General features: G+C 70.4%; 51 protein-coding genes, 1 tRNA gene and 3 pseudogenes (2 of these 55 running past the window's edge). 28 read left to right on the top strand and 27 right to left on the bottom strand.

Features of this window, described 5'->3' with window-relative positions; translation table 11 throughout:
• Window positions 1–416 carry the beginning of a bifunctional glycosyltransferase 87/phosphatase PAP2 family protein gene (locus LZ604_RS05100; RefSeq protein ID WP_234512929.1) on the bottom strand. It extends 1702 nt beyond the left edge of the window, so the window shows 416 of its 2118 coding nt (coding positions 1–416); the start codon lies at window positions 414–416; its stop codon lies beyond the left edge, outside the window.
• A gap of 401 nt (window positions 417–817) precedes the next feature.
• On the opposite strand from LZ604_RS05100, the gene proP reads away from it, so the two are divergent.
• Both proP and LZ604_RS05090 read left to right on the top strand, forming a co-directional pair.
• A complete protein-coding gene (gene proP, locus LZ604_RS05095) occupies window positions 818–2155 on the top strand; it encodes a glycine betaine/L-proline transporter ProP (protein ID WP_234512928.1) in 1338 nt (445 codons plus the stop codon).
• Between the two features lie 176 nt (window positions 2156–2331).
• Window positions 2332–3006: an O-methyltransferase gene (locus LZ604_RS05090; RefSeq protein WP_234512927.1), complete on the top strand. Its 675-nt coding sequence runs from the start codon at window positions 2332–2334 to the stop codon at window positions 3004–3006.
• Between the two features lie 21 nt (window positions 3007–3027).
• Here LZ604_RS05090 and LZ604_RS05085 read toward each other — a convergent pair whose 3' ends face one another.
• The gene (locus LZ604_RS05085; protein ID WP_234512926.1) at window positions 3028–3432 is read right to left on the bottom strand and encodes an FHA domain-containing protein; all 405 of its coding nucleotides are present in this window, start codon (window positions 3430–3432) and stop codon (window positions 3028–3030) included.
• A 118-nt stretch (window positions 3433–3550) separates the two neighbouring features.
• Here LZ604_RS05085 and LZ604_RS05080 point away from each other — a divergent pair, with 118 nt between their 5' ends.
• Window positions 3551–3979 (top strand): DnaJ family domain-containing protein, encoded by a 429-nt coding sequence (locus tag LZ604_RS05080; RefSeq protein WP_234512923.1) that lies wholly within the window; start codon window positions 3551–3553, stop codon window positions 3977–3979.
• Between the two features lie 39 nt (window positions 3980–4018).
• Here LZ604_RS05080 and LZ604_RS05075 read toward each other — a convergent pair whose 3' ends face one another.
• Complete coding sequence (locus tag LZ604_RS05075) at window positions 4019–4708, bottom strand: hypothetical protein (RefSeq protein ID WP_234512921.1); 690 nt, start codon at window positions 4706–4708, stop codon at window positions 4019–4021.
• A 5-nt stretch (window positions 4709–4713) separates the two neighbouring features.
• A complete protein-coding gene (locus LZ604_RS05070) occupies window positions 4714–5391 on the bottom strand; it encodes a hypothetical protein (protein ID WP_234512919.1) in 678 nt (225 codons plus the stop codon).
• Between the two features lie 178 nt (window positions 5392–5569).
• Between LZ604_RS05070 and LZ604_RS05065 the strand changes: the two genes are divergently transcribed.
• Window positions 5570–6088, top strand: coding sequence for a GNAT family N-acetyltransferase (locus LZ604_RS05065; protein ID WP_234512917.1), 519 nt, complete (start codon window positions 5570–5572; stop codon window positions 6086–6088).
• 136 nt (window positions 6089–6224) lie between these two features.
• Here the strand turns inward: LZ604_RS05065 and LZ604_RS05060 are convergent, their stop codons facing one another.
• Window positions 6225–8447, bottom strand: a complete 2223-nt coding sequence (locus LZ604_RS05060; protein WP_234512915.1) for an MFS transporter — start codon at window positions 8445–8447, stop codon at window positions 6225–6227.
• Between the two features lie 188 nt (window positions 8448–8635).
• Between LZ604_RS05060 and LZ604_RS05055 the strand changes: the two genes are divergently transcribed.
• Window positions 8636–9718, top strand: coding sequence for a peptidoglycan-binding domain-containing protein (locus tag LZ604_RS05055; RefSeq protein ID WP_234512914.1), 1083 nt, complete (start codon window positions 8636–8638; stop codon window positions 9716–9718).
• A 548-nt stretch (window positions 9719–10266) separates the two neighbouring features.
• Here the strand turns inward: LZ604_RS05055 and LZ604_RS05050 are convergent.
• Both LZ604_RS05050 and LZ604_RS05045 read right to left on the bottom strand, forming a co-directional pair.
• A complete protein-coding gene (locus LZ604_RS05050) occupies window positions 10267–10932 on the bottom strand; it encodes an HAD-IA family hydrolase (RefSeq protein ID WP_234512913.1) in 666 nt (221 codons plus the stop codon).
• A 224-nt stretch (window positions 10933–11156) separates the two neighbouring features.
• A complete protein-coding gene (locus LZ604_RS05045; protein ID WP_234512912.1) occupies window positions 11157–11738 on the bottom strand; it encodes a TMEM165/GDT1 family protein in 582 nt (193 codons plus the stop codon).
• Window positions 11739–12132: 394 nt separating this feature from the next.
• Between LZ604_RS05045 and LZ604_RS05040 the strand changes: the two genes are divergently transcribed.
• The 6 genes from LZ604_RS05040 (at window position 12133) to LZ604_RS05015 (ending at window position 18867) form a co-directional block, all read left to right on the top strand.
• On the top strand, window positions 12133–12777 hold the full coding sequence (locus tag LZ604_RS05040) for an HNH endonuclease family protein (protein WP_234512911.1): 645 nt from the start codon (window positions 12133–12135) through the stop codon (window positions 12775–12777).
• A 162-nt stretch (window positions 12778–12939) separates the two neighbouring features.
• Window positions 12940–14577, top strand: coding sequence for an alkaline phosphatase D family protein (locus LZ604_RS05035; RefSeq protein ID WP_234512910.1), 1638 nt, complete (start codon window positions 12940–12942; stop codon window positions 14575–14577).
• 255 nt (window positions 14578–14832) lie between these two features.
• Complete coding sequence (locus tag LZ604_RS05030; RefSeq protein ID WP_234512909.1) at window positions 14833–16866, top strand: ABC transporter ATP-binding protein; 2034 nt, start codon at window positions 14833–14835, stop codon at window positions 16864–16866.
• A gap of 166 nt (window positions 16867–17032) precedes the next feature.
• Window positions 17033–17179, top strand: a complete 147-nt coding sequence (locus tag LZ604_RS05025) for a putative WhiB-interacting protein (RefSeq protein WP_234512908.1) — start codon at window positions 17033–17035, stop codon at window positions 17177–17179.
• 445 nt (window positions 17180–17624) lie between these two features.
• Complete coding sequence (locus LZ604_RS05020) at window positions 17625–18074, top strand: DoxX family protein (protein ID WP_234512906.1); 450 nt, start codon at window positions 17625–17627, stop codon at window positions 18072–18074.
• 184 nt (window positions 18075–18258) lie between these two features.
• A complete protein-coding gene (locus tag LZ604_RS05015; RefSeq protein ID WP_234512905.1) occupies window positions 18259–18867 on the top strand; it encodes a DedA family protein in 609 nt (202 codons plus the stop codon).
• A 107-nt stretch (window positions 18868–18974) separates the two neighbouring features.
• Here the strand turns inward: LZ604_RS05015 and LZ604_RS05010 are convergent, their stop codons facing one another.
• The 3 genes and pseudogenes from LZ604_RS05010 to LZ604_RS05000 form a co-directional block, all read right to left on the bottom strand.
• The gene (locus tag LZ604_RS05010; protein ID WP_234512904.1) at window positions 18975–19223 is read right to left on the bottom strand and encodes a DUF2277 domain-containing protein; all 249 of its coding nucleotides are present in this window, start codon (window positions 19221–19223) and stop codon (window positions 18975–18977) included.
• A gap of 40 nt (window positions 19224–19263) precedes the next feature.
• Window positions 19264–19850: pseudogene (locus tag LZ604_RS05005) on the bottom strand (hydrolase).
• Between the two features lie 128 nt (window positions 19851–19978).
• A complete protein-coding gene (locus LZ604_RS05000; RefSeq protein ID WP_234512903.1) occupies window positions 19979–20428 on the bottom strand; it encodes a MarR family winged helix-turn-helix transcriptional regulator in 450 nt (149 codons plus the stop codon).
• A 220-nt stretch (window positions 20429–20648) separates the two neighbouring features.
• Between LZ604_RS05000 and LZ604_RS04995 the strand changes: the two genes are divergently transcribed.
• Entirely contained in the window at window positions 20649–20999 is a 351-nt protein-coding gene (locus LZ604_RS04995; protein ID WP_234512902.1) for a DUF8825 domain-containing protein, read from the top strand.
• A 138-nt stretch (window positions 21000–21137) separates the two neighbouring features.
• On the opposite strand, the gene LZ604_RS04990 is transcribed toward LZ604_RS04995, so the two are convergent.
• Window positions 21138–22556 (bottom strand): arylsulfotransferase family protein, encoded by a 1419-nt coding sequence (locus LZ604_RS04990; RefSeq protein WP_234512901.1) that lies wholly within the window; start codon window positions 22554–22556, stop codon window positions 21138–21140.
• A gap of 588 nt (window positions 22557–23144) precedes the next feature.
• Window positions 23145–23933: an amidohydrolase family protein gene (locus LZ604_RS04985; RefSeq protein WP_234512900.1), complete on the bottom strand. Its 789-nt coding sequence runs from the start codon at window positions 23931–23933 to the stop codon at window positions 23145–23147.
• Window positions 23934–24033: 100 nt separating this feature from the next.
• On the opposite strand from LZ604_RS04985, the gene LZ604_RS04980 reads away from it, so the two are divergent.
• The 7 genes and pseudogenes from LZ604_RS04980 to LZ604_RS04950 all read left to right on the top strand — a co-directional run.
• On the top strand, window positions 24034–24435 hold the full coding sequence (locus LZ604_RS04980; protein ID WP_234512899.1) for a MerR family transcriptional regulator: 402 nt from the start codon (window positions 24034–24036) through the stop codon (window positions 24433–24435).
• A gap of 134 nt (window positions 24436–24569) precedes the next feature.
• Complete coding sequence (locus LZ604_RS04975) at window positions 24570–25073, top strand: hypothetical protein (RefSeq protein ID WP_234512898.1); 504 nt, start codon at window positions 24570–24572, stop codon at window positions 25071–25073.
• Window positions 25074–25569: 496 nt separating this feature from the next.
• Window positions 25570–26163 carry a hypothetical protein gene (locus LZ604_RS04970; protein ID WP_234512897.1) on the top strand — a complete coding sequence of 198 codons (594 nt, stop codon included), beginning with the start codon at window positions 25570–25572 and terminating at the stop codon, window positions 26161–26163.
• A 390-nt stretch (window positions 26164–26553) separates the two neighbouring features.
• Window positions 26554–26803 (top strand): annotated as a pseudogene (locus LZ604_RS04965) (tyrosine-type recombinase/integrase); the annotation flags it as partial.
• A gap of 556 nt (window positions 26804–27359) precedes the next feature.
• A complete protein-coding gene (locus LZ604_RS04960) occupies window positions 27360–27719 on the top strand; it encodes a hypothetical protein (RefSeq protein ID WP_234512896.1) in 360 nt (119 codons plus the stop codon).
• The gene (locus tag LZ604_RS04955) at window positions 27701–28171 is read left to right on the top strand and encodes a hypothetical protein (protein WP_234512894.1); all 471 of its coding nucleotides are present in this window, start codon (window positions 27701–27703) and stop codon (window positions 28169–28171) included. The genes LZ604_RS04960 and LZ604_RS04955 overlap by 19 nt, the downstream gene beginning before the upstream one ends.
• 59 nt (window positions 28172–28230) lie before the next feature.
• Window positions 28231–28554: pseudogene (locus tag LZ604_RS04950) on the top strand (tyrosine-type recombinase/integrase); the annotation flags it as partial.
• Window positions 28555–28646: 92 nt separating this feature from the next.
• On the opposite strand, the gene LZ604_RS04945 reads toward LZ604_RS04950, so the two are convergent.
• Window positions 28647–28721 (bottom strand) — tRNA-Val (locus LZ604_RS04945).
• 220 nt (window positions 28722–28941) lie between these two features.
• On the opposite strand from LZ604_RS04945, the gene LZ604_RS04940 reads away from it, so the two are divergent.
• Complete coding sequence (locus tag LZ604_RS04940) at window positions 28942–29736, top strand: DUF4097 family beta strand repeat-containing protein (protein WP_372482089.1); 795 nt, start codon at window positions 28942–28944, stop codon at window positions 29734–29736.
• 116 nt (window positions 29737–29852) lie between these two features.
• Window positions 29853–31238, top strand: a complete 1386-nt coding sequence (locus LZ604_RS04935; RefSeq protein ID WP_234512893.1) for a hypothetical protein — start codon at window positions 29853–29855, stop codon at window positions 31236–31238.
• Window positions 31239–31382: 144 nt separating this feature from the next.
• Here LZ604_RS04935 and LZ604_RS04930 read toward each other — a convergent pair whose 3' ends face one another.
• The 3 genes from LZ604_RS04930 to LZ604_RS04920 all read right to left on the bottom strand — a co-directional run bounded on the left by LZ604_RS04930 (window position 31383) and on the right by LZ604_RS04920 (window position 36267).
• On the bottom strand, window positions 31383–32528 hold the full coding sequence (locus LZ604_RS04930) for an amidase domain-containing protein (protein ID WP_234513106.1): 1146 nt from the start codon (window positions 32526–32528) through the stop codon (window positions 31383–31385).
• 169 nt (window positions 32529–32697) lie between these two features.
• A complete protein-coding gene (locus tag LZ604_RS04925; RefSeq protein WP_234512892.1) occupies window positions 32698–33993 on the bottom strand; it encodes a polysaccharide deacetylase family protein in 1296 nt (431 codons plus the stop codon).
• Window positions 33994–34053: 60 nt separating this feature from the next.
• Window positions 34054–36267 carry a transglycosylase domain-containing protein gene (locus LZ604_RS04920; protein ID WP_234513105.1) on the bottom strand — a complete coding sequence of 738 codons (2214 nt, stop codon included), beginning with the start codon at window positions 36265–36267 and terminating at the stop codon, window positions 34054–34056.
• Between the two features lie 468 nt (window positions 36268–36735).
• On the opposite strand from LZ604_RS04920, the gene LZ604_RS04915 reads away from it, so the two are divergent.
• Window positions 36736–36957: an FmdB family zinc ribbon protein gene (locus tag LZ604_RS04915; protein WP_234512891.1), complete on the top strand. Its 222-nt coding sequence runs from the start codon at window positions 36736–36738 to the stop codon at window positions 36955–36957.
• Between the two features lie 29 nt (window positions 36958–36986).
• Here LZ604_RS04915 and LZ604_RS04910 read toward each other — a convergent pair whose 3' ends face one another.
• From LZ604_RS04910 to LZ604_RS04900, 3 genes are read right to left on the bottom strand one after another with little or no spacing between them, the layout of a single operon-like run.
• Window positions 36987–37799, bottom strand: coding sequence for an HAD family hydrolase (locus LZ604_RS04910; protein ID WP_234512890.1), 813 nt, complete (start codon window positions 37797–37799; stop codon window positions 36987–36989).
• Window positions 37796–40228 (bottom strand): phosphoribosyltransferase, encoded by a 2433-nt coding sequence (locus LZ604_RS04905; protein ID WP_234512889.1) that lies wholly within the window; start codon window positions 40226–40228, stop codon window positions 37796–37798. Before LZ604_RS04905 ends, LZ604_RS04910 begins: the two co-directional genes overlap by 4 nt.
• Before the next feature lie 51 nt (window positions 40229–40279).
• Window positions 40280–41446, bottom strand: a complete 1167-nt coding sequence (locus tag LZ604_RS04900; RefSeq protein ID WP_234512888.1) for an HpcH/HpaI aldolase/citrate lyase family protein — start codon at window positions 41444–41446, stop codon at window positions 40280–40282.
• 210 nt (window positions 41447–41656) lie between these two features.
• Between LZ604_RS04900 and LZ604_RS04895 the strand changes: the two genes are divergently transcribed.
• Window positions 41657–42532 (top strand): TerD family protein, encoded by an 876-nt coding sequence (locus LZ604_RS04895; RefSeq protein WP_234512886.1) that lies wholly within the window; start codon window positions 41657–41659, stop codon window positions 42530–42532.
• An 11-nt stretch (window positions 42533–42543) separates the two neighbouring features.
• Here the strand turns inward: LZ604_RS04895 and LZ604_RS04890 are convergent, their stop codons facing one another.
• From LZ604_RS04890 to LZ604_RS04865, 6 genes are all read right to left on the bottom strand, one after another.
• Window positions 42544–43275 (bottom strand): TerD family protein, encoded by a 732-nt coding sequence (locus LZ604_RS04890; protein ID WP_234512884.1) that lies wholly within the window; start codon window positions 43273–43275, stop codon window positions 42544–42546.
• A gap of 154 nt (window positions 43276–43429) precedes the next feature.
• A complete protein-coding gene (locus LZ604_RS04885; RefSeq protein ID WP_234512883.1) occupies window positions 43430–44578 on the bottom strand; it encodes a DUF475 domain-containing protein in 1149 nt (382 codons plus the stop codon).
• Between the two features lie 52 nt (window positions 44579–44630).
• Window positions 44631–45206: a TerD family protein gene (locus tag LZ604_RS04880; protein WP_234512882.1), complete on the bottom strand. Its 576-nt coding sequence runs from the start codon at window positions 45204–45206 to the stop codon at window positions 44631–44633.
• A 1412-nt stretch (window positions 45207–46618) separates the two neighbouring features.
• Entirely contained in the window at window positions 46619–47194 is a 576-nt protein-coding gene (locus LZ604_RS04875) for a TerD family protein (protein WP_234512881.1), read from the bottom strand.
• 113 nt (window positions 47195–47307) lie between these two features.
• Complete coding sequence (locus LZ604_RS04870; RefSeq protein WP_234512880.1) at window positions 47308–47766, bottom strand: peroxiredoxin; 459 nt, start codon at window positions 47764–47766, stop codon at window positions 47308–47310.
• A 177-nt stretch (window positions 47767–47943) separates the two neighbouring features.
• Complete coding sequence (locus LZ604_RS04865) at window positions 47944–48381, bottom strand: DUF3052 domain-containing protein (RefSeq protein WP_234512879.1); 438 nt, start codon at window positions 48379–48381, stop codon at window positions 47944–47946.
• 425 nt (window positions 48382–48806) lie between these two features.
• Between LZ604_RS04865 and aceE the strand changes: the two genes are divergently transcribed.
• Together aceE and LZ604_RS04855 are read left to right on the top strand one after the other, a co-directional pair.
• The gene (aceE, locus tag LZ604_RS04860; RefSeq protein ID WP_234512878.1) at window positions 48807–51554 is read left to right on the top strand and encodes a pyruvate dehydrogenase (acetyl-transferring), homodimeric type; all 2748 of its coding nucleotides are present in this window, start codon (window positions 48807–48809) and stop codon (window positions 51552–51554) included.
• A 113-nt stretch (window positions 51555–51667) separates the two neighbouring features.
• Complete coding sequence (locus LZ604_RS04855) at window positions 51668–52438, top strand: potassium channel family protein (protein ID WP_234512877.1); 771 nt, start codon at window positions 51668–51670, stop codon at window positions 52436–52438.
• Between the two features lie 28 nt (window positions 52439–52466).
• On the opposite strand, the gene LZ604_RS04850 is transcribed toward LZ604_RS04855, so the two are convergent.
• On the bottom strand, window positions 52467–52775 hold the full coding sequence (locus LZ604_RS04850) for a small hydrophobic protein (protein ID WP_234512876.1): 309 nt from the start codon (window positions 52773–52775) through the stop codon (window positions 52467–52469).
• A gap of 234 nt (window positions 52776–53009) precedes the next feature.
• Complete coding sequence (locus tag LZ604_RS04845) at window positions 53010–54638, bottom strand: MFS transporter (RefSeq protein WP_234512874.1); 1629 nt, start codon at window positions 54636–54638, stop codon at window positions 53010–53012.
• Window positions 54639–54752: 114 nt separating this feature from the next.
• On the opposite strand from LZ604_RS04845, the gene LZ604_RS04840 reads away from it, so the two are divergent.
• The 3 genes from LZ604_RS04840 to LZ604_RS04830 all read left to right on the top strand — a co-directional run.
• Entirely contained in the window at window positions 54753–55394 is a 642-nt protein-coding gene (locus tag LZ604_RS04840; protein ID WP_234512873.1) for a TetR family transcriptional regulator, read from the top strand.
• 231 nt (window positions 55395–55625) lie between these two features.
• On the top strand, window positions 55626–56843 hold the full coding sequence (locus LZ604_RS04835; RefSeq protein ID WP_234512872.1) for an alpha/beta hydrolase: 1218 nt from the start codon (window positions 55626–55628) through the stop codon (window positions 56841–56843).
• A 66-nt stretch (window positions 56844–56909) separates the two neighbouring features.
• Window positions 56910–56953: the 5' end (the start) of a DUF4429 domain-containing protein gene (locus LZ604_RS04830; protein WP_234512871.1), read on the top strand. 808 nt of this gene lie beyond the right edge of the window; 44 of the gene's 852 nt are visible here — the first part of the coding sequence; its start codon is at window positions 56910–56912; its stop codon lies beyond the right edge, outside the window.

Below are 56953 nucleotides of genomic sequence, written 5' to 3'. Positions count from 1 at the left end.
GCGGCGAGCAGCGAGCTGCGCCGGGTCACCGGCTGGGGCAGGGCGCGGGCGGCGATCAGGCCGAGCGCGACGACCAGGAGCAGCGTGCCGAAGGCCCAGCTCCAGCCGAGGGCCTGCCGGGCCGACCGGGTGAGGGATTTCAGGACGAGTCCGGCGAACGGCGTACCGGCGAACCGCGTCGAGTCGTACAGCGACCCCGTCACGTGCAGCACACCGTTCGGCCCGACCCAGGTCTCCGGGTCCGTCAGCCGCCCGCCCCGGGGAGTGCCCGCGGCAACGGCGACCTGCCGCACCGCGAGGACGGCGGCGATCAGCCAGAGGCCCACGCGGGCCGCCCTCAGGCGCGCCTTCGCCTCCTGAGGGTTTCCCGCCCCGAAGGCACCGGCCACCTGCCCGCTGTGCTCCGCGTTCGCCACGCCCCGTCGACCCTCCCGCCCCATTCGTCCCGTACGTCCCAGGTGGATGACGCAGGCGACCCCCCGTCACCCGAGGTCCGCCCGGCATGTGTCCGCCCGCCGAGAGCGAGCGGACGACTCTGGTTCCCTCCTCGATGCGCGAGATGGATCACATGGACGGCGGCCGAGCGCCGCTCAGGAGCGCGCCGTAGCCCCTGGATATACCGCATTTGGCTACGCGATGGGGCCAAGCCGTCACCTTACGTAAAGCAGACAAGTGCCCCTATGGTCGCTTTTCCACCTGCCCCCGCGGCAGGCCACCGGTCCGCCGCGCGTCGGCGGGCCCCGTCCTTGTCCCCGTCGAAAGGCAGGCGAGCGGAATCTTGCCGACCGTCGCACCACCCACCGCATCCGTCGCATCCGTGCCCCCGGCCCGCCCCGGGCCGACCGTCACCGACCCCGCGCTGGTCAGGCGCGCCGTCAAGGCAGCCGCGCTCGGCAACGCGATGGAGTGGTTCGACTTCGGCGTCTACAGCTACATCGCCGTGACGCTGGGCAAGGTCTTCTTCCCGTCCGGCAACCCCACCGCACAGCTGCTGTCGACCTTCGGCGCCTTCGCCGCCGCCTTCCTGGTCCGCCCGCTGGGCGGCATGGTCTTCGGCCCGCTCGGCGACCGGATCGGGCGGCAGAAGGTGCTCGCCCTCACCATGATCATGATGGCGGTGGGCACGTTCGCCATCGGCCTGATCCCGTCGTACGCGGTGATCGGCGTCGGCGCGCCGGTCCTGCTGCTGGCGGCCCGCCTGGTCCAGGGCTTCTCGACCGGCGGTGAGTACGCCGGCGCCTCCACGTTCATCGCGGAGTACGCGCCGGACAGGAAGCGCGGCTTCCTCGGCAGCTGGCTGGAGTTCGGCACGCTCGCCGGTTACATCGGCGGCGCGGGCCTGGTCACCCTGATGACGGCGCTGCTGTCCGCCGACGACCTGGTGGCCTGGGGCTGGCGCATCCCGTTCCTGATCGCGGGCCCGATGGGCATCGTCGGCCTGTATCTGCGGATGCGCCTGGAGGAGACCCCGGCGTTCGCGGCGGAGATGGCTAAGGCGGAGGCGGACCGCCCCAAGGTGCCGCTGCGCGAGATGATCACGGGCCAGTGGAAGGCGCTGCTGCTGTGCATGGGCCTGGTGCTCGTCTTCAACGTCACCGACTACATGCTGCTGTCGTACATGCCGAGCTACCTGACCAGCGAGCTGAAGTACGACGAGACCCACGGGCTGCTGGTCGTGCTCGGCGTCATGGCGCTGATGATGGTGGTGCAGCCGTTCGCGGGCGCGCTGACGGACCGTGTCGGCCGCCGTCCGGTGATCGCCGCGGGCTGTGCGGGCTTCCTGGCCCTGTCGATCCCGGCGGTGCTGCTGATCCGGCAGGGCAGCCTCCTCGCGGTCGCGCTCGGCATGGGCGCGCTGGGTCTGCTGCTGGTCTGCTTCACGGCGGCGATGCCCGCCGCGCTCCCCGCCCTCTTCCCGACCCGGGTCCGCTACGGCTCGCTCTCGATCGGCTTCAACGTCTCCGTGTCCCTGTTCGGCGGCACGACCCCGCTGGTGGTGACGGCGCTGATCGGCGCGACCGGGAACATGATGATGCCCGCGTACTACATGATGGCGGCGGCCGTGATCGGCGGTGCCTCGGTGTGGTTCATGGCGGAGTCGGCGGGCCGTCCGCTGCCGGGTTCGGCGCCCTCGGTGGAGCGCGCGGACCACTGACCCGGGCCCCGGAGGGACGCCGGAGCGCGACCGCGGCCCCGGCGTCCCCGCCCCTCCCTCGATCGGCTGACTTCTCGTCCGGTCGCCGTGAATCCGCTGACAGCCCATCCCGCCCCGGCTATCTTCCTTAGGGTGGCTAGTTAGAGATCCTAACTAGATCAGGAAAGGGACGGTGCATGAGCACAGCGCAAAAGCTCTGGGACGACGTCGACGCGTACTTCACCAGCCTCCTCGCCCCCGCCGACGAGGTGCTCACCGAGACCCTGCGGGACAGCGAGGCGGCCGGGCTCCCGCCCATCAACGTCGCGCCGAACCAGGGCAAGCTGCTCCAGCTCTTCGCCCGGATCCAGGGTGCGCGCCGCATCCTGGAGATCGGCACACTCGGCGGCTACAGCACGATCTGGCTGGGCCGCGCACTGCCCGCGGACGGCCGGCTGATCACGCTGGAGTACGACGCCAAGCACGCGGAGGTCGCCCGCCGCAACCTGTCCAGGGCGGGCCTCGACAAGATCACCGAGGTCCGGGTCGGCCCCGCGCTGGAGTCGCTGCCGAAGCTGGCCGAGGAGCGCCAGGACCCGTTCGACCTGGTCTTCATCGACGCGGACAAGGCCAACAACGTGCACTACGTCGAGTGGGCCGTCAAACTGACGCGCCCCGGGAGCCTGATCGTCGTGGACAACGTAGTGCGGGGCGGCCGGGTCACCGATGCGGACAGCGACGACCCGAGTGTGCGGGGCACCCGGGCCGCGCTCGAACTGATCGCCAACCACCCCAAACTGGCCGGGACGGCGGTCCAGACGGTGGGCAGCAAGGGACACGACGGGTTCGCGCTGGCGCGCGTGGTGGACTGACGAGGGCGGCCCGGGTCCTGTCTAGCCCGCGTGCGCCTCGTGGTAGAAACCCACGTTCACGCTGCGCGGGGCGGCGCGGTCCCGGATGACCAGCTCGCCCGACGCGCCGCGCGGAAGCCTGACCGTACCGCCGTAGGGCAGGGTCTGGGCCGGCTGTCCCGCCAGGGCCAGCACCACCTCGGAGGACGGCTCGGCCAGGGAGCCGCGCAGCCAGCTCACCTGCCAGTCGCGCTCCGGACCGCACAGGAACTCGAGGTGGACGCGCGAGACGAACAGCCAGTCGTCCGGGGTCGCCAAGCGGCACACGGACTTGTCCCGGCCCACCCGCAGCACGGATCCCGGGTCGCTGGGCGCGTCGGCCATCATCATGCCGGCCGTCGCCCCGGCGTCCGCCGCGGAGACCGAGGCCATGGTGAGTTCGAGCACGTGCGCTCCTCCTGAGTGCGGCGGTTCAAGTGTCCTGCGGGCGAGCACGGTTGATGTTCCGCGCGGAATGATAATTCGCCCGATCGCCGCGTCGGGTGACGTCCGGCACAATGGACCCATGACCGAGCGCAAGCCACCCGGCGTCAGCTTCGAGTCTTTTGTCGACAAACAGATCCGTGACGCCCAGGAGCGCGGGGAGTTCGCTCACCTCCCCGGAGCGGGCCGGCCCTCGGCCTCGGTCTCCGAGACGGTCTACGACGAACTCTGGTGGATCAAGCGGAAGATGGCGCGCGAGGGCCTGACGGTCCTGCCGCCCACGCTGGCCCTGCGCAAAGAGGCCGAGGACACCCTGATCGCGGCCGCGGCGGCACCGTCCGAGCGGGTGGTACGACGCCTGATCGAGGACCTCAACGTCAAGATCCGCGACATGATGTTCAAGCCGCCACCGGGCCCGCCGCTGGGCCTCAAGCCGTACGACGTGGAGGAGGTCGTACGGCAGTGGCGCGAGCGCCGGGCGGGCGGGCGTCCCGGCGCTTCCACGGGCTGAACGGCGTCCCTCGGCATTCCTCGGCCTGCGGCCGGCGGCTCAGAGATTCAGCAGCCGCTCGACGGTCACGCGGTAGTCGCGCAGAGCGAGCCGCAGCTGTTCGGTGTCGGCGCCCGCGTGGGCGTCGTCGCCGGCGTCCTGCCACGACGCCTTGAGGGTCCGCCGACGCGAGGCCACGGCCTCCGAGAGCCGTGCGACGACCTCCTGTGCCACACGGTCCGCCTCCTCGACGGCGTCCCGCGGCTCGTCGACGAACTCACCGATGGCGTGCTGAAGGCGCTGCGCGAACCTGTCGCACTCCTCGCGCGGCAGCAGCCGGGCCTGTTCCGCCCGCGACTCCGCGGCCTCCCGGTACCCGGTCCCTGCGCCGCCCGCACCGGCACCCTCCCGGTACCCGGCCCCTGCGCCGCCCGCACCGGCGCCCTCCCGGTATCCGGTCCCTGCGCCGCCCGCACCGGTACCCTCCCGGTATCCGGTCCCTTCGGGGCGCAGGCCGGCCGCTTCCCGATACGCCTGCTCGGATCGCATGTCGGCCTCCTCGCGGTAGCCGAGTCCCGCGGGCCGCACATCCGCGGCCTCCAGCGGATCGGTCCCTTCCGGCCGTACGTCCTCGCGGCGCGCGACCCCTTCGGACCGCACGTCGGCGGTGTCCCGTCGCTCGGCGCCCTCGGGCGGCATCTCGCCTTCCGCCCGGCGCTCGTCGCCCCCGCCCGCTGTCCGATCAGTCATCACCCTCAACTCCCCTTCGCATGCTGCCTGTGGAAGCCCCACGGAAGACGGGACTGTCCCTCGGTGCGGCCGGCGGCGTGCCGGGGCGTGCCCGCAGCTGCTCCGGCCGGTTGTCGGCGCGCGGGTTCGACGAGGTCCTCGAAGAGCGCACGGGCCTCCAGCAGCGCCGCCCGCATCTCCTCCGTGCCCGTGCGGCCGTCGGCGGCGCCGGTGGCCGGTGTCCGGGCGGCCCGGTGCAGTCGCCGGTAGCCCTGGACATGGTCGGCGTGGTGCACCGACAGCGCGTCCAACTGCTCCTCGTAGCGCCCGCCGTCGGGGAAGCCCAGCGTGCCCGCCACCTCGGCGAGCAGCCGGTCCGCCTCGGCCACCGCGTCCCTCGGGGAGTCGACGAAACGTTCCTGGGCGGCCGTCCAGCGCGCTGCGTACCGCTCGCGCTCGGCCGGCTCCAGCGGCTGCTCCCGCAGCGAACCGTACTTCTCCAGGCGCGCGGCGAGTTCTCGCTCGGCGGCCTTGGCGTCACCGTCGTGCCGGCTCACGGTCCGCTCGTACTCGGGGCCGAAGCGGCGCTTCAGCGCCCGCCCGCCCATTGCACCGCGGGCACGCGGGGAGACGGCGGCCGCACCCGCGACGACGGCCGCCACGATCACGATCACGATCAAAGCGATGATCAGGCCTGTGGACATGGATGCCTTCCGGTTTCTCGGCCCGGCGGGCCGTCTTCAGCCCGGGTTGCCCGGAGGACCGCCGCCAAACGAGCCACACGCGACCGGAGGCCGCCCCCACGGCGAAGCGACCGGGGCACCCGCCCGAGCCGCATATTCGGTTGCGGGCGCCTCCCCGGCGGTCCGCACAATGTCCGGCATGACCTGGACCGTCGCCCCCGAGGCCCATGACTCGCCTGCCGCGGCCGCGTTGTGGCGCGCGTACTACACGGAGGTCAGCGACCGCTGGTACCGGCTCCACGAGGGGCGCTCGACCGACCCGGACGAACTGGAGCGCGAGATCGCCGCCGACACCGGCACCTATCTGGCACCGCCCGGCGGAGTGCTGCTGGTGGCGCGGTACGCGGGCGAACCTGCGGGGACCGCGGGCGTACGGCTGACGGACCCGGCCACGGCCGAGCTCAAGCGGGTCTTCCTGCGCGGGGAACTGCGCGGCAGGGGCGGGGCCCGGCTGCTCGTCACCGCGGCGGAGGAGCACGCCCGGGCGCTCGGCGCACGGCGGATGGTCCTCGACACGCGCCACGACCTGGTGGAGGCCCGTGCCCTGTACGCCCGGCTGGGATACGCCGAGACGGAGCCGCACAACGACGAGCCGTACGCGGATCACTGGTTCTGCAAGCCGCTGGCCCCTGCCCCGGAGCCCGAGCCCGGGACCTAGCGATGCCGGTCGAGGCCCGGGGTGCCGCTTGGGGCCCGAAGGCGCCGGTCGGGCCCGATAGTGCCGGTCGGGCCCGATAGTGCCGGTCGGGCCCGATAGTGCCGTCCGAGGCTGCCGTTCCGTCGAGGCTGCCGTGCTAGAGGGGCCGTCCCGGTGTCCTCCTCGTGCCCGTCCGGTCGTACGGGCGTTCCGCGTCGCAGCCGCACAGCTCGGCGTTCAGTTCCTGGACCAGTTGGCGCAGGTCGGTCGGGCGGTCCGGTCCCCACCAGTCGCCGAGAAGCTCCGCCAGGGACTCCTCACGGGCCTCGCACAGGCGCTCGGCCACCTCCCGGCCCCGCTCGGTGAGGATCAGGTCGAGCCCTTCGCGCACCGCTAGGCCCTGCTCCTCCACCTGGCGGGCGGCCGTGAGAATGACGTTCAGCGGGACCGTGCTGCGCTCGGCGAGGATCGCGGGCTCGGCCCAGCCGTACTTGTTGATCCGCAGCAGCAGCCAGCTCGCACCGGGCAGCAGGTCGTAGCCCGCCCGGCGGGTGATCTTCTCGTAGATCTCGCGCCGCCCCTCCCGCGAACCGATGACGGACAGCGCCCGGCACACCTCGTCGTGCGACGAACGCTCCACCGGATTGCTCGCCAGCGTCTCCGTCACGTCCGGCGCCGTCACCGAGCCGCGCAGCCGGTCCTCGCGCAGGAACCACGCCAGGACGAAGCCGAGGAAGGCGACCGGGGCGGCGTACAGGAAGACGTTGGTGATGGAGACGGAGAACGCGTGCATCACGGCGGGCCGCACGGCGGGCGGGAGCGCCGTGATGCCGCGCGGGTCGGCCTTCAGGGTGCCGGGGGTGACGCCGGCCGGGAGGGAGCGCCCGGCGAGCGCGGCCGTCAGCTCGCCGCCGAGGCGGCCCGCGAAGATCGCACCGAAGACGGCCACCCCGAAGGAGGCGCCGATGGAGCGGAAGAAGGTGGCACCGGAGGTGGCGACGCCGAGGTCCTGGTAGCTGACGGCGTTCTGCACGATCAGTACCAGGACCTGCATGACCAGGCCCAGGCCCAGGCCGAAGACGAAGAAGTAGACGCTCATCTGCGCAGTGCCGCTGTGCTCGTCGAGCCGGTGCAGCAGGAGCAGGCCGATCGTGGTGACCCCGGTGCCCGCGATCGGGAAGACCTTCCAGCGGCCGGTGTGGCTGACGATCTGGCCGGAGGCGGTGGACGTCAGCAGCATCCCGGCCACCATCGGCAGCATGTGCACCCCGGACACAGTGGGGCTGATCCCGTGGACGACCTGGAGGAAGGTCGGCAGGTACGTCATCCCGCCGAACATCGCGAAGCCGACGATGAAGCTGATGACGGCGGAGAGCGAGAAGGTGCGGACGCGGAACAGCTTCAGCGGCAGGACGGGATCGGTGGCCCGGCGTTCGGCGAGCACGAAGGCGACGAGCAGTACGGCGCCGAGGGCCGCCAGGGCGGCGATCTGCGGTGAGCCCCAGGGCCAGGTGGTGCCGCCGAGCGAGGCGATCAGGACCAGACAGGTGGCGACGGAGGCGATGAGGAAGGTGCCGGGGTAGTCGATGACATGCCGGTTCGACTTCCTCGGGATGCGCAGGACGGCCGCGATGACGCCGAGGGCGACGATTCCCAGGGGCAGGTTGACGTAGAACACCCAGCGCCAGCTCAGGTGCTGGGTGAACAGTCCGCCGAGCAGCGGCCCGAGCACGCTCGTCGCGCCGAAGACGGCGCCGAAGTGCCCCTGGTAGCGGCCCCGATCCCGGGGCGGGACGATATCGCCGACGATCGCCATCGACAGCACCATGAGCCCGCCGCCGCCCAGCCCCTGGACGGCGCGGAAGGCGATCAGCTCGGACATGTTCTGTGCCACGCCGCACAGCGCCGAGCCGACGAGGAAGATGACGATCGCCGTCTGGAACAGTTTCTTGCGGCCGTACTGGTCGCCGAGCTTGCCCCACAGCGGTGTCGCCGCCGTCGAGGCGAGCAGATAGGCCGTGACCACCCACGACAGATGCTCCAGGCCGCCGAGGTCGCTGACGATGGTGGGCAGCGCGGTCGACACGATCGTCTGGTCGAGGGCGGCCAGCAGCATGCCGAGCAGCAGCGCGCCGATGGAGACCATGACGCTGCCGTGCACACTCTCGTCGGCGAGCGCGGTGCCCCGCCCGCCGAAGGGGCCGCCGGGCCCGTCGGAACCGCCGGGGGTGCTGCCGGGCGTCTCCGCCTCGGTCGCGCCCGTCGGGTTCGTGGGGCCCGCCGCGCCCGTCGGGTTCGAGGGGTCCGCCGCGCCCGTCGTGTCCGTTGTGTCCGTCACCTCCGCAGCCTCTCCCGTCCTGCCCTGTGCGTCGCTGGTCATCAATGGCCTCCTGTGGACGGTCGTCGACCTCTGGGGCTCTCGTCCATCGTGCACTCCCATCGTGGTCAGTGTGACCGGTTATGGGCCGTTTAGCCCGGATGGGAAGGAGGGATTCCGGGGCCTCCTCGGAGATTCTGTAAGGAAGATCTGCATAATCTCTGGAACTCGTCGGGGAGGGGGACCCACGCGTGAGCGGAACGAACGGACGGGCCTGCCCGGAGTGCGCGGCTCCGCGGCGGCCGAACGGTACGCCGTCGTGCGCATGCAACCAGCGGGCCTCCGACGCGCTCAGGGACGCGCGAACGGCGGAGGCGGCAGCGGCGGAGGACTTCGATCCGCTGCGGATTCGGCCATACGTGGAACTGGAGTCCGCGGCGCGGGAGGACACGGGAGCGAGCACGCCGGACGGGACGTTGCGCCGCCCGGCCGCACCGGCGCGGGACGGGGGCTCCGGCACCGCGCCGGAAGCACCCGATCGGGCCACGGCGACCGAGGCAGGGGGGACCGCGCCCGCCGCACCCGGCGGGGCGGATGCGACCCTGCGGCTCGATGCCGTGCCGGGCGCGACCGGCGGGGCGGACGAAACCGTGCAGCTCGGCGTCGTACGGGGCCCGGCGCCCGGCGCCGCACCCGACGCGCCGCTCGACTCCGAACCCCCCGAGGGCGAGCCGCCCCGGCGTCGGCGGCGCGCCGTCCTGCCGGCCGCCGGGGGTGCGGTGGTGGCCGTCGCGGCGGCGGCCGGGTTCGCCGGCGGACTGTTCTCCTACCACCCGCCGCAGAGGGACACCGCACTGCCCGACGCCGTCCGTGCGAGCGTCCCGGACGGCTCGTCGCCGGGTGGGACCTCGGCACCGGCGTCCACCACGTCCGCCCCGGCACCCGCGACGGATACGACTCCACCTCCGAGCACCAGCCCCTCGTCCTCCGCGGCGCCGTCGAGCGCGTCGGCGAGCCCGTCCGTCTCCCCCACCCCGAGCCGGACGACGACCGCACAGGCGACCCCCTCCGCGTCGCCGAGCCCGGACAGCGGCAGCCGACGGAGCCGGGCCCAGGTCCTGCGCCGTGGCGACGAGGGCCCCGAGGTGGAGGAGCTGCAACTGCGACTGCGGGAACTGAACCTCTACGTCGGCCCCGCCGACGGCGTGTACGACGGCCAGGTGGAGAACTCGGTCCGCACCTACCAGCTCGCCCGCGGCGTCACCGAGGACGACCCGGGGGTGTACGGGCCGGCGACGCGGGCACAGCTGGAGTCGGAGACGAGCGAGCCCTGACGGCGACCGCCGACCGGACTCCGGCCGGTCGATGCGGGATCGGGCCCGCCGATGCGCGACCGCAATCCGCCGATGCGCGAGCGGGCCCGCCTACGCGCGGCCGGAATCCGCCAATGCGGGATCGGGCCCGCCTACGCGCGGCCGGAATCCGCCAATGCGGGATCGGGCCGCCAACGCGCCACCACAATCCGCCGATGCGCGCCCCCGACCCGCCAACGCGCCACCACAATCCGCCGATGCGCGCCCCCGACCCGCCAACGCGCCACCACAATCCGCGGATGCGCGCCCCCGACCCGCCCACCGCGCAGCCAGGACCCACCCATACGCGCCCCGGACCCGCCCACCGCGCAGCCAGGACCCACCCATACGCGCCCTGGACCCGCCGACGTGCATCCAGGACCCGCCGATGCGCGCCCCGGACCCGCCCACCGCGCAGCCAGGCCCAACCCATAAGCGAACCAGCACCCACCACCGCGCAGCCAGGACCCGCCGATACGCGACCCGGACCCGCCGATGCGCCGCCGAAGTCGGTCGATGTGCCGCCGAAGTCAGTCGATGTGCAGCCGGACCGCACCGTCGGGCGCGGCCTCCGCGTGGACCTGTGTGAGGTCCCGGACCAGGACGTCGGGACGGTGCACCCCGGCCCGGGGGCCGACGCCGACCACCCGCATCCCGGCGGCGCGCCCCGCGGCGATGCCCGCGCCGGAGTCCTCGAAGACCACGCATTCGGCGGGGTCGACGCCCAGTTCGGCGGCAGCCTTGAGGAACCCCTCGGGGTCCGGCTTGCTCGCGCCCACGCTCTCGGCGGTGATCCGCAGATCGGGCAGCCTCAGCCCCGCGGCGGCCATGCGCGCGGTGGACAGCGCCACGTCCGCCGACGTCACCAGGGCGTGCGGAAGCCCGGTGAGGGAGGCGAGGAGTGTGGCGGCGCCGGGGATCTCGACCACGCCGTCCATGTCGGCGGTCTCCTCGGCGAGCATGCGGGCGTTGTCGGCGTGGTTCTGCTCCATGGGGCGGTCGGGCAGCAGTACGGCCATCGAGGCGTGGCCCTGACGGCCGTGCACGACCTTCATCACCTCGTCCCCGTCCAGCCCGTGCCGGTCCGCCCACCGCCGCCAGCAGCGCTCCACCACGGCATCGGAATTGACGAGAGTGCCGTCCATGTCCAGCAGCAGGGCGCGGGCGGTGAGAACGGTGGTGGCCGTCATCGGCATGGCTCCAAGCTCGCGGGAAAGGGGCCGGGGTACGCCCCTGGGACGGGACCGGGGAATGCCCCATGGGACAAGGCGGCCCCGCCCGCCGGTCAGGGGAAGCGGGCGGGAGCCACTTTGTTCCTCCACGGTACAAAAGAACACGGTGTCACGCCACCGGCCTTTCGGAGCCTTCGGCGCACCGCCATCAGCCGTTCACCGTCCGGACACCGCCCCCGCGAGGTCCGTCACGCCGCCACGGCCTCGAACAGACTCCACACCCCGAGCCCGAGCATGAGCAGCGCCGCGATCTTCGTGATCAGCTTCAGCGGCACCCGCCTCATCAGTGCCCTGCCACCGACGACGCCGAGCCCGGCTACCGCCCACAGGGCCAGAACCGCACCGAGGCCCACCGACAGCGGGTCGTCGTAACGCGCCGCGAGGTTCGCCGTCATGATCTGGGTGAGGTCGCCGAACTCGGCGACGAGGATGAGCATGAAGCCCGCCGTGGAGACCTTCCAGAAGCTCTGATTCTCGGGCCGGCGGATCTCCTCGTCGCCGTCGTCCTTCTTCAGCAGCAGCACGGCCGCACCCCCGAGGAAGAGGACACCGGTGATGCCGTGCACGATCTGCTGCGGCAGGAGGGTCAGCAGGCTGCCCGCCGCGACGGCGAGCACGACGTGCAGCAGGAAGGCGGCGGCGACACCGGAGAAGACGTACGAGGCGCGGTAACGGGTGCCGAGGACGAGTCCGGCGAGGGCCGTCTTGTCCGGCAGCTCGGCCAGGAAGACGACGCCGAAGACGAGCGCCAGGACGGTGATGCTGATCAAGGTTCCTCAATCGGTCGGGGCTGCCCCACCGAGAGTGCTGTGAGCACGGCGACACCTCGGCACGGCAGCACACGGATCACCCGTGCCGTAGGGCACGGGCGTGCACTGCTTGCCGAAGGTCTCGCTGGCCGATCCTGTGAGGATCCGCCTCCGGGCGCCGGCTCAGGCGTGCTGAGCAGTGTGTCGACGGTCCGGCGAAGAGCTACTCCCCTTCTGCGCCTTCCATGGTACGGGACCACCGGGCGGGGCCACGGGACCGTAAGGGACGTCACATTCCTTGATGTGTCATGTACCTGTCACTAACGTCTAACCGAACAAACATCTCCCGGCAACACCCACTCGCGAGCATTCCCACGCTCGCGGCCCAACATCCCCACCCCACAAGGGAGTTCGCATGTCCAAGGTCTACGCGCGTCGACGCGTCAGCATACTCGCGGCCCTTACCGGACTCATAGCCTCGGTCGGGCTGTTCAACGGTCCGACCGCCTCCGCCGCACTTCCCACGCCGGTCAGCGGCGCCACCGCCCGCAGCTACCTCGCCCAGCTCACCGTGGCGACGGAGAACCGCACCGGCTACCAGCGCTCTCTGTTCCCGACCTGGATCACCATCAGCGGCACCTGCAACACCCGCGAGTACATCCTCAAGCGCGACGGTACGAACGTGGTCACCGACTCCTCCTGCGCCGCGACCAGCGGCAGCTGGTACTCCCCGTACGACGGCGCCACCTGGACCGCCGCCTCCGACCTGGACATCGACCACCTGGTCCCGCTCGCCGAGGCCTGGGACTCCGGCGCGAGCAAGTGGACTACGGCTCAGCGCCAGGCCTTCGCCAACGACATCACCCGTCCCCAGCTGCTCGCCGTCACCGACAACGTCAACCAGGCCAAGGGCGACCAGGACCCGGCCACCTGGATGCCGTCCCGGACGGCGTACCGCTGCACGTACGTCCGCGCCTGGGTGCAGGTGAAGTACTACTACAACCTCTCGGTCGACTCGGCCGAGAAGAGCGCGCTCCAGAACTACCTCGCCGGCTGCTGATCCCCGGGCGTTCGCGAACCACCCGAGCCGGGTCCTCGTGAACCGCCGGACCCGGTCCTCGCGAACCGCCGGCACCGGGCCCCGGCGAGCCGCTGATTTCCAGCCTCTCCCGCGGACCTCCGTCGTTCCGTACCGTACGGGGCGACGGAGGAGGAGATCGCCGTGGCGGGACTGCGCCTGGGACCACTGCTGAGATACGCGGACGGCTCGTCCGCGACCGTCTGGGTCGAGGCGAGCCGCCCGTGCACCGCCGAGGTGCGCTGCGCCTCGGGCGCCCACGGCACCGCCCGCACCTTCCAGGTGGCCGGACACCACTACGCGATCGTGCCGGTGACCGGGCTCGCCCCGGGCACGGCGGATGCGTACGAGGTACTGCTGGACGGTGCCCCCGTATGGCCGCCGCCCGACTCGCCGTTCCCGCCCTCCGTCATCCGCACACCCGGCCCGGAGACGGTCCGCGTCACCTTCGGCTCCTGCCGCTGGGCCGCCTCGCCCGCCGACGGGAAGGATCGGGTCGGCCCGGACGCACTGGACACACTGGCGGCCGGTCTGGCCGCCGCCCCTGACGCCGAACGCCCCGATGTTCTCCTGCTGTTGGGCGACCAGGTGTACGCGGACGAGACGTCCGCCGCGATCCGCAGCCGCATCGCCGCGCGTCGCGGCCTGGCCGATCCCCCCGGCCCCCAGGTCGCGGACTACGAGGAGTACACCTGGCTCTACCACGAGTCCTGGCTCGCCCCGGGGATCCGCTGGCTGCTGTCCACCGTGCCCAGCCTGATGATCTTCGACGACCATGACCTCGTCGACGACTGGAACACCAGCGCCGCCTGGCTCGCCGGCATGCGGGCGACCGCGTGGTGGCGCGAGCGGCTGCTCGGCGGCCTGATGGCGTACTGGGTGCACCAGCATCTCGGCAATCTGTCCCCTGCGGAACTGGCCGCGGACCCGCTGTACGCCGCCGTACGCGAGACCCCGGACGGCACGGACGTCCTGCGCGCGTACGCCGCCCAGGCGGACGCCCATCCCTCCACCGTCCGCTGGAGCCATCGCCGCGACTTCGGCCGCGTACGGGTCGTGATGCTCGACTCCCGGGCTGCGCGCGTCCTGGACGAGGACGGCCGGGCGATGCTGGACCCGGCGGAGGCGGAATGGCTCAAGGAGCAGGTGCGCGGCGCCCGGGGCGTCTGCGACCACCTCCTGATCGGCACCTCGCTGCCCTGGCTGCTCCCCCACCTCGTGCACGACGCCGAGACATGGGACGCCCTGCTGTGCCGCGGCGTGCGCGGCGCCCGCTGGGCCCGCTTCGGCGAACGCCTGCGGCAGGCGGCGGACTTGGAGCACTGGTCGGCGTTCCCGGAGTCGTTCGCGGCCCTTGCGGACCTCGTCGCCGAGGTGGGTACGGGACCGGGGGCACCGGCCGGGGTGTATGTGCTGTCCGGTGATGTCCACCACGGGTATGTCGCGGAGCCCGCGTGGCCGGAGGGCGGTCCCGACGCCCGGGTCCTCCAGCTGACGTGCTCACCCCTGCACAACTCCGTACCGCTCACCCTGCGGATCGGCTTCCGCTTCGGCTGGAGCGCCCCGGGGCGCGCCCTGGGCCGCCTTCTCCTGCGGCACGGCCGCGGTGCGCCCACCCGGTTCGGCTGGCGCCGGACGGGCGGCCCCTGGTTCGGCAACCAGCTCATGACACTGACGCTGCGCGGCCGTTCCGCATCGCTGCGAGTGGCCCGGGCACGCCCGGCCGGAACGGGAGGGACACGGCTCGCAACCGTGAAGGAGTACTCCCTGACCTCCCCGTGAGGCAACCACGCCGGCGCCGGTCGGCCAGGCAGACCTCATTCGCCCCAGGCGTTTCAGATGTCGGCGATTCGGCCAACCCCCGCCGCCCGACAGCGGCCCCAGCGCGGCGGCCACGCGTTCGACCCCTTGCTTTCCAAGGCCCCCAGCGCGTCCGGAATCGAGTGCGTTCGAATCCCGTGGCAGGTCGTTAGGCCGTGCACCGCCGGGCCATCCAGGTGCGGCACGGCCACGACCATCGAAGAGGGAGGAACGCCGTTGACATCGACTGGAGTGGTCCGCGATGCGCTCAAGGGCGAGCGGAAGACCGCGGATACGGACGGAATCTCCAACGCGGAGCGCGAGCTGTACGGCGGCCGGCTCCGCTACGACCAGTCCTTCGTGCGCCACGAGGGACCACTGACCCGGCTGTCGTTCGGATACATGGCGGCGGCGCTCCCGCGCATGGTGGGCATGGTGCTGCGAACCGGCTGGACGACGGACCCGCGGGCACTGGCCGGGGTCGTCGCGTCCCAGCTCGGGCAGGGGGTCACGGCCGCGTGGGGGCTGGTCGCGGTCAACAGCGTCCTCACCCGGCTGTTCGCCAACGGCCCGACCTCCGACAAGCTCCGCGACGCCCTGCCGTCGCTCTCGGTGCTGGCCGTCACCGCGGTGGGTGCCGCGCTGCTGTCGGCGTGGTCGACGGCCATGTCGGGCCGGCTGGAGCCACAGGTGGAGCGGGCGGTCTCCGCGCGGTACTACGCGGCCGTCACCCGGGTGGAGGTGGAGGCGACCGAGCGTCCGGAGATCCAGCGGGTCCTGGAGGCAGGCAAGTTCGGCACCGACTCCGCCCGCAGCATGCTCAGGCTGTCGGTGGGCGTGGCCAACGTGCTGATCGGCATGGCGGCGGCTGCGGTCGTCCTGGCGTCGCTGCACTGGACCCTGCTGCCGATGCTGCTGGCAATCGCCCTGCCCAAGGGGTGGGGAGCGGTCCGCTGCGCCCGCCGCGACTACGTCTCCCGGCTGCACTGGGTCGATCACCGCCGGGCGATCGCCTCCCTGCTGGCCTACCTGACCCGCCCGCACGCGGCCGGAGAGATCCGCGTGCACGCGGCCGGCGAGAAGCTGCTGTCCAGCTACGCGGAGATGTCCCGGCAGACGGAGACGGAGCAGCGGCGGCTGGCCCGTGCCCAGGCGTTCACCGACCTGGTCGCCGGCGCATTGGCCGGCCTGGCGTCACTGGCCTGTTACGTGGTCCTGTGGTGGCTGCTGGTCAGCGGCATGCTGCCGCTCGCCGTCGGCGGGACCGCGGTCATCGCCATCCGCACCTCCACCGCCCGCCTGACCTCCCTCATCCAGCAGGTCAACCGCCTCTACGAGGAGCTGCTGTTCCTCACCGACACCGAGGCCGCCATCGAACTGGCCACCGAGCACGCCATCCCGTCCGCCGGAACCCCACTGCCCTCCTGTGTGGACCGGGTGCGCGTGGAGAACGTGTCGTTCACCTACCCCGGGGCCACATCCCCATCGCTGAAAGGGGTGAGCCTGTCGGTCCGCCGCGGCGAGGTGACGGCTCTGGTCGGCGCGAACGGATCGGGGAAGACCACCTTGACCAAGGTGCTCGCGGGGCTGCTGGTCCCCAGCGAGGGAAACGTGTGGTGGCAGAACGAGAAAGGTGAACGGGTCGGCATCCGTGAGGCCGACCGCGCCCAGGTCTTCTCCACGGTGGGGCTGCTCGCGCAGGACTTCCCCCGCTGGGAGATGACCGCCGCCGCGAACATCGCGATCGGCGCCGGCGACCGCCCACGGGACATGGACCGCGTCGAGGACGCCGCCCAGGCCGTGAACATGCTCACGCTCGTCGAGAGCCTGCCGCACGGCTGGGACTCGATCGTATTCAAGGGCTACGAACGCGGAGTCCAGCTCTCGGGCGGGCAGTGGCAGAAACTGGGCACCGCGCGCAGCCTGTACCGGGGTGCGCCGTTCCTGCTCGTCGACGAGCCGACCTCGGCACTGGACCCGCATGCGGAGATCGCCGCGTTCGAAGGGCTCTGGTCCCTCGCCCAGGAAGGGCATGCGGTCGTGCTCGTCACCCACCGGCTGGCTGCCACCGCCAACGCCGACCGTATCTACGTCCTCGATCAAGGGCGTGTTGCCGAAGAGGGCACACACGACCAGCTCATGGCCCGCCCGGACGGCCTTTACCAGGGCATGTTCACCGCCCAGGCCGCGCAATTCGGGCTCACGGCACCCGCCGTACAGCTCCCACCGGCACGTCACCCGTCCCCTGCCGTCCACGAAGACGCCCCGTGACCCCGTACACACACCATGATCCTGGCATCAGCAGGCCGCACAACCGAAGAAGCCGAAAAATCAAAGGCGTAATGCGCCACATGGGCTACAATTTGAAGAGAACGCGAGACCTGGAAGGTGCGGCATCACGAGGATGCCGGAAGGTCCGCCACCCAAGGGGGACACCATGCTGCACGACGTGCAAGCCCGAGAGCTCATGAGCCAGCGCATGCGAGAGGCGGAGCGAGAGCGCCTCGTCCACGCGGTCCGGCTCCAGCGCCGCGCCGAACGCGTAACCCAGCGCGCCCGCCGCGCCCTGAACGCCCTCGTCTGACCAACCCCGCCCACTCTGCGGGCCGTCACCGCACGATCGGTGACGGCCCGCTCCCCGTCGAGGGGTGCCCGTCGCAGGCGGGGGTGCCCTGCGCCTACTTGCACGACGTGTCGCCACTCGCACGAGGTGTCGTCCGGGTCAGCCGCGGACGACGTTCTCCGTCCGAGGGCCCTTTGACGCAAGGACGGACTCCGGCCGGGCAGTGCGGGGCGGAACAGGGCGTCGAACTGGTCGAGCGCACCGTGAGGGTGGGCGGCCACAGCCGACAACCGCGCCCGCCCACCCTCGTCTCAGCCCTCGCCGCGGCCCTCCGGCTCGACACCCCTGCCGGGCCTTTCAAGGAGGCGCGATCGTTTAGGTGCACCTAACGTAAGGCTCAGTCGGTTGGCAATCCCCCACACCGGTCCGTTCGCGGACCGGCACCGAACCGAAGGAGTCCCCCCATATGACCGCGCGTCTCAACATTGCGCAACCCTATGCGATCGGCCTGTTCCGGATAGTGACCGGACTGCTCTTCACCTGCCATGGTGTCGCCACGCTATTCGGCCTCCTCGGCGGGGTCCCGGGCAGAGGCGGGACCGCACCCGTCGGCGCCTGGCCGTTCTGGTACGCCGGCCTGATCGAACTCGTCGCCGGCGCCCTGGTGCTGCTCGGCCTCGGCACCCGCGGTGCCGCCCTCCTCGCGTCGGGCTCGATGGCGTTCGCCTACTTCGACGTGCACCAGTCGGCGGCTCTGTGGCCGCTCCAGAACGGCGGCGAACTTCCGGCCCTCTTCTGCTGGTGCTTCCTGCTGCTGGTGTTCACCGGCTCCGGCGCGTTCGGCCTCGACCGTCTCTTCGCCACCCGTTCCGCCCCGGCCGACGAGAAGCGGACCTCGCAGCCCGTCCCCGTCTGATCCGCCCCGGCGATGCGCGCACGGTGACCGTCACACCTTTCACCGTGCGCGCCACAAGTACCCCCGCCGCCACTCCTGTCACAGCTCCCGCGTACGCTGTACGGCTGTCGAAAGGCCGCTCCTGCCGCTCCCCGCGACATCGCGGCACGCAGTTGCCTCCGGGGAGTCGCACGGGGAGTTCTGGGTGTTGGAGAGTGTGGGGTCGCTGGCGGGCAGCCCCTGGATCTACCCGGTGGTGGCCGCGTCGGTCCTGCTGGACGTCTTCCTGCCCCTGCTGCCGAGCGGCGTGCTGGTCATCACGGCGGCCACAGCGGCGGCCGCGGGTTCGGCGGTGGCGCACGTACCGGACATCTTCTGGCTCATGGTGTGCGCGGCGGCGGCCTCGGTCCTGGGCGACCTGGTGGCCTACCGCCTGGCCTGGCGCGGCGGCGCCCGACTGGACCGCGCGATCGCCCGCTCCCGTCGGCTGTCGAGCGCGCAGAAACGGCTGGGCGCCGCCCTCGCCCACGGCGGCGGCGCGCTGGTGATCCTCGCCCGGTTCGCGCCCGCGGGCCGCTCGGTCGTCTCCCTCGGCGCGGGCGCCGCCCGCCGCCGGGCCCGCGAGTTCGTGCCCTGGTCGGCGCTGGCGGGCATCGCCTGGGCCGCGTACAGCGTGGCGCTCGGCTACTTCGGCGGCCAGTGGCTGGGGGCAAGCTGGCTGGCGACGGGCGTCTCGGTGGCGGCCCTGTTCGCGGCGGGCGCGGTCGCAACCTGTCTGATGCGCCGCCCGGCCCCGCGGGAGGAGCGTCCGTAGGCTCGTCCGGCTCGCCCAGCTCGTCCGCGGCCCCGGCGGTCCGACGCGGGGCACCTCACCCGCCGTCCCACCGGGCGGTGCTCATCCGCCGTCCCTCGCGGGGCGCTTCACCTGCCGCCGGTTGCCGCGGGCGCGGCCTCGCGGGTGCGGGCCCGCACCTCCAGGCCGGCCAGCAGCTCGGCGGTGGCCGCCGCCACCGCGTCCACGGCCCGGTCGAACACCTCACGGTTGTGGGCGGCGGGGGCACGGAAGCCGGAGACCTTGCGCACGAACTGAAGCGCGGCGGCGCGGATCTCCTCCTCCGTGGCGTCCTCGGGGATGGCGGGCGGGCGAAGGGTCTTGATGCTGCGGCACATGCGTCCAGTGTCCCTGCGCGCCCGCCGCCCCCGCTACGGATCAGACCGCGTGGGTCTTGGCCAGCAGTTCCAGAACCTCGGCCGTCGTACCGTCTCGCCGAGGCGCGGGAAGATCCGCTCGACGCTGCCCCGGTGCGCCTCGGGGTCGGCGTCGGCCATCGCGTCGGTCACCAGCGTGACGTGGTACCCGTGCTCGTAGGCGGCTCGTGCCGTGGACTCGACGCCGATGCTGGTGGCGATCCCGGTCAACACGATCTGGGTGACGCCGCGCCGGCGCAGCTGGACGTCGAGGTCGGTGCCGTGGAAGGCGCCCCAGTTGCGCTTGGTGACGTGGATGTCGCCGGGGTGGCCGGACAGCTCGTCGACGACGACGTCCCAGCCCTCGGGGAAGGCGCGGGCACCGCGCTGCCACTCGGTACGGCCGGGCACTGCGTCGGATCCGTCGGGGGCGAAGGTGACCCGGACCAGGACGACCGGGAGGTTCCGGGCGCGGAAGGCGTCGGCCAGTTCGGCGGTGCGGGCGACCACCTCGGGGCCGCCGTGGGGCTGCGTGGGCATGCCCACGATGCCGTTCTGAAGGTCGATCGCGACGAGGGCGGTGCGCTCGTCGAAGGTGGTGAGAGCCATGGCTCGGTCCTTTCCGGAAGCGGGGGTGACGGCGGACTGGGCGGATGGGGTGAACGACGCAGACGGGGGCGGCGAGGGCGAGAAGGGTCACGTCGGGGGCGCCCAGCGGGCCGGGGTAGGCGACGGGATCAGGGGCGTGTGAGCCGTTCCAGCAGGGAGAGCGCCTCGAGGACGGTCCGCCGCTCGTCCTCCGTGTAGTGGTCCTGGAGGGCACGGGTCAGCCACTCCTGTCGTGCCTGCCGGTCGCCTTCGACGCGCTCGCGCCCGGTGTCGGTGAGGGTGACCAGCTGGCGGCGGCCGTCATCGGGGTCGGGGCTTCGCCGGATCAGTCCGTGCTGTTCGAGGACGGCGAGCGTGGCGGCCATCGACTGGGGCCGTACGCCCTCGGCGGACGCCAGGGTGCTGGCGGTGGCGGCACCGCCCTTGCCGACCAGAGTGAGGGCGGATACCTGGGAGGGCGTCAGCTCGTCGTCCCCGGCGACCTCGCGAATACGGCGCCGCAGGCGGCTGAACAGCACCCGCAGGTCACGGGCCGCGCGAGCGGCGGACTCGGAGACACCTTCGGGGTTCTGGTCCATGCCGCCAGCCTAAATCCTTCAGGTAAGCCTGTCCAGTTTCACCTGTGCAGGTACGGCTGAACAGGTGCCTGAACGGCTGCTTGAACGGCTGCCTGAGCGGTTACCCGAACAGCTTCTGCCCACGGAGGCGGCGAAGGCCCGGGGCCGTGACACACATCCGTTCGAGTGAAGTGAGAGAAGCGGCTCGCCCTCGAAAATCGAACAGGCGTAGCATTGTGGTGTGCCTGCGAGCTATGAGTTTCCGAGTGACCTCCTTGCCGGCCAGGAGGAGCTGCATCAGGTCCGGGCAGAGCTCCTGGCCCTGCTGAAGCGGCTCCCCTGGTCGGTGGAACCGCTGGACGGATTCAGCGACGACAACGGCTGGCGCAGGGTGGAACGCCCCGCCTCCCCGGGCTGGACCGCGGACGAACAGGCAGAGGTGGAAAAGCTCCGCGAACGGGAGCGGGAACTCGCGATCTTCGTCTCCTCCCACCGCTTCTGGGCGGAGGTGACCACCGAGAACAAGGTGGACGCACGGATGCGCCTGAAGCACGCCCACGAGGACGGGCCGGCGTCCGAGCGCGAGGGCTGAGTCCGGCGGTGGCCCTACTCGCCGACCGGTTCGAACCACGTGGTCCGGCCGGTCCCCAGGCGAAGATCGCGATGACCTGGGCTCCCTGGCTCAGGACCGGCCACGCTCAGGACCGGCCACCCTCAGGACCGGCCACGCTCAGTGGGACCGCGTGACGACCGGGGAGGCCCTGAGGACGTGCCCCTTTGCATCGAGGGCCTTCACCTGGAAGTACGGCCCGGGGGATGCGGTGGTGACGGCCGTCTCGAAGCCGGTCCGTCCGGTCCGCCGGACGACGACGGACAGGGAGCGGGGTGTGCGTCCGGCGAGAACCTGCCATGCGCGGGTCTGTGTCGAGCCGTTCCAGGAGGCGTAGACGACGGTGTGCCGGCCTGCGGTCCGTGCCGCTGCTCTCGGCGGGTAGTAGGGGGTGCCGACCCATTCGTTGCGGAACACCCGGTAGGAGAAGTCCGATGCGGGCATTCTCGCGTCGTAGAGCAGGTTCCTGCCGCCGTCGCCCTGGGTGTTCCCTGGTCCCGTGTACTCCGAGTAGTACGGGGTCTGGCCCCACCCGATGAATTCGTTGCCGCCTGGCAAAGCCTGTGTGTTTCCCTGGGTCTTCGCCTCCAGGGGAGGCTGATGGTAGTAGGTCCGGTCCGCGGTTGCCTTCCGGGTGCGGAAGTCGAGGGTGAGGATCAGGCCGTGGGACTCTTGTTCCGGGGCACCGTCGGGCAGGTCGCAGCAGCCGTCGTCGAACATGCTGATCCGGTTTCCAGGGCGGAAGCGGGCGTCATGCTGCCAGTAGAAGTCCGCGTTCGGGCCGAAGGTGAAGTCGCTTTTCTTCCCGCCGAGTTGCCAGCGAATCCTCCCGGATTTCCTGGCGACGTCGTAGACCGCCCACATGTTCCGGGCAGAGATCAGGAGTCGGCCGTCGGGTCCCTCGTCCACCGAGTTGATGTGGAAGGCGTCCCACACCCCGTCGGACGACGACGCGCTCGAGGCCGCTTCCTCGGAGTCCGCGGGGTCGAGGTGGTCCAGCGCGTTCCACGAGTACAGCAGTCTCCCCGTGGCGAGGTCGGTCTCCTGGATCTCGCTGTTCAGGATGGCTCCGTTTGCGGGGCCGCCGTAGCGGGTGAGGTCCATGGGTACCGGTCGGGAGGCGATGAACAGCGCGGTGCCCCTGCGGGTCAGGCTGAATTCGTGCTCGTCCGGATAGTAGCCGTGGTGCGCGAAGACCGTTTTCAGCAGGCGGTAGTGATGGTCGTAGATGTAGTAGCACCCGCCCGGTTCCGGGGCGCCCGCGGGCAGGTTCGTGTACCACGGAGGAATGGCCTCGCTTCCCTGCCACCACGTCAGGACCTGCTGGGCCTTGTGTGTACGGGGGTCGCTGTAGGTCTGCACTTTGAAGTCGGAGTTCTGCAGATTGGTGGAGGGCAGCGGCCGGAACCAGACCGGGTCGCCGGAATCGTCGTTGATCAGTGCTCCGGTCTGGCCGACCATCTGGTCGGCGGTGAAGGGGGCGACGAAGATGCCGCCGGTAGCGGTCCCCGGTCTGCGGGTGGTCACCGTCACGCGCATGGGGCGAAGCGCCGGCTCGGAGACGAACTGCCATACGTCGCTTCCCGAGAGGATGGGGGGCGGAGTGCTCTGCGACGGTGGGAAGGGCCTCGTCGCGCACGGTCGGGGTACACCGCCCGAAAGAGTCGCCGCGGCCGGGGGGACACAGCCTGCAAGGACGCACACCGCGGCGAGCGCCCCGGCTGCGAACGAGCGAGGGGCGTGTGCCCGCATCCTGAGAGTCCGCTGCCGACGCGCCGCCATGGCCGCCCTCCCGCTCCTGGTCCTGACGGGGCCGCGGAGCCCTCGCCTGCAGTGTCCGGGTCACCGTAGAGCGACCGGACACGCATCTCCCGATGCCGGACAGCATGCCGCGAAGCAGGCACCCGATCGGCTCAACAGGGACCGCACCTCTTGATCAAGGCCGCCGCCCGCTCCGAGTGGGCCCGGTCCCTGCTCTCCGGAGGGAGCCGCGCGTCCGTGGCGGGCCGCCGCCGACGTCCTGACGGTCGTCGAGGAGCCGAAGCCGTCCGGGGCCGTTGGTGGTCGGCTCCGAATGCGGTGGCTGCTGTACTCCGCCGCTGTACAGCAACCAACCGCAGAGGCGTCTCAGGTGAGCCCCAGAAGCCGGGCTGCCGTTCCTCCCAACACCTGATCGCGTACCTCACCCGGGCTGGTGACGCGCTCGACAGTCGCACGGGCGAGTGCCGGATCGCCGTACGGGGCGTCCGAGCCGAACAGGGTGCGGTCCGGTATCTCCTGGATGGCCAGCCGGACAGCGAAGATCACGTTGGCCGTGGACAGTTCCAGGAACATGCTGGGCGTGTCCCGTACGAGCTCGATCGCATCCATCCAGTTCAGGCCCCCGAGCTGGCTGATCACCAGAGGTACGGACGGATACGCAGAGGCCAGCCCGGCCAGGGTCCGTAGGTCCTCCGCCGTGGTGGGCGCGAATCCATGGACGACCACGGGCAGTTCGCCGTGGTCCGCCGCCGCCCGCATCACGGGCTCCACGAGGTCTGCCCGTCCAGGCGGAGGCGTCAGTTCCCCAATTCCCCGCAGGCCACGCCCGACCACGTCCCGGTCGACCATCTCGGCGATCAGATGCGGGGCCAGGTCGAGTGGCACGCTCCTGAAGCCGATGAAGCGATCCGGGTAGGTGACGAGCGCTTTGTCCAGCTCCTGCCACGCGGTCCGGTACCCCTCGATTCCAGCAGCCCGGCCACCGATCGCCTCGTCCAGTGCGGCCATCTCGCGGCGCAGCGACACAAGGCCGTCGGCGCGTTCCGGGTGCGGCCGCGTGCCGAAGAGCACCGCCCGGTCCACCCCGGCGTCGTCCAACAGCACGATGTGATCCTCGGCCGGATCGTGGACATGGCTGTGCGCGTCGATGATCATGCTTTTCTCCCCATGCGAAAGCGGCCGGCCAGGAATGGCGCCGGCCGGATCAGCGTTGCTCCCTGACACCGTTGGAAGGTCAAGCCGAAGGAGGGGGGCCATGCTGATCGGCGAGCTGTCACGCCGCACCGGAGTCAGTGAACGCCTCCTGCGTTACTACGAGCGCGTCGAGCTCATCCGGTCGGAACGACGCGCCAACGGCTACCGCGACTACGCAGACGAGACCGTGGCGACTGTTCGGCAGATACGCGCGCTGCTCGCCGCCGGCCTTCCCACACGGGTCATCCGCCAGGTCCTCCCGTGCGCTGTCGATGGCGCCGCCCTGCGGCCTTGCCCCGGCGTCCTCGACCGCCTACGTGCCCAGCTGGACGCCCTGGACCGCCGTGCGGCCGACCTGGCCACGGCCCAAGACCTGCTGCGCCAAACGATCACGGCCACGGAAAAGGCCGTCACCCGGTTCGGTGGTTCTGCGGTGAACCCGGAACCGAAGCACGCGGATTAGCCCATCCGGATTGGTCGGCTACTCCCAGTCGCCGACAAACGACACGTTGTAATCGAAAGTAGCCACAGTTCGACCGCGCTCGGAGCAAGATCGTACTCAGGGTCTCCAATCCCATGGGAAACAGGGAGAAGTGAATGAATCCTGACAGTACGACGACGCGGTTCCAGCTGAGGCCCTTGCCTCGGCGGAACAAGTGGACGGTCGGCGGCGCAATCGCCTCGCTGGCCCTGGTCCTCGCGACCGGAGCGGCCCATCCTGCCGGCGCCGCCGTTCAGAGCCCACGTGACCACGTGAGCGCGTCGGTCCGCGCAGAGAGCACGGAAATGTGCGACAGCCCGGCCGCTCGGAATCCGATGACGCATGGCGACAACGACTGCCGGCATGCCGGCTTCGGCCTTCAACGATTCGACGGACCAACCGTAACTGTGCCCGCGGGTGGATTCGCGTCCAGTACGGCACTGTGTCCGGCCGGCTACGAGGCGATCTCCGGTGGCTTCACCAGCTCCCAAGCGGTTTTCGTTACCCCTGCGGCTGCCTACAGGAAGGAAGGTTCTCCTGAGGGCTGGATCGTCTTTGGCACGAACTCGAACGCCCAGAACGGCTTGATCAAGGCCTTCGTGTACTGCGACGCGCGCTGACGGCGTAGCCATACGCGCGCGGGCAATGCAAGTGATCACGACCCCTTACGCCGGCCCGCGGGCCGTACCGCCGCCTGCGCCGCCACCACAGCATCACACGACGCCAACCCGTCACCCTCAACTGAGACTCGACACTGATCACAGAGCGAACGGCTCGTAGGCCAGCGCCCGGTCCACGGCTGCACCTTGTCGCCCTCGGCCTCGTCGGGGGCCCAGTCGACCGCGAGCAGGCGCCCGATGGGCGGTGTGATCCCCCGCCCACCACGGCTTTGTAAGGGCGGCCGTGACCTGCGACGGGGACGCCCTGGTCACCCCGGCCGTAGCGTCAGCCCAGCTCACCGGCCCAGACCGACTGCGACGACCCGTCGTCGGCCGTGGTTGACCGCCTCATGTGGCACGGCAAGTTTGGAAGGCTTGGATGCCAGCCCGCCCAAGTCGACGCAGCGACGACCGGAAGCGGGGACGCAAGGCGACCATGTACGGGACAATGGCGGCCGTGAATGACACGGTCGCGGTTGCCTTGGTCACTTCTTTGTCCACGCTGACCGCTGCAGCTCTGGCGGGCTCGGTCTCTGCTTGGACAACCAGTCGGCAGCTACGGCATCAGGCTCTACTGGCCGGGGAGGAACGCGCCGAGCAGCGCGAGAACGCCAACAGGGAGATGCGGCGCGAGTCGTACGAGCGATTCCTGTCCCAGGCCGATGCTGCCTACCGGGTGCTGGACAGCGGGTGGATGGCAAAGCCGTTCACCGAGTCACCGCATTGGGAAGCGGGATTCGCTGCACGCAGGGCACTGGACGAGACTTACATCCGCGTTCGTCTGGTGGGGCCGGAGAACGTCGCAGAGATGGGAGCCGCCGTAGTACGTGGCATAGGCGACGAATTTCGACTGCATGCACGTATCGTGGGCTCTCATCCCGATACGTCGGACTGTGCTGCTGATCTAGATCCGTCCGCCCGAGCGCACGCGCTCCAGGCTCGGTACGCAACGAGCGGCGAGTTCGTTGCTGCTGCGCGCGGGGCCCTCGGTGCTGGGCTCGTACAGATGCCCGGCGCGGTCAACGCTGGGCGAAGCGATTCCAGACGATGAACGGAGCCGTCGGTAAAAGGAGCGCGTCGTCACGTTGCCACGCGGTCGGTGGAGTCTCAGTGGGTGTGGCAAGCGCCGGTGACTGCGATCAGTAGCCGGTCTACTGATCAAGCGTCTCGCTCACCGGCGAGGCTGAGGAAGCCCACGGCTCTGACCTGGTCGGAGAGCCCCTCCCATACTCCGAGGACGGCCCGGGAGGATTCATGCAAGATCAATCGGCGGGCAGGCAACACGCCCGGATACGATCACAATTCAACCGAGAGATTCTCGCCTGAATGGCCGCCAGTGACACGCCGCAGGCGCACTCACAGCGGCAGCCAATTCCATACCGACACCATTCGGTGACGGTGCACTCGAAAGCACTGAGCGCGATTCGAGGCACGCGGTCGGCGGACGGGGCGGCCGATCGAGCCGCGCAACATCTCGTTCACCCGGGTCGCCGAGAACGCGGGCCTGCGGGTCATCCGGCTGCATGACGCTCGCCACGGCTGCGCGACCCTGCTCACCGCGGCCTGAGTGGCGCCCCGCGTCGTGATGGAGATCCTCGGGCACAGCCAGATCGCCGTCACGGTGAACGTCTACGCAGCGCGAGGCCGTCAGCCACATGGACCGGCTGCTCACGCGCCTACGGCGCGAGTAGTCCCGGCGCTGATGTGTAAGGGCGGGGGCATGGAACGACCCTGGAGCGCAGGTCACTCCGGCTCTGAAGAGCTCGCAGGTCACCGGCGCATCTCGACTGATGCGAGCCGCTTTTGACCGTGGTTGACCGCTCTATCTGGCACGACTGCGGCACGCGCTGTGAGACCAGGCGCTTAAAAGGCGCATCTCCTGTTCCCCTGTAGTGGGCCGCTGACCTGCGCGTGTCTAGGGCTCGGGGCCCCCTTGCCCGCCTACTTCGACTCGCATTCGGCACGGTGTCTAGGGTGACCTGAACCTCATGTTTCACTCAACTGCCGTGACAGGAGGGCGAGTTGCTCCCTAGGGTCAAATCCTGGCGGTCGACGAGGCCGCTTTCATCCAGAGAAACACGGGGGAAAAACGTGCGTTCCATACCCAAGATCGTCGCAGTCGGCTGCGCCGTCACCGCACTTGCCGCTGTGGGTGCTGTACCCGCCAGTGCCGGGACGGCCCATCCGATGATATGCCCGCCCGAGAAGGGCTACGACTTCTCGGGCAGCTACACGTATTACAGGGACATGGAACCCCGTTCCGGCGGCGACAGCGGCACGACGATCAGCATCACCTTCCACAAGGGGAAGACGACGACGTCCACGGTCGGCGGGGCGATCTCCGGCGAAGCCAAGGTGGTGTTCGTCAAGGCGTCGGCTGAGTTCGACTACCACTTCGCCTGGCAGTGGACGAACAGCTCCACCTACACGTGGTCGTGGACGGTGCCGAAGACGATGAGGCACGGTTACCTGCACGCCGGGGTGAAGGTCAGGTACACGAAGTGGAACTACAACCAGACCGAGCCCAACTGCAAAACCAAGGTGCTGCGCAAGGGATCGGCGCGGCTGGTCTACAAGGGCCGCGAGACGTGGCACGGGAAGAGTTGATGCGCAGCGCAGGGATCGTTCTGCTGGTGGTGTCCGCCGCTGCGCTGTCCGGGTGCAGCGGCGGGAAGAGTACGCCGCCTTCGCCGAGTGCCTCGAAGGCGGCGCTGGTGTCCGATCCGGACAATCCTGACAAGGGCGCTAAGAAACCGGGCCGGCTGGGTCCGGGGACGGTGAAGCTGCCCGTGGCTGCGGACCGGATTGCCGCATTGTCCGTGCTGTATGACTGTCTCGGTCCCTCGGGTGGTCTGAAGGTCAGTAATGGGACAGCGCTGCACGCCGGGATCGAAGTGTGTGACGACAACGCAACCTACGGTGCCTCGATGAAGGCGAAAGACCTGGATGGCCGGAAGTTCGGCGGTACGGTCAAGATCGAGGTCGACAAGCGGACGCGGTGGCGCGTTTCCGTCAGCATCACCGACAAGGACGGCGTCAAACAGACAGTCCATAGCTGAGCTTGACTCTGTCGTGGATCTTGGAATTGCCCGGTGCGTCGGCGTAGTCACTGCCTGCGCCCGGCCGAACCGGGCTTGTCTTCCTCGGCGCCAGGGGTGGTGTCCTGCGGCGGAACGACTTCCGGCGGATCTGGCTCCGTGCCCTCGCAGCGACCGGCCTCGATGGCGTCCGTTTCCATGATCTCCGGCACACCGGCAACACCCTGGCCGCGACCGGTGGCGCGACCACCCGGGAGCTGATGCATCGCATGGGCCACTCGTCCATGCGAGCAGCGCTGATCTATCAGCACCTCGTGAACGGCCGCGACCACCAGATCGCCGACTACGTCGACGGTCAGATCAGGATGGTGAAGCAGCCCCCTCACGGCCCATCTGGCACGTAAGTGGCACGACGGCTGCGAGCGGCCGGGAAAGTTCAAGGCCCAGGTTTCCGGGTTCTCCCCCGCTGACCTGGGCCTTTGGCATGTCCTGGGACTGGTGGGCGCGGACGGTTTCGAACCGCCGACATCCGCCTTGTAAGGGCGGCGCTCTACCGCTGAGCTACGCGCCCGGGACGAGTCGACAGCCTACCTTGCCCCGGGGGATGTCCTGCAAACGCGTATGCGGGGCGGGCCGGGGGGTAACCCCACCGTCGATCCGGTGGTCCGCCGCATCCTCCCGGCGGTCCTGGATGCGTACGGTCGTAGAGCATCCGGCTTCATGGGGCGTCCGGCTCCATGGGGCATCCGGCTTTCGGCTTTTTCACTTTCGGCTCTCGGGGGGACAGTGTCATGACGCGTGCGGTGATGCACAGGGGACGAGCACGCCGTGCTCGGCGTGCTCGGGCGGTCGCCTTTGTCGGTGTTGTGGCGGCGCTCGTCGCGACGGTGGCCGCGTGCGGGAACGACGCCGGGGACGACCCGCACCCCGACCGGCGTTCCTTCGCGCTGCGCGGTCGTACGCTCACGGTCGACTCCGACGACTCGGCGCTGGAGATCGTCCCGGCCGACGTGGACAAGGTCGAGGTCACGCGGTGGTTCCGGGGCACGGTCGTGGTGGGCGGGGATCCCGGGGTGACCTGGGCCATGCGGGACGACCGGCTCGTCCTGCGGCTGAAGTGCTCCGGACTGGTCGCGGACTGCTCCGCCAGACACCGGATACGGGTGCCGCGCGGGGTCGCCGTCACGGTCGAGGACGGCGACGGCAGCGTGCGGGCGGAGGGTTTCAAGGAGGCGCTGAACATCCGTACGCGGGACGGTTCGGTGCATGTGACCGACTCCACCGGGCCGCTGACGCTGAAGAGCGGCGACGGAAGCGTCCTCGCGACGGGTGTGGGCTCGCGGCGCGTTGACGCCGAGACGCGGGACGGATCGGTCCGCCTGGAGCTCGGTGCCGTGCCCGACCTGGTGCGGTCGAGCAGCCGGGACGGCTCGGTCACGATCGCGCTGCCGCCGGACAGGTACCGCGTGGTCACCGGCTCGCGGGAGGGCTCGGTGCATGTGTCCTTACCGACGGATCCGGCCGGCGCGCATGTGGTCGAGGCACGGACAACGGACGGTTCGGTCACGGTACGGACGGCGCGCTAGCCCGGCCGGAGACGGCAGTGGACGGGGCGTACCGCGAACCGACCACCCCGTGTGTTCGTCCTCAACCGGTGGGAGAATGACACCTGGCAGGGCGGATGACAGCACGGGAGAGGGATGTGACGGCCACACCATCACAGGCCACACCACAACAGCCGTGCACGCCTTTTGCGCCGGGCGGGCCCACGCCCGTCCGGGACGCCCTCGCCCTCCTGGCCCTCCCGCTCGTCGCCGCCCTGCTGCTGCCCGCGGCGTTCGCCGGGGGCGGGACGCGGCGGTGGTTCGGCGGGCGGGCCGAGGGGCTGCGGGCCGAGGCGCAGGCCGCCAAGGACGACGCGGCGGCCGCGTTCTACGAGCTCGACACCGCACAGCGGGATCTGAGGATCTCGATCGAGACCATCATCGCGGTCGACGACTCCCCCGCCGCTCGCCGGGCCATCGCCGATTTCGAGGCGCTCGGACGGCGCATCGACGAGGCCAGTCACCGGTATATCGGCGCCGTCGACGCGCACGACCTCGACCGGGTCGACCTCGAGGCCTCCGCGGCCTCCCGCGCACGGGCCGACCTCCTTGCCGCCAAGGACGAACTCGGCCGCGTCAAGCAGGAGCTGGATCGTTTCGGCGAGAGCCTGGGGCCGCTGCTCGGCAAGGCCGAGACCCAGCTGGCCCGGCTCGCCCCGGCCGTGGAGCGCGCCCGCCAGGCGCTGCTCGCCGCCAGCAACGCCCTGGACGGCGCCCGGGCCTCCGGGCTCGGGGCGGACGACCTCGCCGCCCGTCTGGCCGCTCTCGCCCCGGAGCTGACCAAGCTCAACCAGGGCGCGGGACAGCACGGCGTGCCGGGGACCCTGGAGCGGGCCGAGCGGGTCACGCGGGAGGCCGAGGCCGTACGGGTGGAGGCCGCGCGGCTGCCGGAGCGTGCTGCGGAGATCGACCACCGGCTGGTGTCCCTGCGCACCCGGGCGCAGGCGCTCACCACGCGTGCCGGGCAGGTCGAGCCCGTGCTGAGCGAGCTGCGGCGGCGGTTCGCGGCCGCCTGCTGGCAGGACCTCCAGCAGGTGCCGGAGCAGGCCGCCGAGGCCGTTCGGCAGGCGGAGCTGAAGCTGAAGGAGGCGCAGGCGGCGCGGGACGCTCAGCGCTGGCCGGACGCGACGTCGCTGCTGTCGACCGTACGGGCGCTGCTGAACACGACGGACGAGGCCGTGTCCGCCGCAGGGGACCGCCTGAAGAAGCTGAACGCCGTGCAGAAGGATCCGCAGGCGGAGATCGAGCGGACCCGGTTCGCGATCCGGGACGCGCAGCGGCTGGCCATGGCGGGCCGGACGACGCCCGATCCGCGGCATGCCCGCCCGCTGGACGACTCCGTGGCCCGGCTGGAGCGCGCGGTCGCCACGCTGGAGGGCCGCCACCCCGACTACTGGCACTTCCTGACGGAGACGGAGGCGGTGCGGCAGTCGGTGGCCCGGGTGGTCACGCAGATCCGGGAGGAGCGCGGGGCCGGTCACTGAGCCCGGCGCCGGAGGCAGGGAGCGGGGAGCGGGGAGCCCGTCACCGGGCCCCGCCCCCCCGGGGGAGCGGGAAGCCGGTCACCGATTGCGGTGCCCGCCTCGCGGTTCACCGCTCGGTCCGGCCCCCGCCCCGCAAGGCACCGGTCAGGTCCGGTAGGCGTAGTACGCCGCGGTCGGGTACGACGCGATGATGCTCGCCACCGACCTGTTGAAGGTGTTGGTGGAGTGGTACGTCACATACGGCACGCCCTGCGGGCTGCGGTAGGTGACGATCATGGAGTGGTCCTTGGACCCGTCCTTGTTGAAGTCCATCTGCAGCACGTCACCGACGTCCAGCTGGTAGACGTTGGCGAGGCTGGTGACCCGCTTGGAGGACAGGGCGAACCACGAGAACTCGTTGACGCCGACGAACGAGTCCGACTGGATCTCGGAGTTGCCGAACCACTTGTGGAAGTCCGACGTGTAGCCGGGGACATGCTTCCAGCCGCCCGCCTTCAGGGACTGGCTGACGAAGTTGGTGCAGTCTCCGCCGGCGCCCTGCCCGTTGAAGTCAGGGTAGTCGGGGTTGTAGTGGTTCCAGTACTTCTGCGCGTACGCCGCCATGGCCTTGTAGTCGTAGCCGGTGGCGGAGAAGTTCTTCGGGTTGGCCGGCGCGGGCCACGTGGTGGCCGAGCGGGCGGCCGAGGGCGGGCCGTCGTCGGTGGCGGTCATCGGCGCGGCGACGGCCGGCTTGGCCACCTGGTTCACGGCGAGGTAGCCGTCGTCGGTGTCACGGATACCGGTCAGCTGCCAGTTGCCCTGCCGGTCGGCCTTGAACGTCAGCTCGTGGTGGGCCTGGAAGCCGGTGGTCTTCGGCTCGGTGCCCTTGACCTTCTCGTACGTCAGGGTCGTGGTCTCGGTGACGTCGACCGTGGCGTGCCGGCCCTTCACCTGCGTGGCGTCCAGCTTGACGCTGGTGCTGGCCGCGCTGTACTTCTCGCCGAGCTTCGCGAGGCGGGACTTGCGGCCGCGCAGCTCCGAGAGCGCGGTGCTCTCCTGGTGCGACTGCGTGCCCGACAGGCGCACCTTGCCGGAGAAGCCGGACGTCAGCTGGTGGCCGTCCGCCTCCTGCCCGCCCTTGCCGTCCAGCAGGGCGTTGGTGCGGTCGGTGAAGACCGCGTCGGCCAGCCGCTGGAAGGTGGCCTTGGTCGCCGGGTCCACCGTCGGGTCGTCGGTGACCGCCGCGCCCGCGCTCCAGTTGGGCACCAGGGCCACGCCGGCGACGACCGAGGCGGCCGCCGCCGTGACTATGGTGGCGCGACGCCGCTTACGGCTCAATCTTCTCGATTTCAATGATGTTTCCCCTCTACGCCGGTACACCTACCGGGAGACGGCATCTTCGCATGGCGTCTGCGTCGGTTGTGAAGAGGGGATGCACAAGTGGAACGAAGGTATTACACGCGTCACTTGACCACCGCGGTCACTTGACCACCGTCGACCAGTCCGGCGACTGCGCCGGGTCCAGGGCGCGCAGCCGCTGAAGGGTCTCGGGCTTCTGCACGTCGAGCCAGTCGGCCAGTTCCTTGAAGGACACGCACTTGACACCCTTCTTCGTGCACACGTTCTTCACGACCTGGTCGACGGCCTTCATGTAGATGTCGCCGTTCCAGTCCTCGAAGTGGTTGCCGACGAACAGGGGCGCCCGGCTGCCGTAGTAGACGCGGTTGAAGCCGGCCATGTAGGAGTCCACGGTCAGCTGCTCCCAGTGGGGGTACTGCGCGGGGTCGCCGTGGGTCTCACCGCCCGACTGGTTGTAGAGGAAGTTGAAGTCCATCGACAGTCCCTGGTACTTGCCGCCCTCGTACGGGAGCATCTGCAGCGGGAAGTCCCAGACTCCGTCCTTCTTGGCCGGCCATATCTGGAAGTCGCCCGGGGAGCTGGCGTCGTAGCGCCAGCCGTAGCTCTTGATGGCCTTCAGCAGGTTCTTCTGGCCCTCCAGGCAGGGCGCGCGGCCGCCGGTGACCTCCTTCTTGAAGTCGAAGGGCAGCGCCGGGACGTCCTTGAAGCCGGTGTTGGTCTTCCAGTTCTCGACAAAGGAGTAGAACTGGTCGATCTCGCTCTTCCACTCGTCGACGCTCCAGTCGCCGCCGCCCTTGGCGCCGCAGAAGTGGCCGTTGAAGTGGGTGCCGATCTCGTTGCCCTCGTCGTAGGCCTTGCGGAGCTGCTCCAGTGTGCTGCGGATGTGCTCGTCGGTGGCGTAGTCGATTGCGGCGGCGCCCACCCCGTGCTTCGGCGGGTGGTAGAGGTCCTTCTTGCTCTTGGGCAGCAGGTAGATACCCGTGAGGAAGAACGTCATATGGGCGTCGTACTCCCGGGCCAGCTCACGGTAGTGGGAGAAGAGCTGGTCGTCGCCCTGCAGGGCGCCGTCCCAGGAGAAGACGACGAACTGGGGCGGCTTCTCACCGGGTTTGAGCGGCTGGGCCTTCAGCTCGCCCTTCTGCGGTCCGGTGTACGAGGTGGACCCGTCCCCGATGATCTTCGTCTTGCCGTCCCACTGGGGTTGCTCGGTGGCCTTGGCGCCGGCGCTCTTGCCGCCGCTCTTGCCGCTGCCGGAGCCGGAGGAGGCGGTCGCGGCGGTTCTGTCCGGCCGGGTCACCGCCAGGAAGGTGATCGTCACGGAGGCGACTGCAAGGAGGACCGCCAGGGTGACGCGGCCGTTGAGACGGGACAGGCGGGAAGGGCGTGCTCGGCGGCGACGACCGTTTGTCGTAGTCATGGGCGGCTCGTTCTTCGAGGAGGGGGCGGGCGGGCGCGTGCGGTGTCCGGGCCGTCGGCGTCAGCCGAGCGGTCTGACGGCGCTCGACCAGATGGTGTAGGGGACGGCGTTGGTGGCGGTGCCGTCGAGTCCCTTGAGCTCCAGCGGTTCGAGGCTCTTGGACAGGTCCATGCGGTAGACGACGACCGCCGTCGACACGGATGTGGCCGTTCCGACGTACCAGGAGGCGGTGTCGTCCGGCGTCGTGCCGGCCTTCCCTGCGACCTGGTCGGAGGCGGAGACCGCCTCCGGGTGGGCGATGCGGACGGACTCGGCGAGCGCCTCGGTGACCTGGCGGGCCACCGAGGAGGCGACCGCCCGCTGGGGCTTCGGAGTCCTCAGGGCGACGGTGGCACCGTTGCGGGTGATACGGCGCACCGAGTAGGGCTCGGTGTGCGTACCGTCCGCGGCGAAGGTGGCGTACCCGCTCGCCATCCGGATGGCGCTGGGCGTGGAGTTGCCGAGGGACAGCGCGGGCACCTGGGGGCCGATGCTGGAAGGGAGCAGTCCGGCCGCCTCCGCGGTCCGGCGTACCTCGGTCAGTCCGGCGTCCATGCCGAGCTGCATGAACGGTGTGTTCACGGACCGGGCGAGGGCCTGGCCGAGGGTGATCTGCCCATAGGACCTCTTGCCGTCGTTGTGGGCGGAGACCTTCTTGCCGCTGCGGTCCCAGTACGGTCCCTCGGGCGTGGTGACGGGGACGCCGTCGTTGCCGTCGTACACCGACTCCGGGGTGACCGGGGTCGCGGGGCCGCCGCGGGTCTTGCGGACGCCGTGTTCGAGACCGGCGGCGTAGACGAACGGCAGGAACGCCGAACCGGCCGGCACGGTCGCCGCGTTGGACTCGTTGTAGCCCTGTCTGCGGTGGTCGGGGCCACCGTAGACGGCGAGGATACGGCCGTCGGCGGCGACCGAGGCGGCGCCGTAGTGGGCGGTCTTCACCAGGTCGGGATGTTTCTGCTTGGCCTGCTTGCGGGCCTTGGTCACGGCGTCCGTGAGCGCGTCCTCCCGCTTGCGGTCGAAGGTCGTGTAGATCTGATAGCCGCCCAGGTCGAACTGCTGGTCCGAGATGTGGGCGGACTTCTTCGCGTACTGCGAGGCCAGTTCCACCAGGTAGTCGCTCTGCTTGCCGGTGTCGTACAGCGGGTTCTGCTTGAGCGGCTCGGGGAACGTCTTGTACTTGGCCCGCTCGGCCGGCGACAGCTGGCCGATTTTGACCATCCGGTCGAGGATCCAGGACCAGCGCTCCACGGCCCGGTGGTGGTTCGCCTTGCTGAGGGTGGGGTCGTAGAGACCGGCGCCCTTCAGCAGGGAGGCGAGGAACGCCGCCTCGCTCGCGTTGAGCTGGCTGACGTCCTTGCCGTAGTACGCCTGGGAGGCGCGCTGGATGCCATAGGTGCCGCGGCCGAACCAGCTGGTGTTGAGATAGCCCTCGAGGATCTTGTCCTTGCTCATCTTGTTGTCGAGCTTGAGGGCGATCATCGCTTCGGTGAACTTGCGGCCGACTGTCTGGTTCTGCGTCAGATAGACGTTTTTGACGTACTGCTGGGTGATGGTGGAGCCGCCCTGGGTGTCACCCTCGCCGACCGTGCGCCACAGGGCGCGGGAGAGGCCTTTGACGGATATGCCAGGGTCGGTGTAGAAACTCTCGTTCTCCGCCGCGAGCACCGCCCAGCGCACCTGTACGGGTATGTCCTTCAGCGGCATCGCCTGCCGCTGCACCCAGCCGGTGCGGGCCATGGGCGTGCCGTCGGACCAGAAGTAGACGTTGTCCTGCTGTGTGGCGTACGAGTTCAGGTTCTCCGGTATGTCCGTGGCGGCGTACGCGATGACCAGGAACGTGCCGCTCAGCCCGATCGACGCCAGCACGGCCCCGAGCCACTGACGCCAGGAGGGCACCCAGCGCCGCCAGCCGTCACGGCCCGGCCGCGGGTACGCCGGCTTCAGCTTGCGGGCGTATGGCGCGAGTTTCCGGACATAAGGTGCGAGTTTCCCGGCGTACGGCGCGAAGTGCGCGGTGACACGAGTGAGGGCCGACGACTGCGTGGCCTTCTTACGGGTGGCGCGCCGACCGGACATCTCCGGCTGTACCACGCGCAGTTGCATGGTGGCGTCCGCCGGTGGCAGGGCGGCGTCCGGCCGTTCCGGCCCGGTGGCGCCCGTCCGCGGCGGCGTCACGGCCTTCAACTGCATCGTGGTGTCCGGGGGCAGGGGCGCCCCGGCCTTCAACTGCATGGTCTCGTCGGGGTCGAAGGACGCCCCGCCCCGGTCCTCCGTGGGGCGGTGCCCGGGCTGCTTGGGCGTCTCCCGACGGCGGTGCGGACGGCCGCCGCCCTCGCTAGCCACGGTGGGCCCCGGTATAGGCAGGGATCCGGCAACACCGGCCCTGTATTCGCTGCCATGCCTCGGTCACGACTGCATCTCCCTCCGCACTCGGTGTTGCGCGCGCGGGTAGAAACAGCGGCCACGCATGTGGCTGCGAGCCCCCCTCACGACCTTGCGGCTCATCGCGGCTCATATAAATTATCAGCGGTCTATGTGATGTCTCGGGTCAGGAGTGGCACTGAAGTGGCCGTGTCGCGAATCTTGAGGAGATCTTAAGGAGATTCCGTGGTCGCCACGCAGGAGGATCGGCTCCTTCGGCGCGCCCGGACCCCCGTCGACGTCCTGTGACCGCCGGGAACCGCCCGTTAGTCTGTGCGCATGCCTCGCTACGAGTACCGCTGCCGTTCCTGCGGCGACACGTTCGAACTGAGCCGTCCCATGGCGGAGTCCTCGGCCCCCGCAACCTGCCCCTCGGGCCACGACGACACGGTCAAGCTGCTGTCCACGGTGGCCGTGGGCGGCACGGCCGCCGCCCCCGCGCCGGCCCCCCGGGCCGGCGGCTCCGGCGGGGGCTGCTGCGGCGGAGGCTGCTGCGGCTGAGCCGGCGGCTTTTTGGCCGAAAGCAGTTCCTATGCCTGCCGCGCCGCCTTCAGGAACTCCCTCAGGATCCGTTCCCCGGCCGCCACGCCCCGCTCCGGCAGGGCGCTGATCCCGGGCGCCGTCCAGTCGGCGTCGGCGAGTTCGCCGTGGCCCGGGCGCCAGCCGAGGTCCGCCGCGAGCAGCAGGTCCGCGTCCAGCAGGGAGTCCCCGGCGGCCAGCGTCAGCGAGGCACCGCTGCGGCGGGCGACCTCGCGCACGGCCGCGCTCTTGGTGAGCGGCTTCGGCACGGCGTAGATCTTGCGGCCCTGCAACGACACCGTCCAGCCGCGGTTCTCCGCCCACACCGCCAGTTCCTTCACCCAGTCCTCGGGCAGCAGCTCGCGCTCCACGACGAGATAGGCGAACAGGTCCTCGGCGACCCGGTGCTTGCGCACCCAGACCGGGTCCGCGGTGGCCGCCAGATGGTCCCGCACCTCCGCCAGCGGCGCGCACTCGTCCGCGAGCCGTGCCAGCACCGCCCTGTGCCAGTCGGGGTCGGAGACCCCGTCGACCAGCAGATGGCCGCCATTGGCGCAGATCGCGTACGGCGGGGTGGGGCCGGGCAGGTTGATGCGCTGGTACTGCTTGCGGGTGCGGGTCGTGGTCGGCACGAACACCGCGCGGTCACCGAGTTCGGTGAGCAGCCCCGCCGCGGTCTCGGTCATGTACGACAGCGGCTTGCTCTCGTGGACCTCCACGCACAGCAGCCGGGGCGCCCGCGCGTCGGGCATGGTGAGCGCGAGCGCCGCGGACGAGTAGATCAGCGTACGGTCGAGGTCACTGGCGACCAGCACGGAGTTCATACGGCCACCGCCCGGCCGTCGGCGCCGGTGGCGCCCCGCGTGTATCGGGGGTGGATCAGCCCCACGCAGGTGTACGGAAGTCCGTCGACCTCCTCCACGGGCACGCCGCGCTGCTCGGCCAGCAGGCGTACGTGGCCGAGGTCGGCGCCCGCTCCGGACCGGGCCAGGATCTTCCAGGGCACCCGGCGCAGCAGTACGCGCGTGGTCTCGCCGACGCCCGGCTTGACGAGGTTCACATCGTGGATGCCGTACTCCTCGCTGATGCGTTCCACCGCCGCCCAGCCCTCCCAGGTCGGGGTGCGGTCGCCGGAGAGCAGTTCCTTGGCCTGCACCTCGACGGCCTCCTCGACCTCGGCGAAGCGGGCGGAGACGGCGTCGAGGAAGGCGACCGAGACGTCCGCCGCGGCGAGTTCGCGGTAGAACTTGGCGCCGTGGTAGTCGTGCGGTCCGACCAGGTCGGCGCGCAGGACGGTGCGTGAGATCAGCCCGGAGACCGTGGAATTGAGGCAGGCGGAGGGGATGAGGAAGTCCTCCCGGGTGCCGTAGGTCCGCACGCACGAGCCGGGGTCGGCGAGCACCGCGATCTCCGGGTCGAAGCCGGTGATGCCGTCGGACGCCTCGAACCGGCCGATCGCCTCGGCCAGTTCGCGGGTGATGGCGCCCTTGCCGGTCCAGCCGTCCACGAAGACGACGTCGGAGGGGTCGTGGTGGTCGGCCAGGTAGCGCAGCGCGTTGGCGTCGATGCCCCGGCCGCGGACGATCGACACGGCGTAGTGCGGCAGCTCGAGGCCGTGCCGGTGCTCGGCCCACCGGCGCATCAGAACGCCGACGGGCGTGCCGGCCCGGGCGAGGGAGACGAGGACCGGGCGCGGTGATCTCTCGGCGAGGACGGTCTCGGTGACCACTCCCACGGCCTGCGCGAGCCGCGCGGCCGAGGCCTCCAGGGCCGCGTGGAAGAGCTCCTGGTACTGCTCGCTCGGCTGGTACTCCACCGGGAGCGACTCGGCGTAGTGCGCACCGCCGCTCTGGATCGCCTCCTCGCGCTCCTCGGTGGGCGCCTCCAGGGTGACGTCCGACAGGTCCTGGAGCAGCCAGCCGACCTCCTCGGGCGGATACGAGGAGAAGGCGGGGCCGCGGAGGGGCTCGGACAGCATGGCGGGCCTTTCGGGGGCGTACGGGGGCGCCGGGACGTAGCTCGGGACGACCGCGAGCAGGACGTGCGGGGTGTGGGCGGCGAGCCGGTCAAGCAGTCCGCCGGGGGCGTGCAGTGCGGGGGTGTCGGCCGCCGAGTCCACGACCGCGACGACGGCGTCGAAGCCGGCGTCGGCGATGTTGTAGGCGTAGCGCTCCCCGGGGCCGTCGGACGGGTCGTCGTGGGCGGGGAAGACGATCCGGGTGCGTATGGCGTAGCCGGGATCGTCGACCGCCAGGACGGGCGAGCGGGTGGTCGTGGAGTAACGGACCTCCGCGGGCAGCTGCCGCTCCAGTTCACGGGCGAGCCTGAGCGGCGTGTACATCAGCTCCTCGGAGCCGAGCACCAGCAGGCGCCGGACTCCCGCGGGCACCGCCTCGGCGAGCCGCGCGGCCATGGCGGGCAACGCGTCCTCCAGAAGCGTCCGGTGCCCGGGGCTGAACCCGTGCCGTCCGCCGTCGGGCAGGCCGCGGGGCCAGCCGAGCGTGACCCGGGTGACCGTGCCATGGGCCTCCCGGTCGGGAACGGCCGACTCGTGCCGGGCCACCAGCTCCTGGCCTTTCTCCAGGACGCCCTGGGGCAGCCGTACGGTCCCCGCGGCGGCCGTGACCAGGTCCACCCGGGCGCTGATCTCCCGGGCGAAGTCCTCGAGCCGCCCCAGATCGGCGGGCGAGCGCATGTCGACCAGGGCGACGACGACGTACCGCTTCCTCGGGTGGCGCTCGTGGAGGTCGCGGATGGTGTTCATGACGGTGTTGCCGGTGGAGAACTCGTCGTCGACCAGGACCAGCGGGCCGTCGCCCGCCAGCAGCGCCGGGTCCTCGGGGAGCAGCAGGTGCGAGGTGGCGTGGGAGTGGGACTCCTCGAAGCCTCCGGCGCACGCGACGCCCTGGACGGGGCGGCGGGTGGAGTGCAGATAGGGCGCGAGGCCGAGGCCGTCCGCCACACAGTGGCCGAGACCGGTGGCCGTCTCCGCGTACCCGAGCACGACGGCGCTCTCGGCTTCTCGTCCGCCGTCGGCGGCCAGCAGTTCCCGCACCCGGCGGCCGAGCGTGAACCCGTGTGCGTAGACCACGGACGGGGACTGCGGGACATGCTTGCCCAGCACATTGGAGACGAGCAGGTGAGCGCGCTTGGGATTGCGCCGGAGTGCCAACCCCAGCAGCTCGGTCAGCTGTTCGTCGCCGACGAGTTCGACCCCGAGCCGTTCGGCAACCCAGGTCCCGGACCAGACCACGTTCTTCCTCGGTTCCTTCTCAGTACGACGGTACGGCGGCGGCTTCGGCACTCAGTGCGGCACACCGGCGGCCAGCAACTCCACGAAGCCGATGTCCTCGTTGGCCACACCGAAGACCTCGGCGCGCTGGAGGGTGCGCTCGGCCCATGCGCGGTGCGGCTTCACCTCGTTCATCTTGTTGGTGTACGCGGAGCGCAGCACGCCCCCGCCGAGGCGCTCGGGCCGCAGGATGTCCTGTGCGTCGCTGTACTCCTCGTGGCTCACGACGGACAGCGCATGCACGGGCATCACGTGCGAGGGGTGGATGCAGGTCTTGCCGAGCAGGCCGTTGGCGCGGTCGAGGGCGATCTCGCGCAGCAGCCCGTCCAAGTCGTGCTCGATCAGCGCCTCGCGCAGCTCCTCGACCTCGCCCTCCAGGAAGGGGCTGCGGCGCAGCTGCGGCTTGAACATCCGCTCCTGGGCCCGGAAGTACTCCCACACCGGACCGGTCACCGTGAACCCGGTGCCGTCGGCGCGGCCGAGGACGTTGACGACGTCGGCGATCACGGAGGCCACGATCTGGACGTCGTACGCCGTCATGTCGGGCGCTCTGCGCAGGCCGTAGGAGGAGCAGAAGTCGGTCACGCCGAGGCGCAGCGCGAGGACCCGGTCGCGCCACTTGTCGACGGTGCGGACGATGCCGGCCAGGGTCTCCCGGCGCGTCTCCAGGTAGAGCAGGTCGGGGGACTCCAGGACCGGCATGGCGAACAGCCGGCGCCCGCTCGCCGTCTCGGCCGCGGTCAGGGCCTCCAGGAACGGCACGCCCCGCTCCTCGGTGAACTTCGGGAGCACGAAACCCGACAGCAGCCGCACGGCCGGGCCGAGCCGGGCCACCAGATCCGGGATCTGCTCCGGGACGCGGACCCGGATGAACAGCAGCGGGAGCTCCGCTTCCGGGCGGGAGAGGAGGCCGGTGAGCTGCCGGACCAGGTTCTCCTCCGCGTCCACGACGTCCGCGTCGTCGATGGAGTCCTCCAGGCACAGCACCATGGAGACCACCCCGCGGCCGGCCTGCTTGAGCACGTCGTCGGCCAGGTGCGGCCTGGTCGCCGGGCTGTACAGGGTGGCGCCGAGGGCCGCCGCGAGGACGCGGGCCGGCGAGTCGGGGGTGAAGACGGCCGGCTCCCGATGGAAGAGACGCTGCCGCTCCTCAGGGGCGATGTGCCCGAAATGACGCATAAGACTCCCCCGTGGTGCTGGACGGCCCGAAAAGAGGTGGCCGGTAATAGTACGAAGAACTCTGTGTCATGGGTTCCCATTGCGCATGAAGTTCAGGTAACCCGGCTGTGTCGCCGACAGGTCGGTGGTATGCGGACGGTATGCCGCACCGCGCCGGGGGCACCGCCCCCCGCGTTGTCGTGACCAGGACCGAGAGGGCAGGATGACGCCATGACGCACGCGATGCTGAAGGGGTCGAACGTTCCGCTGAAGGCCACTGCGGTACGGGCTGTGCTGCGCTGGGCACCGGGACAGGGCGCCCCGGACGTCGATGCCTCGGCGCTGCTCCTCGGTCCCGACGGACGTGTGCGCTCCGACGAGGACTTCGTCTTCTACAACCAGCCCCGGCACCCTTCGGGGGCGGTCCGGCTGCTCGGCAAGAAGCGGGAGACGGAGGGCCTGACCGACACGATCCGGGCGGATCTGGCGGCCGTCGAGCCCGGCGTCGGCCAGATCCTGCTGGTCGCCTCGGCGGACGACGTCCCCTTCGACCGGGTACGGGCCCTGTGCGTGCTGCTGTACGACGCGTCCGTCGCCGACGGGGAGCCGCTCGCGTACTTCGACATCAAGCCCGAGACGGGTGCGGAGACGGCGCTGATCTGCGGGGAGCTGTACCGGCGGGGCGAGGGGTGGAAGTTCCGGGCGCTCGGCGAGGGCTACTCCAACGGGCTCAAGGGCCTCGCGAACGACTTCGGCATCTCGGTGGACGAGTCGGAGACCCCGCCGGCCGCCACGGGGCAGGTACCGGCCACGGCCTCGGTCCCCGCCCCGGCCACCGCGTCCGTCCCCGCCCCACCCGAGGTGTCGGCGCCGCTGCCGCCGGAGCAGCCGGTGCCGCGGGAGCCCACGTACGGCTATCCGCCGGAGCCGGCGACGCAGCCGGCCTACGGCTACCCCCAGCCGGCAGCCCGGCCGGCGTACGGCTATCCGCAGCCGGGGACCGCCGTGGTGCCCGCGCCGGCGTACGGCTATCCGCCCACGGCGGCGCCCGCGCCGGACCCGGACTTCGAGCTGCCGCCGCAGGGGCCGCAGTTCATCGGGCGCTGAGACGCACTCGCTCACGCCTTCGCCTTGTAACCCCGGCCCCACTGCAGGCCCCACCCGTACAGCCGGTCCAGTTCCGCCTGGAAGCCGTAGACGAACTTCACCTCGCGGCGGACGACCAGTTCGCCCCTGATGTTCTCGATCAGGACGACGGCGCAGGAGCGGGCCTGCGGGTGGCGTTCGTCGAGGCCGATCACGATCCGCGGGCCGTTGCTGGGGTAGAGCGTGACCACGGCGTGCGTACGGTCGAAGGCCGGCGTCTGGTCGTAGATGTAGACGAAGATCAGCAGCCGCTTGAAGTCGTCCCGGTGGTCCAGGTTGACGAAGATCGTCTCACCGGAGCCGGAGCCGAACCGGTCGTCGCCGCTGAGTTTGATGTAGGGCGGGTCGTTCAGCTCCCCGAAGAAGCTGCCCAGTGGCTGCACCACGCCCTTCGTGCCGTCCTTCAGCTCGTACAGGCAGCCCAGGTCGAGGTCGACGTTGACCATGCTCTGGGTGTGGGCCTGCACCACCTCCGGGGTGAACAGCCGCAGCGGGCGGCGCAGCAGACTGCCCCGCTCGGGGCCCCCGATGTCGGAGGTCCGCATCCGCCACGACAGGTTGATGCGCAGATTGCCGCCGGCGGCTCCCTGCTTGGTGAGCGAGACCCGGTGGTGCCGTTTGGTCAGCTCGATCGCGTTGGTGGCCGCGCTGCCCGAGTCGAACTCCGTGGCCCGCCCGCGCCAGACGCCGTCCCAGAACCCCATGCCCGCCCCCTGCGCCTATGGTTCGACAGCCGCGAGGCGGCCGCGAGGACGAATCCTCACAGCCGCCCCGAACAGAGCGTTCCTCACCGGGGCCCGCTTCACACCGCCGGAAAACGCCACCGTCGGTATGCCCGGGCCCTCCCGGAACGAGATGTCAGACCCCGGACGAGACCTCAGCCCGCTCGTCCGAGGTCGCGCCTTTTCCCTCGGCCGCGGCGAGCGCCCGGTTGCGGCGCACCGAGGACCAGAAGGACCAGCCGATCAGGATGACCCCGACAAGGCCGGTGATCACCTCGTTGATCTCGTACTGGATGGTGACCATGAGGATCACGGCCAGCGCGCCGATCGCGTAGTGCGCGCCGTGCTCCAGGAAGACGTAGTCGTCCAGGGTGCCCTGGCGGACGAGGTAGACGGTCAGCGACCGGACGTACATCGCGCCGATACCGAGGCCGAGCGCCATCAGGATGATGTCGTTGGTGATGGCGAAGGCGCCGATCACGCCGTCGAAGGAGAAGGACGCGTCCAGGACCTCCAGGTAGAGGAACATGAAGAACGCGGCCTTGCCGGCGAGCACGACCGCGGAACGGTCCTTGCCGGTGCGCCGGGCCTCTTCCTCCTCCTCGTGCTCGCGCTCCTCCTCTTCCTCCAGCCGGTCCTCGAAGAAGCCGGACAGGCCCCCGACGACCAGATAGGTGATCAGGCCGGCGATACCGGAGATCAGGACCGTCTGCGCCTTGTCGATGTGCGCGCCGCCGTGCTGGTGGGCGTGGGTGGCGAAGGTGAAGGAGGTGATCAGCAGGACGACCAGCGCGATGCAGACCGACAGCATGTCGACCTTGCCGAGCTTGGCGAGCGGGCGCTCGATCCAGCGCAGCCACTGGATGTCCCGGTCCTCGAAGATGAAGTCCAGGAAGATCATCAGCAGGAACATCCCGCCGAAGGCGGCGATCGCCGGGTGGGCGTCGGTCACGAGCTGCTGGTACTGGTTCTTGTCGGTCAGCGCCAGATCGACAGCGTCTATCGGGCTCTTCTTCGCGGTGATGGCGACGATGACGACGGGGAAGACCAGCCGCATGCCGAAGACCGCGATCAGCACGCCCACCGTGAGGAAGATCTTCTGCCAGAAGGCATTCATCTTCTTCAGGATCCCGGCGTTGACCACGGCATTGTCGAAGGACAGCGAGATCTCGAGGATGGACAGGATCGCCACGATGCCGAAGGCGGTCCACCCCCCGTAGAGGACCGCTGCGGCAAGGCCGACCGCGGTGACCACGAACGACCAGCCGAAGGTTTTCAGAAGCACTGGCTACCCAATCCGTATCTGTTAGGGGGCTCCCCCGTCGCCGTACCCGGCTTTACGAAACGTTGACTCCGAAGTCTAGAGCGATGCCACGGAGACCGGATGCGTACCCCTGCCCCACGGCCCGGAACTTCCATTCGCCGCCGTAGCGGTAGACCTCGCCGAAGATCATGGCGGTCTCGGTGGAGGCGTCCTCGCTGAGGTCGTAGCGGGCGAGTTCCTGGCCGTCGGCCTGGTTGACGACGCGGATGAAGGCGTTGCTGACCTGGCCGAAGGTCTGGCCGCGCTCGTCGGCCAGGTGGATGGAGACGGGGAAGACGATCTTGTCGCACTGGGCCGGCACCCTGGAGAGGTCGAGCAGGATGCTCTCGTCGTCGCCCTCGCCCTCACCGGTGAGGTTGTCGCCGGTGTGCTCCACCGAGCCGTCGGGGCTCTTGAGCTGGTTGTAGAAGATGAACCATTCGTCCCCGAGGACCCGGCCGCCGCTGCACAGCAGCGCGCTGGCGTCGAGGTCGAAGGGGGCTCCGGTGGTGGAGCGTGCGTCCCAGCCGAGCCCGATCATCACGTGTGTGAGGTTCGGTGCGGCCTTGGAGAGGGAGACGTTGCCTCCCTTGGCGAGCGTGACGCCCATGATGCTGGTCCTCCCCGAGAACGTGCGTTGTCCCGGGGGCGGAGACCCCCGGTGGTCGGGGGCCGGTCCCCCAGTGGTCATCCTGCAGCCCGAGGGCGAACCCTCGGCGGTCGGGGGGTGGCTCCCCCGAGGACAGGAGGCGGAAACCCCCCGTTGAGCCGACGCGGCCCCCTACCGACATACGACGGCGAAAACCACCCGCCAAGCGGAAACGACTCCACCCGCCGGGCCGCGCAACCTCCGACCCGATGGACCGAGACGGCTCCACCCGACAGGCCGAGCCGGCTCCGCCCGGCGCGCCGAGCGGCTCCGCCCTGGGCCGAGGGGCAGGGACGCCACTGCCGGACGAGCCTAGACGCCTCCACCCGATGGGCCAACGGCTCCGCCCCGAAGGACGGGGACACCACGGCTCGGAGGCCGAGACACCGCCACCCGGCAGCCAGGGACACCTCTACCGGGTAGCCCGGGAGGAACTCCACCCGGCTGCCCGGAACACTGTGCCCGACAGGCCGCGACGGCTCCACCGGGTAAACCCGAGAAGCCTCCATCGGCCGGGCCGGGACACCTTGGGCCCGACAGGCCGACGGCCCCGCCCCATGGGCCGCGGCTGCGCCCGCGGAGCACGAAGCCGCCTGTGCCCGGTGAGCCGCATGCCTTCGCTCGTAGGCCAAGGCGCCTCTCGCCCGGAAGGACAGGGCATCCCCCCGGTCCGGTGAGCCGAGGCCCCGCCGGCCCGGTGGTCCAACGCCCCGCACGAGGACGGGACACCCAGCCAGACCCGAGACACCCCTCACCCGCCAGACCGGCACACCTCTACCCGCCAGACCAAGGCACCCCCACCCGCAAGGCCAAGGCACCCCCACCCGCTGAACAAGGCACCGCCGACCCACCGGGCCAACGCCCCGCCCAAGCGACCCAGCCTTAGCCGTCAGAGCCGGGACGCCCCCGACCGCTGAGCCGAGAGGCCCTTACCCGCAGGGCCCGGACGCCCCCGCCCACTGAGCCGAGACGGCCCGTGCCCGGTGAGCCAGATGCCTTCACCCGCTGAGCCGCAACACTTCTACCCGCTGGGCCGGCACGCCTCTGCCCGCCAGGACAAGGCACCCCCACCGGCAAGGACGAGGCACCCGCACCCGCTCAGCAAGGCACCGCCGACCCACCGGGCCAACGCCCCGCCCGAAGCCGGGACAGCCCGCCCAAGCGACCCAGACACCCTTACCCATCAGGGCCCCGCTGAGCCGAGAGATCCTTAGCCACAGGGCCCGGACGCCCCCGCCCACCGAGCCAAGACGCCCCGCCCGACGGGCCGACGCACCCCGCCCCCAGGCCGAGGCACCCCCACGTCCGGCGCCGAAGCCCCGGTGGGGCTGGGCCGGACGTGGGGGTGGGGGTGGGTTTGTGGTCGGACCCGGTCAGACGTTCACGCCGAAGTCCTGCGCGATGCCGCGCAGTCCCGAGGCGTAGCCCTGGCCGATGGCGCGGAACTTCCACTCCGCGCCGTGGCGGTACAGCTCGCCGAAGACCATGGCGGTCTCGGTGGAGGCGTCCTCGCTCAGGTCGTACCGTGCGATCTCCTGCTGGTTGGCCTGGTTCACGACGCGGATGAATGCGTTGCGCACCTGGCCGAAGGACTGCTGGCGGTTCTCGGCGTCGTAGATCGAGACCGGGAAGACGATCTTGTCGACGTCGGCCGGGACCGTGGCGAGGTTGACCTTGATGACCTCGTCGTCGCCCTCGCCCTCACCGGTGAGGTTGTCGCCGGTGTGCTCGACCGAGCCGTCGGGGCTCTTGAGGTTGTTGAAGAACACGAAGTGCTGGTCGCTGACGACCTTGCCGGACGGGTTCAGCAGCAGAGCGCTGGCGTCCAGGTCGAAGTCGGTGCCGGTCGTGGTGCGGACGTCCCAGCCCAGACCGACGAGGACCGCGGTCAGGCCCGGGGCCTCCTTGGTCAGCGATACGTTGCCGCCCTTGCTGAGGCTGACTCCCACGAATCCTCCCATTGGTGTCCAGGGGCGGGGAGCCCCGTCGTGCGTTGGTGTCGGATCAACGAGTCGATCCTAGTGACGGGTTCCCACGCCCCGCAGGCCTTGGAACCGAAGAATCACAGGGTGTCGAGCGCCTTCACGTACTCGTTCAGGTCACGGGCGTCCGGCAGATCGTTGACGACGGTCCACCGAACGATGCCCTCCTTGTCGATGATGAAGGTGCCGCGCACCGCGCAACCCTTCTCCTCGTCGTAGACGCCGTACGCGCGTGAAGTGTTGCCATGCGGCCAGAAGTCGGAGAGCAGGGGGTACTCCAGGCCCTCCTGCTCGCCGAAGACGCGCAGGGTGTGGATGGAGTCGTTGGAGACGGCGAGCAGCTGGGTGTCGTCGTTGACGAACCTCGGCAGGTTGTCGCGCAGGGCGCACAGCTCGCCGGTGCACACGCCGGTGAAGGCGAACGGGTAGAAGAGCAGCACCACGTTCTTGCGACCGCGGAAGTCCGATAGCCGCACGGTCGCGCCGTGGTTGTCCTTGAGCTCGAAGTCGGGGGCCTTGTCGCCGACCTGGATCGCCATGATCCTGCATCCCTTCGGTGGGGGCTGTTCGGGTGGGAACCACCCTACGCAGCGATCACCGCAAGCCGACGGACGGGCTGAGCCATGTCAGCCCGTCCGGTGCTTGGGGACGGGGGCCGCTTCGGGCCGGTTGCGGGGTCGGGGGTGCGGAACCCCCGGGTACCTACCGGCGGGGCGTCACCGCTTGGACTTGGCCGCCTTCGGCGTCACCAGACGCGACCCGCTCCAGTCCTTGCCCACGCTGACGCTCTTGGACGCCGACAGACCCGCCGTCGTCGCGGCTTCAGAGATGTCGCTCGGCTCCACGTAGCCCGTACGGCCGGTCTTCGGCGTGAGGAGCAGGATCGAGCCGCCTTCTTCGATGTACGTGATGGCGTCCACCAGCACATCCGTCAGGTCGCCGTCCTCGTCGCGGAACCACAGCACCACGGCATCGGCGACGTCGTCGTACTCCTCGTCCACGAGCTCGCTGCCGATGACTTCCTCAATGGCCTCGCGGAGCTCCTGGTCGACGTCGTCGTCGTAGCCGATCTCCTGGACCACCTGCTCGGGCTGGAACCCCAGCCTCGCGGCAGGGTTCGTCCGCTCCTCCGCGTGGTCCGCGGTCGCGCTCACGGGTTGCCTCCTGATCATGTCTTGGTGAGTATCTCAGCCACGCGCGTACGCGAAGCATTGGCCGTAGTCCACACGGGCGGGACGGATCGCGCAAGTACCCGGCCGTTCAGACCGCCGAAACGGTGACGATCCTGGCCGTGTCGCCGCAACTCCAGGCACCGTATCGCGCCCCGCGGTGATCTACACCACACCGTTCTGCCCGGTTTGCGCATTCCGGAATCCTCTGCGGGTACGAGACTCGAATGGCTTTGCGGAACAGATCACGACCCGGGCGTATCGTTGCGTTTTGGTCGGTCCCGCCCGTGAGGACCCGTCCGTCGCAGGGGTTACCCCGCGGTAGAGATGACGTTTCGCTCGCCCCAGGTACACGATGGGGATCGGCGCAGGCACATGCAGAACTGGCCCTCTGACAGGTAAGGAACAGCGTGGCTTCCGGATCCGATCGCAATCCGATCATCATTGGCGGCCTTCCGAGTCAGGTTCCTGACTTCGATCCCGAGGAAACCCAGGAGTGGCTCGACTCCCTCGACGCCGCCGTGGACCAGCGCGGCCGTGAGCGGGCCCGCTACCTGATGCTCCGTCTGATCGAGCGGGCCCGCGAGAAGCGCGTGGCCGTGCCCGAGATGCGCAGTACGGACTACGTCAACACCATCCCGACCAAGAGCGAGCCGTTCTTCCCCGGCAACGAGGAGATCGAGCGCAAGATCCTCAACGCCACGCGGTGGAACGCCGCCGTCATGGTCTCGCGGGCCCAGCGGCCCGGGATCGGGGTGGGCGGCCACATCGCCACCTTCGCCTCCTCCGCCTCGCTGTACGACGTGGGCTTCAACCACTTCTTCCGCGGCAAGGACGAGGGCGACGGCGGTGACCAGGTCTTCTTCCAGGGCCATGCCTCGCCGGGCATCTACGCCCGCGCGTATCTGCTGGACCGGCTCACCGAGGCGCATCTGGACGGGTTCCGCCAGGAGAAGTCCAAGACGCCGTACGGTCTGTCCAGCTACCCCCATCCGCGGTCGATGCCGGACTTCTGGGAGTTCCCGACGGTCTCCATGGGCCTCGGCCCGATCGGCGCGATCTACCAGGCCCGGATGAACCGCTACATGGAGGCGCGCGGCATCGCGGACACCTCCCGGTCGCATGTGTGGGCCTTCCTCGGCGACGGCGAGATGGACGAACCGGAATCACTCGGCCAGCTGACCATCGCCGCCCGCGAGGGCCTGGACAACCTGACCTTCGTGGTCAACTGCAACCTTCAGCGCCTGGACGGTCCGGTGCGCGGCAACGGAAAGATCATCCAGGAGCTGGAGTCGGTCTTCCGGGGTGCCGGCTGGAACGTGATCAAGCTGATCTGGGACCGCACCTGGGATCCGCTGCTGGCACAGGACCGGGACGGGATCCTGGTCAACAAGATGAACACCACGCCGGACGGCCAGTTCCAGACGTACGCGACCGAGTCCGGCGCCTACATCCGCGACCACTTCTTCGGCGACGACCACCGGCTGCGCGCGATGGTCGAGAACATGACCGACGACCAGATCCTCCATCTGGGCCGCGGCGGTCACGACCACCGCAAGATCTACGCGGCGTTCAAGGCGGCCAAGGAGCACAAGGGCCAGCCGACGGTGATCCTGGCCAAGACGATCAAGGGCTGGACGCTCGGGCCGAACTTCGAGGGCCGCAACGCGACCCACCAGATGAAGAAGCTGACGGTCAACGACCTCAAGCACTTCCGTGACCGTCTGCACCTGCCGATCTCCGACAAGGACCTGGAGTCCGGACTGCCGCCGTACTACCACCCGGGGCGGGACTCGGAGGAGCTCCAGTACATGCACGACCGGCGCAGGTCGCTCGGCGGGTATGTGCCGACGCGCGTCGTGCGGTCCAAGCCGCTCGAGCTGCCGGGCGACGCGGCGTACGCATCCGTGAAGAAGGGTTCGGGCCAGCAGTCGATCGCCACGACCATGGCCTTTGTCCGTCTTCTGAAGGACCTCATGCGGGACAAGGAGCTCGGCAGGCGATTCGTGCTGATCGCGCCGGACGAGTACCGCACGTTCGGCATGGACTCGTTCTTCCCGACTGCGAAGATCTACAATCCGCTCGGCCAGCAGTACGAGTCCGTCGACCGCGATCTGCTGCTCGCCTACAAGGAGTCGCCGACCGGGCAGATGCTGCACGACGGCATCTCGGAGGCGGGCTGCACGGCCTCGCTGATCGCGGCCGGTTCGGCGTACGCGACGCACGGCGAACCGCTCATCCCGGTGTACGTCTTCTACTCGATGTTCGGTTTCCAGCGGACCGGCGACCCGTTCTGGCAGATGGCAGACCAGCTGTCGCGCGGTTTCGCCCTGGGTGCGACCGCCGGCCGTACGACCCTGACCGGTGAGGGGCTCCAGCACGCGGACGGGCACTCCCAGCTGCTCGCCTCGACCAACCCGGCGTGCGTGGCCTACGACCCGGCGTACGGATACGAGATCGCCCATATCGTGCAGGACGGTCTGCGCCGGATGTACGGCAGCTCGGCGGAGCACCCGCACGGCGAGGACGTCTTCTACTACCTCAGCGTCTACAACGAGCCGATCCAGCAGCCGGCCGAACCCGCGAATGTGGACGTGGAGGGCATCCTCAAGGGCATCCACCGGATCGGCGAGGGCACCTCGGGCGCGGTCCCGGCGCAGATCATGGCGTCGGGCGTGGCGGTGCCGTGGGCGCTTCGGGCGCAGCGGATCCTCGCCGAGGAGTGGAACGTCCGGGCGGACGTGTGGTCGGCGACCTCCTGGAACGAGCTGCGGCGCGAGGCCGTGGCCTGCGAGGAGCACAATCTGCTGCACCCTGAGGAGGAGCAGCGGGTGCCGTATGTGACGCGGAAGCTGAGCGGCGCCGAGGGTCCGTTCGTCGCCGTGTCCGACTGGATGCGGTCGGTTCCGGACCAGATCGCGCGCTGGGTGCCGGGCAGCTACCAGTCCCTTGGCGCGGACGGCTTCGGCTTCGCGGACACGCGCGGCGCGGCCCGCCGCCACTTCCACATCGACGCCGAGTCGATCGTGGTCGCGGTGCTCACCGAGCTGGCGCAGGCGGGAAAGCTGGACCGCTCGGTGCTGAAGCAGGCCATCGACCGCTACCGGCTGCTCGATGTGACGGCGGCCGATCCCGGGGCGGCGGGCGGCGACGCGTGAGGCCGTGCCGGCCCTGAGCAGCGGTTCAGGGGCGGCCGGGGCGGCGGGGACGAGCGTCCTCGCCGCCCCTGCTCGTTCCCCCGCCGCCCCTGCTCGTTCCTTACGATGCGGACATGAAGCAGCAATCGGCGCAGGCCCGCTGGGAGAGGCACACCCAGCGGCCCTTGCTGGCGCTCGCCGTGGCCTTCGCCGTCGCCTATGCCGTGCCGATCGTGGACAGTGGCGCGAGTCCCGCGCTGACGACCGGGTGCACGGTGGTGGAGTGGGTGGTGTGGGCCGCGTTCGCCACCGACTATCTGATGCGGCTCGCGCTCAGCGGGCGGCGCCGGGAGTTCGTCCGCACCCACTGGCTCGATCTGTGCGCGGTGGTCCTGCCGATCCTCCAGCCGCTGCGGCTGCTGCGGATGGTGGCCACGCTCATACTCGTGGGCCGGCGGGCTCGGATGGCCTCGCAGATCCGGCTGACGACGTACGTCGCCGGGGCGGTGATCGGGCTGCTGATGTTCGGATCGCTGGCCGTGCTGTCGGTGGAGCGCGACTCGCCGAACGGGAACATCCGGACGCTGGGCGACGCGGTGTGGTGGTCGTTCACGACGATGACGACCGTGGGGTACGGGGACCACGCACCCACCACGGGGCTCGGACGGATGCTCGCGGTGGGGCTGATGCTGTCCGGTATAGCCCTGCTCGGCGTGGTGACCGCCAATATCGCCGCATGGTTCATCGCACGCTTCGAGAAGGACGACGTGGAGGAGCGGCGGCAGACGGCGGCGATCGAGGCGCTGACGGCGGAGGTACGGGCCCTGAGGGCCGAGGTCGCCGCGTTGTCGGGAGCGTCCGTGCCGCACCCGCACGCTCATGAGGAAGCGGGCCCCAGGCCTTAACCGAGGGCCCGTCCACACTCCCCGCGGGTCAGAGCAGTCCGTTCCCGGGGGCTGCCAGTCCGGCCAGCCAGATGATCGCCAGGAGCGTGTCGATCGCGCCCAGGACCAGGGCGACCAGGGCCGGTACCGGCCGGCTGCCCGTCCAGCTGCGGCCCATGGCGAGCCAGCCGCAGAGGACCGCGACCGGTCCCAGGATGATGCCGAGGACGAAGAATCCCGCGACCGCACAGATGACTCCGACGATCCCGAGCGTCGCGCGATCCGGCCCGGTCCGAAGCCCCATCCGGCTCCGTGAGCGGGGGTACCTGCGCGTGCTGTGTCCGAAGTTCGCCATCATCAACTCCCGGAACCTAGTGGTCGCTTCGGGCTCGATGATGCGGGTACCCCCCGTTCCCCCGTTCAGACCTGCCTGCGCGCTGCCCCCCTCCGGCAGCGCGCCGCAGTCCGGCCGTCCTCCGGTCGTACGGCCCTGTCGTACGGAGGACGTGACCCACTGTGACCTGCGGCGCGTGCCGGGCGGGAGGGATCTTTAGCGCGTTCACCCGGATAGGCGAACTCGGCCGGTGCGGCGTCAGATGTGTGCGGCCCCCGCTCCCGCCTCCGCGTTCTCGCCCCGCTTGGTGAGCAGCGCGACCAGCACCGCGACGGCGGCGACACCCGCGGCGACCAGACAGGCCAGGCTCATGCCGGAGATGAACGTGTCGTGCGCGACACTCGCGATCTTCGCGGCGATCGGGGCCGGAGTGCCCTTCGGTACCGGTGCGACGCCCTGCTGGACCACCTGGGAGACCTGGTCCAGCTGGGCGGGGGTGAGCGGTGGCAGCTTGGCCGCGGCCCAGTTGCCCGGGAGGTCGCTGTCCACGCGGGACGCCATCACGGCGCCCAGGACGGCCGTGCCGAGGCTGCCGCCGATCTGCATCGCGGCCTGCTGGAGACCGCCGGCCACACCGGACAGCTCCATCGGCGCGTTGCCCACGATCACCTCGGTGGCGCCGACCATCACGGGGGCGAGGCCTAGGCCCAGCAGCGCGAACCAGATGGACATGACGCCGCTGCCGGTGCCCGCCTGAAGCTTCGACATGCCGAACATGGCGACCGCGGTCAGGAGCATGCCTCCGGCGAGCGGGATGCGCGGTCCGGCCTTGGTGATCAGGGCGCCCGCGAGCGGGGAGCCGACGATCATCATGCCGGTCAGGGGCAGCAGGTGCAGGCCCGCGTCGACCGGGCTCATGCCGTGCACGTTCTGGAGGTAGAACGTGACGAAGAACAGACCGCCCATGAAGGCGATCGCCATGAGGACCATCAGGACGACGCCCGCCGACAGCGGCAGCGAGCGGAACAGCGCGAGCGGGATCAGCGGTTCCCTCACCCTCGTCTCCCAGAAGGAGAAGAGGGCGAAGCCCAGCACGGACGCGCCGATGAACAGCCAGGTCCTGCCGTCGCCCCAGCCCCAGGTCGGTGCCTTGATGAGCGCCCAGACCAAACAGAACATGGCGCCCGACAGCAGCGCGATGCCGAGCAGGTCGAAGGAGCGCGGCGCGTTGTCGGCCCGGTGGTCCCTGAGGATCAGCAGGCCGAGGACGAGGGCGAGCGCACCGACCGGCACGTTGATGAAGAAGACGGACTGCCAGCTGACATGCTGGACGAGCAGGCCGCCGAGGATCGGGCCGCCCGCGGTGGAGGCGCCGATGACCATGCCCCAGATGCCGATCGCCATGTTCAGCTTCTCGGCCGGGAAGGTGGCCCGCAGCAGGCCGAGCGCGGCCGGCATCAGCAGCGCGCCGAACAGCCCCTGGAAGACGCGGAAGGTCACGACGAGGGCGATGCTGTCGGACAGGCCGATCGCCCCGGAGGCGGCGGCGAAGCCGACCACGCCGATCAGGAACGTCTGCCGGTGGCCGAAGCGGTCGCCGAGCTTGCCCGCGGTGATCAGGGTGACCGCGAGGGCGAGGAAGTAGGCGTTGGTGATCCACTGGACGTCGGCGAAGCTGGCGCCGAGGTCCTTGGCGATGGCCGGGTTGGCGATGGCCACGATGGTGCCGTCCAGGGCGACCATCATCACGCCGATGGCGACCGAGACAAGGGTGAACCACGGATGTCCGCGCAGCCCGCGGCCCGGCGCCTGATCCGGCGGTGCTGCCGACGAACCGGATGTCCTGTCCCCCGGTTCCGTCGCGTCGACGGTGGTCTGACTAGTCATGTTTTCGAGGCTAGTGACAGCCGCTGACAGTTGACAAACCAATTCACAAGTCGGTAACTGTCACGCCATGTAACCGACAGCCCGGACCGGGCGGATGAGCGGAAAGAGGACCCATTGGACACGGCGTCGCGGCCGGGACTGCGCGAGCGCAAGAAGCAGCGCACCCGGGACGCCCTGCTGCGGGCCGCCCTGGAGTTGTTCACCACCGGGGGCTACGAGGCCACGACCGTGGACGAGATCGCCGAGGCCGCGGACGTCTCGCAGCGCACCTTCTTCCGCTACTTCGCCGGCAAGGAGGACGTGGTCTTCTTCGTCCAGTCCCTGGCGGAGTCGCACTTCGTCGACGCCGTGCGTGCGCGGCCGTCCCACGAGGCACCCCTCGAGGCGCTGCGGCAGGCGGTGCTGCAGGGCTGGGACGGCATCGGCCGGGCAGTCGAGGAGATCATCCCTACCGAACTCCACCTGCGGACCTACCGGTTGATCGAGTCGACACCGGCCCTGTTCGCCACCCATCTGCGCCGCTCGGCGGAGTTGGAGGAGGAGATCGCCCACATCATCGCCGAGCGCGAGGGCCTCGACGTCGACGCGGATCCGCGCCCGCGCGTCGCGGTGGCCGTGTTCGGCGGGGTGATGCGCGTCACGGAACGGCTGTGGTGCGCGGGCCAGGACATCAGCGTGGCCGCGATCCGTGAGCTGACCGCCCGGCATCTCGATGCCGTGGGCCCGGCACTGGCGGAGCGGTGGCGCGCGGGCTGACTCCGCACTGATCCCGTACGCGTCAAGTGAATTCCCGTCAGATCGGCGGAATGCGGCGCCCGATGGAGTGAACGCGCCGTGACAGGTCGCACCACGTGGCGCGCGTCTCATCGACACAGCGTGACGGCCGACCTAACCTGCGCCCGATTTGCCCGAATTGATGGGCGTGAAACGTGAGACGCGTCACTCGGTTAACGCGAGACACTCTCGTTCTCCTAGTGTGTCCTTCCAGTGACTTCCTTCGACACCTCCCCGCAACTCAACGTCTGGCGCGCGCTGCTCGCGCTGGCCGTGGTCTTCGTGATGCTCGCGACGACCGGCTGGACCGCCGTGCACAGCCGCCCCGGCGCCACGCCCCTGGATGCCTCGCGCGCCGCGTGGAAGCACGGCCGGATCGCCGGACACGAGCTGCCGGACCCCGAAGCCTCCCCCGCACTGCTGGCCCGCTTCTTCGGCTCGCTCGGCGCCGACCAGCGTTCCCGGCTCGCCCACCGCTACCCGCTCGCGGTCGGCAACATGAACGGGGCGCCGGTGCGGCTGCGCTACGAGGCCAACCGCATCGCCCTGGACCAGCAGCGCAAGGTCGAACGCGCCCGGATGCACGACGACCGGCTGTCGCCGGTCGGGCAGCGGGAGGCGGGCCGCCTCATGCACCGCTTCGAGGCGCTGATGGCCGGGGGCCGGCAGATCCTCGCCTTCGACCCGGAGGGTTCGGGGCGGATCGCCGAGGTCCTCGGCGATCTGGACGCCGCCCGGCGCGTCTCGGTCGTCGTCCCCGGTGTCGACACCGACCTGCTCACCTTCCAGCGCACCTACCGTATGTACTCGGCGCCGGTCGGCATGGCCACGTCGCTGTACGCGGCGGAGCGCGCGGCGAGCCCTTCGACCCGTACGGCCGTCATCGCCTGGGCCGACTACACCTCGCCCGACGGCCTCGGCATGGAGGCGGCGACCGCGATGCGCGCCGAGGAAGGCGCCGTACGGCTCGACGCCCTCCTCCGCGCCCTGCCCGGCCGCGCGCCCGTGCAGCTGTACTGCCACAGCTACGGCTCGGTGGTGTGCGGGGTGGCGGCGCACGCCCTGCCGTCACGGGTGTCCGACATCGCCGTGGCGGGCAGCCCCGGCATGCGCTCCGGGACGGCCGCCGGGCTGCGCACCACGGCCCGGGTATGGGCGATGCGGGACGCCGACGACTGGATCCAGGACGTGCCGTATCTGGAGGTCGGTGGTCTCGGTCACGGTGCCGACCCGGTCTCCCGAGGCTTCGGGGCACGGGTCCTGTCCGCGCAGGGAGCGAAGGGACACGCAGGCTATTTCGAGCCGGGCACGGACAGCCTTCGCAACTTCGCCGAGATCGGCGTCGGCGCGTACGACACGGTCCGGTGCGCCCACGACACCGACATGTGCCGGGCGGGTTTGTCCGGCACGATGACGGCCGGACGCGCGTAGAAAAACAGGATTCGCGGTCTGCCCGGGGAGGCGACGGAGGAGCGCGTGCCGCATACGATGAGCCGCATGGGTGACGTACTGGCCGGATTTCATGCCGTCTGGGAGTTCGA

Source organism: Streptomyces glomeratus (assembly GCF_021462825.1).
In the GTDB taxonomy this organism is placed as follows: Bacteria; Actinomycetota; Actinomycetes; order Streptomycetales; family Streptomycetaceae; genus Streptomyces; species Streptomyces glomeratus.
The sequence above is the reverse complement of the archived record's forward strand: the minus strand, read 5'-3'. Positions and strand labels throughout refer to the sequence as shown.

Coding starts and splice junctions, on each gene's coding strand:
- LZ604_RS05090 (WP_234512927.1), top strand. CDS start 2,332: ATGAGCACAGCGCAAAAGCTCTGGGACGACGTCGACGCGTACTTCACC.
- LZ604_RS05080 (WP_234512923.1), top strand. CDS start 3,551: ATGACCGAGCGCAAGCCACCCGGCGTCAGCTTCGAGTCTTTTGTCGAC.
- LZ604_RS05075 (WP_234512921.1), bottom strand. CDS start 4,708: ATGACTGATCGGACAGCGGGCGGGGGCGACGAGCGCCGGGCGGAAGGC.
- LZ604_RS05070 (WP_234512919.1), bottom strand. CDS start 5,391: ATGTCCACAGGCCTGATCATCGCTTTGATCGTGATCGTGATCGTGGCG.
- LZ604_RS05065 (WP_234512917.1), top strand. CDS start 5,570: ATGACCTGGACCGTCGCCCCCGAGGCCCATGACTCGCCTGCCGCGGCC.
- LZ604_RS05060 (WP_234512915.1), bottom strand. CDS start 8,447: ATGACCAGCGACGCACAGGGCAGGACGGGAGAGGCTGCGGAGGTGACG.
- LZ604_RS05050 (WP_234512913.1), bottom strand. CDS start 10,932: ATGCCGATGACGGCCACCACCGTTCTCACCGCCCGCGCCCTGCTGCTG.
- LZ604_RS05040 (WP_234512911.1), top strand. CDS start 12,133: ATGTCCAAGGTCTACGCGCGTCGACGCGTCAGCATACTCGCGGCCCTT.
- LZ604_RS05025 (WP_234512908.1), top strand. CDS start 17,033: ATGCTGCACGACGTGCAAGCCCGAGAGCTCATGAGCCAGCGCATGCGA.
- LZ604_RS05020 (WP_234512906.1), top strand. CDS start 17,625: ATGACCGCGCGTCTCAACATTGCGCAACCCTATGCGATCGGCCTGTTC.
- LZ604_RS05010 (WP_234512904.1), bottom strand. CDS start 19,223: ATGTGCCGCAGCATCAAGACCCTTCGCCCGCCCGCCATCCCCGAGGAC.
- LZ604_RS05000 (WP_234512903.1), bottom strand. CDS start 20,428: ATGGACCAGAACCCCGAAGGTGTCTCCGAGTCCGCCGCTCGCGCGGCC.
- LZ604_RS04990 (WP_234512901.1), bottom strand. CDS start 22,556: ATGCGCGTGACGGTGACCACCCGCAGACCGGGGACCGCTACCGGCGGC.
- LZ604_RS04985 (WP_234512900.1), bottom strand. CDS start 23,933: ATGATCATCGACGCGCACAGCCATGTCCACGATCCGGCCGAGGATCAC.
- LZ604_RS04980 (WP_234512899.1), top strand. CDS start 24,034: ATGCTGATCGGCGAGCTGTCACGCCGCACCGGAGTCAGTGAACGCCTC.
- LZ604_RS04975 (WP_234512898.1), top strand. CDS start 24,570: ATGAATCCTGACAGTACGACGACGCGGTTCCAGCTGAGGCCCTTGCCT.
- LZ604_RS04960 (WP_234512896.1), top strand. CDS start 27,360: ATGGAACCCCGTTCCGGCGGCGACAGCGGCACGACGATCAGCATCACC.
- LZ604_RS04940 (WP_372482089.1), top strand. CDS start 28,942: ATGACGCGTGCGGTGATGCACAGGGGACGAGCACGCCGTGCTCGGCGT.
- LZ604_RS04925 (WP_234512892.1), bottom strand. CDS start 33,993: ATGACTACGACAAACGGTCGTCGCCGCCGAGCACGCCCTTCCCGCCTG.
- LZ604_RS04920 (WP_234513105.1), bottom strand. CDS start 36,267: ATGCAGTTGAAGGCCGGGGCGCCCCTGCCCCCGGACACCACGATGCAG.
- LZ604_RS04915 (WP_234512891.1), top strand. CDS start 36,736: ATGCCTCGCTACGAGTACCGCTGCCGTTCCTGCGGCGACACGTTCGAA.
- LZ604_RS04910 (WP_234512890.1), bottom strand. CDS start 37,799: ATGAACTCCGTGCTGGTCGCCAGTGACCTCGACCGTACGCTGATCTAC.
- LZ604_RS04900 (WP_234512888.1), bottom strand. CDS start 41,446: ATGCGTCATTTCGGGCACATCGCCCCTGAGGAGCGGCAGCGTCTCTTC.
- LZ604_RS04895 (WP_234512886.1), top strand. CDS start 41,657: ATGACGCACGCGATGCTGAAGGGGTCGAACGTTCCGCTGAAGGCCACT.
- LZ604_RS04890 (WP_234512884.1), bottom strand. CDS start 43,275: ATGGGGTTCTGGGACGGCGTCTGGCGCGGGCGGGCCACGGAGTTCGAC.
- LZ604_RS04880 (WP_234512882.1), bottom strand. CDS start 45,206: ATGGGCGTCACGCTCGCCAAGGGAGGCAACGTCTCCCTCTCCAAGGCC.
- LZ604_RS04870 (WP_234512880.1), bottom strand. CDS start 47,766: ATGGCGATCCAGGTCGGCGACAAGGCCCCCGACTTCGAGCTCAAGGAC.
- LZ604_RS04855 (WP_234512877.1), top strand. CDS start 51,668: ATGAAGCAGCAATCGGCGCAGGCCCGCTGGGAGAGGCACACCCAGCGG.
- LZ604_RS04850 (WP_234512876.1), bottom strand. CDS start 52,775: ATGATGGCGAACTTCGGACACAGCACGCGCAGGTACCCCCGCTCACGG.
- LZ604_RS04845 (WP_234512874.1), bottom strand. CDS start 54,638: ATGACTAGTCAGACCACCGTCGACGCGACGGAACCGGGGGACAGGACA.